Consider the following 57,671-nt stretch of genomic DNA (forward strand, 5'->3'; position numbering starts at 1 on the left):
CTGGTAAGGGCGTATGGTGGATGCCTTGGCAGACAGTACCGATGAAGGACGTGTGGGGCCGCGATAGGCCTCGGGGAGCCGCCGACAGGGCTTTGATCCGAGGATTTCCGAATGGGGGGACCCGCCGGCCGTATGGGCCGGCACCGCATTCGTGCGGGGGGTACGCAGGGAAGTGAAACATCTCAGTACCTGCAGGAAAGGATATTCCGTGAGTAGTGGCGAGCGAAAGCGGATCAGGCCAAACCGGCCGCGTGTGATAGCCTCCAGGCGTTGCGCGGCGGGTGTTGTGGGGCCTGGTGCCCGGATGCTGGAGCGTCCGGCGGAAGTCATAAAGCGGCGTGCTAGGCGAACGGGATTGAATTCCCGGCCGTAGAGGGTGATGGCCCCGTAGCCGGTCGCGCGCTGCCTTCCGATCCAGGTTCCCAAGTAGCACGGGACTCGTGGAATCCCGTGTGAATCCGCCCCGACCGTGGGGTAAGCCTAGATATGACTGTCTGACCGATAGCGAACGAGTACCGTGAGGGAAAGGTGAAAAGCACCCCGGGAGGGGAATGAAATAGTTTCTGAAACCGTGCGCCTACGAACCGTCGGAGCCTCCTTAGTGGGTGGGGTGACGGCGTGCCTATCGAAAAATGAGTCTGCGAGTCAGTGGCAAGTGGCGAGGCTAACCCGTCGTGGGGAGCCGTAGCGAAGGCGAGTCTCAAAAGGCGTTTGAGTCGCTTGTCCTGGACCCGAAGCGGGATGATCTAGCCCTGAGCAGGTTGAAGCGCGGGTAAGACCGCGTGGAGGACCGGACCCACCTAGGTTGAAAACTGGGGGGATGACTTGGGGCTAGGGGTGAAAGGCCAATCAAATTCCGTGATAGCTGGTTCTCTCCGAAATGCATTTAGGTGCAGCGTCGCGTGGTTCCACCGGGGGGTAGAGCTACTGGATGCCTGAGGGCGCGTATCGCGTACCGACGGCAACCAAACTCCGAATACCCGTGTGGTAGAGCGCGGCAGTGAGTCGGCGGGGGATAAGCTCCGTCGTCGAAAGGGAAACAGCCCAGATCGTCGTCTAAGGTCCCGAAGCGCGTGCTAAGTGGGAAAGGATGTGGAGTCGCATAGACAGCCAGGAGGTTGGCTCAGAAGCAGCCATCCTTGAAAGAGTGCGTAACAGCTCACTGGTCTAGTGGTTCCGCGCCGACAATGTAGCGGGGCTCAAGCACGCCACCGAAGACGCGGCAGTGCCTTTTGGCACTGGGTAGGAGAGCGTCCCGTACGGGGTGAAGCGGCAGCGTAAGCTCGCCGTGGACCGTGCGGGAGCGAGAATGCAGACATGAGTAGCGAGAGACGGGTGAGGATCCCGTCCGCTGGATGACCAAGGGTTCCGGGGCCACGTTCATCGTCCCCGGGTGAGTCGGGTCCTAAGGCGAGGCCGACAGGCGTAGTCGAATGGACGAACGGGTCGATATTCCCGTACCGGCGCAGGACCGTCAAGACCGAAAGTCGGGTACTAACCTCCCGCTCCGCGGATGCCTCCCCCTTCGGGGTGGCTGATGCGGTGTGGTTGGGACAGACCTTCCGGTAGGCCAGCGCAGGAGTGACGCAATGGAAGAGCCGGCCGCGGCGGTGGTAGTCCGTGGCCAAGCGTGCAGCCGGTGTGTCGTAGGCAAATCCGCGACACAATACGGCGAGGCGCGATGGTGGGGCCCGTTGGGGCCGAATCCGGTGGTTTCCGTTGCCGAGAAAAGCTTCGGCGCGAGGTGCTGCGGCGCCCGTACCGCAAACCGACACAGGTGGTCAGGTAGAGAATACCAAAGCGATCGAGCGAATCCTGGTCAAGGAACTCGGCAAATCACTCCCGTGCCTTCGGTATAAGGGAGACCCCTTGGGGTGAACCGCCTTGCGCGGGGAGCCTCGGGGGGGTGGCACAGACCAGGGGGTAGCGACTGTTTACCAAAAACACAGGTGCATGCGAAGGCGCAAGCCGCTGTATATGCACTGACGCCTGCCCGGTGCCGGAAGGTTAAGAGGATCCGTCATCCCGACTCGTTCGGGGGCAGCGGTGAATTCAAGCCCCGGTAAACGGCGGTGGTAACTATAACCATCCTAAGGTAGCGAAATTCCTTGTCGGGTAAGTTCCGACCTGCACGAATGGCGTAACGACTTCCCCACTGTCTCGACCAGGAGCTCGGCGAAATTGCAGTACGAGTAAAGATGCTCGTTAAGCGCAGAAGGACGAAAAGACCCCGGGACCTTTACTATACCTTGGTATTGTCATTAGGTGGAAACTGTGTAGCATAGGCGGGAGGCTTCGAAGCGGTGGCGCCAGCCATCGTGGAGCCGCAAGGTGAAATACCGCTCTGTCTCCATTTGATGTCTAACCTCGACACGTCATCCGTGTCAGGGACAGTGCCTGGCGGGTAGTTTAACTGGGGCGGTTGCCTCCCAAAGGATAACGGAGGCGCTCAAAGGTCCGCTCAGCCCGGTTGGCAATCGGGTGTTGAGTGCAATCGCACAAGCGGGCTTGACTGTGAGACTGACGGGTCGAGCAGGGACGAAAGTCGGAGATAGTATGAGTGCAATTTACACAAGCGGGCTGATCCGGTGCCGGCGCACGGGCGCGGCATCGCTCAACGGATAAAAGGTACCCCGGGGATAACAGGCTGATCATTCCCAAGAGTCCATATCGACGGGATGGTTTGGCACCTCGATGTCGGCTCGTCGCATCCTGGGGCTGTAGCAGGTCCCAAGGGTTCGGCCGTTCGCCGATTAAAGCGGCACGCGAGCTGGGTTCAGAACGTCGTGAGACAGTTTGGTCTCTATCCTCTGCGCTCGTTGGAATATTGAGGAGACCTGCCCATAGTACGAGAGGACCTGGGTGGACGAACCTCTGGTATGCCGGTTGTCGCGCCAGCGGCACGGCCGGTTGGCTACGTTCGGAAGGGATAACCGCTGAAAGCATCTAAGCGGGAAGCCTGCTCCGAGATCAGTATTCCTTGAGGCTTCGAGCCTCTGTAGGCCCCAGGTCAGAACACCTGGTTGATAGGCCGGACGTGGAAGCCCCGCGAGGGGTGGAGAACACCTGGTTGATAGGCCGGACGTGGAAGCCGACCGACCGGTACTAACGGCCGAAAGGCAATCACACTCCAACCATCGCGGTTGGGCGTGGGGATTCCTCTGCGAATGACATTCGGGCGACACTAGCGCTGGAATGGCACAACTCGATATGCATCAGACACGCGTCCGCTTTCCGGTTCCCGAGCCGCCACATGCCGCGGTCCCCGGGACCGTGATAACATAAGATTTGCGGCGGCCATAGCCCAGGGGAGACGCCCGGTCCCATTCCGAACCCGGAAGCTAAGGCCTGGCACGGCGATGGTACTGCACCCGATAGGGTGTGGGAGAGTAGCCCGCCGCCGCATCACACTTCACAAAGGGGAAGGCCTCATGGCCCTCCCCTTTTCGTATGCCCGCGCACACCCGCACGGCCCCGCGGGCACGGGCGTGCAGGCCGCCGGGCACACGCGGCGGGCCGGCGCCGCGCGGGCACGCACGGGACGGGGGCACGGCAGGCCGGACACCCGCCGGCGGCCGTCCCCCGGCCCGGTCCCGCGCTTCGCCGCCGTCCCGCCGTTCCCCGGCCGGAGGCCCCCGGCCATGCGGGACCCGCAAGAAAACACGGTTTCCCTACCTTTGAAAACCCCACACCTGCAAAGCACGGGACTCGACGGCAAGATCCCTCGCACGACGGAGTCTTCCCGTGAAAGAATTCCTGCGCGAATTCCATCGTCTCGATGTTATTGCGGGTACGGCGGCGCGGCTGCGCAGAACCGACAAATTTTAGCCGAGCGGGCTTCGTTAGCTGTCCTTAGACATCGCCTATGAGGGCCCCGCCCCGCAACAAAAGAGCGGAATTTGACCTCTGCATTCCTTCTCGGTATTGAAAAGAAGATTTTGGAAATACCGTCCAGTCGTCATCTTGGCATTAGCCGGATATGACTTATTTTAGATAAACAGTGAAACTATGATTTGATTTATATTCGGTAAAGGAACAGCAATGTTCATTTTGATTAGCGAAGAAATTCTTGATGCCATATCTGAAGCCGTCTAGCAGGAATGTTGTCGCTTCTTCAGAGACTCTGGCATGGGGTACCAGCGCATCGAAGACATGGAACGCACCCGGAAAAACGCGAAACCTCGTCTCCACGCCCGCGGCGGCCAGACGATCCATATAGGTGACCGTTTCATCGTGGAACGGTTCGATATCGCCTACACAGCTCAACGTTGGGGGAAGCCCGCTTAAATCTTGAGCCCTGGCTGGAGCGGTATACGCCGGTACATTGCCGGTAACTCTTCGCTTCCCCAGATACATATTCCAGGACAGGCGGTTCGAAGCTGTGTTCCAGACAGGGGCATCGCTGTCGCACGAGCTCGGGGTCTCTCGGTCGTCAAGCATCGGGCAAATTGGTACTTGGAACGCGATATTGACGTCTTTCCGGTCCCGTGCCAAAAGACTCACCGCGGCTGTAAGATTGCCGCCTGCGCTGGCTCCTGCGACAATCAATTGGTCTGGGCGCGCACCCAGCTGCTTGGCGTGGTCTTTGAGCCACAGCAGTGTCCAATAGCAATCCTCAAGAGCTGCAGGATACGGCGCTTCTGTGGATTTACGGTAGTCTGGAGCTACAAGAACGGCATTGGTGGCGTCCACAATCTTTTCAAAATAAAAGGCTTCAAGTTCCGGGGATTCAAGGGCGAATCCGCCTCCATGTATCCAAAGGATGCCAGGAACCGAAGTCGAGGACGAATCTGCATTGGCGGCCTTGCCAGTAGTTTTTGTCTTTGGCCGGTAGATACAGATACGTAGATCGGTGCCGTCGGGTCTGCGAAGATGCCGCTGTTCATAATGCAAATGTGTATAGTTGACGCCGTTCAGCAGACGTGTTGCCATATTTGCCCAACGGATTGAAGTAGGGGTGAAATATGGCAGAACGCGCCGGATTATCTTCCCCGTGCTTCGCAGTTCGGGGTCTATCATCTCGTCGCTGATGTGTGCCATTCCTCGCCCCTTATTGGAGATATGCCAAGTGATATCCGCTCGTTCATCAAATAAATATAACTTGGCATATTGATTGTGACTTGTTTCTTTGAAGAAGATGATTTGTCCGTTGCAGACTTCAACAAAACCTGAAGATTATGCAGATACGTTGCAAACGCGTTCCTGCCTGTCGAAGTCGCTGAAACGTAATCACCGGCTTCCTGCCCTCGAAGGTTTTGTTGATGGAAACGTAACCGGCTTCCTTCAACTTGGGTCAGGTGAACCGAGAGATTGCCGTTGGCCATATTCAGAAGCTGCTTGAGTTTTGAGAACGACAAGGATTCGTCGTTGTCCAAAACTGGTCAGTGTTGGATACGATGCCAAAAAATATTGAAATTTCGGGGTTTGTAGCATAAAACAATTTAAAAAACAAGTCTTTTTTTCTTTGTGGTTTTCCTTTACTCTGTAGTCATTGCGGCACAACACTGTCGCAGAACAGAGTGAAGCGGAGCGGCAATGCGTGTGAAGGCGGGACTGACCAAGTTTGTGGCACTGTTGCCATTGCTGGCGGTGGCGGCGATGATCGCATCGCTATTGGTGCCACAGAATTCTGCAATTGCAGCGGATAACAAAGCCTCAAATTCTGTAAGCTCGGATGCTTCGCAACATTCAAATCTACGAGCTGAAACAGGTCAGCTAGTACAAATTAACCAGACAGCTCCAGAATACCCGTACTCCAATGGAACAGAAGCGACTGAGAATCAGGCAAAATCCAGCGGTTTTGCGTTCGCGACGGGTGCTTTTCTGCCTGATACAAGCCTTGAGAATCAGGGACATTCAGTGCGGCCTGTGGCGGATAGCGTTACGGCGGAAGATGACACCTGGAGCGGGGTGGCCAAAGAGCTTGGTAAGGGGCTTACACAGGTTGGCAGCACTTACGCTTCCGGGGACAAGGCTACGGCTGCCTCGCAGATGAGTGCGGTTTCGACCAGATATACCGCCTCCAACTTCGGCAGGGCTGTGCAGGAAACGCTTGGTGCTGATCGCCAGCAGGGCGAGATGAGCCAGTTCCAGTCCGTACAGCAACTGACGTATGGCGATGGGCATGGCGCCGATCTTGGCTCGCAGATTGCCGCGCTTTCCAACGAACTTAATACGGCTGCCGCACAACTTGACGCCAGCCCGAATCTCGCCAAGCCTAAGGCATATGCGGCTCGGATTGAGCAAACGGTCAAGGCGCAGCGCAAAGTCCTGCAGAAGAACAAGAAGACCAAGTTCTACGGTAAGGGGAGCCGCACCTGGCTTCAGGTGGCCGGGCAGATGGGCAAGGTCATCGATCAGGGCGTTGCCGCAGCCAAAGCCGGCGACGGTGAAAAAGGTTCCGATAAGGTGAACGTCGCCTACTACCAGTACTACGAAAAGCTCGGGTTCGAGAAAAACGTGATGAACGCGATTTCCGGCTCGCGCGTCTCCTATATGGAAAGCTGTTTCAAGGAACTGCGCAAAGCCATGATACGCGGGGATGCGCCGGCGAGTATCAAAAAACAGGCCAATGAGCTCAAGGCCAATCTCGTTGTCGACGCCAAAAAACTCGACGGCGGAGCCGAGGCCCAAGTCAACGGCGCCACGAAATTCGCCACCAGCTCCATCGGCCAGTCGTTCCTGATTCTGGTACGCGAAGGGCTTGAAGCACTGCTCGTGGTCGCGGCCATTATCGCCTACATGCTTAAAAGTGGCAACAAGAAACTGGTGCGTTGGATCTATCTCGGCGTCGTTGTCGGGCTCATCGGTTCGGGGCTGATGGCGGTGCTCTTCGCGGTGTTCTTCAACGGCAACGGGCCGCAGCAGGAGATCATGGAGGGCGTGGTCGCGCTGATCGCGATGCTCATGCTCATCTACACCAGCAACTGGATGCTTTCGAAATCCGATACCGAGGCGTGGAAGTCTTATATCGGCAGCAAAACGAAGAAGGCGATTTCGAATGTCGCGGCGGCTGATTCACTGACGTTCGCCGGGGTGGTATCACTGGCCATGCTGAGCTTCCTGGCGGTCTTCCGCGAGGGCGCCGAGACGGTGATGTTCTATCAGAGCGTCTATTCGATGACGAAGGATTCGCGCGGCATGTGGATTGGCGGCTTGGCGGCTGCGGTCGTGCTGATTATCGTCTTTGTGCTGATTCGCTTCACTTCCGTCCATATCCCGTTGCATCCGTTCTTCCTGATCACGTCGGTATTGTTGGCCGTCTTGGCCGTTACGTTCGCAGGTGGCGGCGTGCATTCGCTCATCGAAGGAGACGCCGTCAACGGAACGTATCTGGCAAGTATGCCGACCAACGAATGGCTTGGGCTCTACCCATATACAGAAACCATCGTCGCGCAGATTATTGCCGCCGTGGTGATTATCGGGTTGTTCGTCGTTTTCGGTATTCGCAAGCACCGCGAAAAGGTGGCGAAAAGTGCCGGATCTTCTGATTGCAAGGAGGCGTTGGCATAGATGAGAAAACGGAATATCGCTGCGGGCACGGCCCGTATCGTGTGGTTTGCGATTGCGGATATCCGGCACTATTGCAGGCAGACGATCAGCATGACAGCGGTTAGTGGCTTGATCATAATGCCGGCTCCAACGGTTCCGGGAGCAAGCGGTGAACAAAATCGTTCGGCACACATAGACGTTCGACAGATGACGGATATTCCCCTTACAGGGAAAGCTGCGATATGGCTTGGCGCGTATTGATTGAGCGGTTGCCGAATTCGTCTTATACAACTGCGGACAGAAACAAAACAGAGTAACAACCATTACACAACAAATAGGAGAAAACAATGAAGAAAAGCAAACTCACCGGCCTGCTGACCGCTGTGGTCGCCGGGGCGCTCGCGTTCTCGTTGGCCGCGTGCGGGTCGAACGGCTCGGGCTCCGCTTCCGGATCGGGCGACAAGGGCAAGGCCAGCTCGTCATCCTCGCAGAGCGCCCAGAAGAAGGCCAACAGCAACGGTGCGAAGTTCGAGGAGATTCCGATCGGACACGACCAGCAGATCTTCCCGCTCAACATCGCGACCGTCTACTTCCAGCCGGTCGACATGTACCCGCAGGGGATGGGCCTTTCTGCGGCCGAGTCGAACCTGCACCTCGAGGCCGACATCCACGCGTTGAAGGACAACAACCTGGGCTACGGCACCGGCGACTTCATCCCGAAGCTTACCGTCAAATACCAGATTCAGGACAAGAACGACCCGAACAACAAGCAGGACGGCACGTTCATGGAGATGAACGCCGACGACGGGCCGCACTACGGCGCGAACATCAAGCTCGACAAGGCCGGGCAGTACAAGCTCACCTACACCATCTACAGCCCCGAAACCAACGGCTGGACGCTGCACGTCGACCCGGATACCGGCGTCAAGGGACGTTTCTGGACCAAGCCGATCGTGGCGAGCTTCGACTGGAACTACGTCGTGCATCAATGGTGACTGCTTCTGCAGATAACTAACTGACGTGGTGGGGCGATATGTATTGTGTTCAACACGCTCCGGGCCGCTCAGGCCAAGTCTTTACGGTTTCACACAACACATATCGCCCCACCACTCAACGGATCTAATTCACTACGAGATGGATGTTCACCATGATGTAAAGCGACTGGAGCGGATAAAAATAGTTTTTGCTTGGTTGCGAATGTTTTTAACTGACGTAACGTTTAGCTCGCGAAGATTTAGCAGTTTACGTTTATTCCGTATTGCTATCTCATTTAATTGTTAATGCTAATGATTCGTTGGTTGAGTAGTTGTCTGGGAATATGCTTGCTGAGACGTAAAGCTTGGCCTAAGCAAAATCGCAGATTTTGCCTTCGCGCTCGATACATCGCGCTCACTGAGCTTACGAAAAAGTCCACTGGACTTTTCGCTTAACAGCTCAGCCAGTAAGGGTGTCGAAGCAAGTATATTCCCAGACAACTGCGTCAGTTGATTCCTTGGTAATGAGATAAAAGCTAGCTAATTGCGACTGGCAAGGATAAGGATTCGAGAAATGCTCGAGGAATTTGTGGGGGCGCTGCCGGGGATGGTGGCGCCGGCGCTGCTCGTGATGACGCTGAGCGTGCTGCTCGGTGTGGGCGAGGGACGCGATAGGCCCGTCAGCCGGCAGTGGCGACTTTATGGGCTGCTCGTCGGGATTGTGGCGGCGTTGATCTTTACGGTGTTGCGCGTGCTGGTCATTGTCGATCGGCGCTCCGGGGTCAATCTGCCGGTACTCATTGGCTGTGTGGTGTGCGACGTACTCATTCTGGCGATTATGGCCTGTTCGAAACGGCTTGTGCGCGACTGGCACAAGCATCCGGTTCGACTCCATGTGGCTAACGCGGTCTGCGCGATCGGCATCGCACTGACTACGTTCTTCGCCTCGCAGGACGTCTTCATGCAGCTGACCAGTTTTGTGGAGACCGGCGAATCTCCGTTCACTTCCAAGATGCTGCTGCGCGCGCTTGGCTTCGCCTTGGGTATTGCCGCAGCCGTTGTGGTGGCGGCCATTTTCCGCACCATGCGCACGACCGCCGTGCGCGGCAGTTTCCTAGCGGCTTCGATGCTGATGCTGCTGGTTTTGCTGATTCGCCACCTGACACAGCTCTGCTCGCTGCTGATGTCGATGATGATCGTCGAATTCGACGGAACGGCGTTCAGCGCGCTGATCGTTGCGGCGAACAATGATATGAAACTGGTCATCGCTTCGGTATTGGTATTTATTATTCCCGTCATTGCCTCCATCGTTGCCGGGTTCCGCACGCCGTTGGCCGGTGCCAATGATGCCGTGGTCCGCGAACACAAAGCGTTCCGGCGTCGTGCCAAAGCCGCAGGAGTATGGAGCCTGATCGCCATGATTGTGGTGACGGTCGCGCTGACGGCCGGTGTCGCCAAAGTCCACGAACAACCTTCGCTTTCGCCGCCGGAAGGGTATTCACAGCATAACGGCATCGCCACCATCGCCTTCAACAAGGTGGATGACGGCCATCTGCACCGCTTCCAGTACAAGGCCAAGGACGGCACGGTGATGCGCTTCATCATCATCAAGAAGAACGGCGGCTCCTACGGCGTCGGCCTTGACGCCTGCCTGACCTGCGGCGACGCGGGCTATTACGAAAAAGACGGCAAGATCATCTGCAAGCGCTGCGAAGTGGAGATGAACGTGGCGACCATCGGCTTCAAGGGCGGATGCAACCCGATTCCGTTCCCGTTCGAGGCATCGCACGGCAAGATCACCATACACACCTCCGACCTCGACGCGTTGTCGTCGCATTTCAAGGAATGAGGGAGACGATGACGCTCATGCACGATTATTCCAACATGGTTTTTGGGCTTGGACGGCGGTTGATGCCGCGAACCCATGTTCTGGAAGCCCTTCATCATGGGTTTGTGGCTCAGAAGCGGAATTATGCCGCGAACCCATGTCGGGACAGAACGGATTGGTTGCGTTGCCGTGCTTGGACCATAGATGAGCACAACAGTTTTGTGATGAAAAGAGGGTGACGGTAATGTTCCTGTTACGAATGGTGTTTCGCTCGTTTTCACGGCAGCTCAAGCGGCGGTTGCTGATTGCGGTGACCGTATGCCTGTCGGCCACGATCTGCGTGGCGATGCTCGGTGTCGTCTTCGATGTGGGCGACAAACTCAATGCCGAACTGTCGACGTACGGCTCGAATATCGTGGTGCGTCCCAAGGCCGACGCGGTGGTGTCGGACTTGTACAATACTGCCGACGCGGGCAATGGCGCCGAAACCGCCGACCCGACTTCGTTCCTCAAGGAATCGGACGTGCCCAGCATCAAGACGACGTTCTGGGCGTTCAATATCACCGATTTCGCGCCGGAACTCAACGTGAACGCCACGATCGATGGGCGTAATGTGCCGGTGACGGGGACGTGGTTCGCCAAGAAAGTGCCGCTTGCGACCGGCGAGAGCGTCGTCGCCGGAGTCAAGGGCATGCGTTCGTGGTGGAAGATCGACGGGGCCTGGGCCAAGGACGGAACGGGGGCTGCAGGAACCGGCAAGGTCGTTGCGGCGGCTGATGCCGGTAAGACTGGTAGTGGCCAAGTGTCCGGGCAATCCGAAAACGACATGAATACGAATACGGACATGGATGACAATAGCGGAAAGCAAACCGTTACTGCCGACTTCCCAAATACGCAAAACAAGGAAAACAAATCTCATTCCGAGAATGCCAACGGTGTCGTTCAGGGGATGATGGGCAAGGAACTGGCCGGTGATACCCATACCAAAGTCGGGCAGACCGTTACGGTTTCCAAGGTCGCGGCCGACGGACAGCATCGCAGCCAGCGTGTGCGGGTTGTCGGGATTTTCGATTCGGGCGACAATGATTCGAGCGGTCTGTACATTCCTTCGTGGTCGGCTCAGAGGCTCTCCGATTTGCCGGATTCCATCGACAAAATCGAGGTCAAGGCGCTCACCACTCCCGAGAACGCGTTGGCACGCAAGGCTGAGAAAGACCCGGCGGCACTGAGCCAGGAGGAGTGGGAGACCTGGTATTGCACGGCCTATCCGTCTTCAATCGCCTATCAGATCGAGGAGGTCATGCCGGGAGCCGTTGCCAAGCAGGTACGGCAGGTGGCGGCGTTGCAGGGCGACGTTTTGCACAAGACGCAGGCGGTGATGATTTTGATGACCGCCTTGAGTCTGATTGCGGCGGCCATCGCCGTGGCCAATCTCATGGCGTCTTCAATCGGTGAGCGCGGTTCGGAACTGGCGCTCTTGAAAGCCATCGGCGCGACGGATGGTGCGGTTTCAAGGCTGATGCTCACCGAAACGGCGGTCATCTCGCTGATTGGCGGACTGGTCGGTGCCGGGCTTGGATCGTTGCTCGCGCAGGTCATCGGGCATGTCGTTTTCGGCTCGGGGGTGGTGATGCGGCCGATGGTATTCGTGCTGGTATTCGTGCTGTTGACCGTGACCATTCTGATTGCCTCGTTCTCCTCGATCCGTTCGATTCTGCACCTGCGTCCGGCGGAGGTGCTGCATGGTCGCTGATCGCAATGGGTATGAGCGCACGCGCAAGTATCAATGCCAACGTCGGAATATGCGGGTGCGCTGTGCGCTATATGGCTTTATCGCAGGAAATGGCGGAAATGACGGGAATGAAAGGAGGACGGCATGAGTGATGTGAAACGTGACCAGCATGATTCAGGTGTCGGTAGCAGCGTTGACAGGCGCGTCGCCCCGCCTGCTGAAGGCAGAGCAAGCACCGCCGCAAACGCCGTCGGTGTCTCCGATGGGCGGCCGATGACGAATCGTCGTATGTTTTTCCGCATGCTCTTGAGCGCGGTGTTCCGGCGGCGCTCGCGGGCTTTGATGGCTGTGGTCGCGTCTCTGGTGGGTGCGGCGACGCTTTTCTGTCTCGCGGCGATTTGTGTGGCGGTGCCGCAGCAGATGAACGAGGAGATGCGTGCTTACGGTGCCAATCTCATTGTGACCCCGACCCAGCGGACCGTCGGCGGAAAGGCCGTTGAAAGCGCTAACGGTGACAATGTGGCGGATTCCGGCTTTGACCGGAAATCCGTCGAAGCGCTGGATACGGCGGTTAAAAGTGTTGGTTCTGAACGTTCGGCTTCGTACCGATACGAAAATACGCGTATCAACTCGTTGCCGTTTGTGGTGGCGGGCATCGATCCGCACGAGGTGAAGGCGCTGAACCATCACTGGAGTGTGGAAGGTAAATGGCCATCGAACGGCGGGGTGATGCTCGGACGCGACGCGGCGACGAAACTCGACGCCAAGATTGGTTCGGTTATCACTATCAAGTACAGTCCTGGCAAGAACGTGGCCGCCGCGGCTGGCGGAACTGATGGTTCCAATGGTTCCGGCAACGCTGGTTCGGGCAGTGGAAGCTCAGGTTCGAACAGCTCGACCAGTGGTAGCAGTGACACTGATGGTTCCAGCACCGGCTCAGCCGCACCGGCAAACGGCAATTCGTCGGGTCATGACACGCAAAACATGAAGGGCATGAATATGTCCGATTCGTCGCATGCCGATGATGTGCGGCAGGGCATGGCCGACGCGACGGTGAAGGACAAGCTGGGCAAGGCGCTGGACGGCATATCGGCGGAGGCCAAGACCCCCGATATGCCGGGTATGGATATGTCGGCTACGGGCGCACAAGGTATGAAGGGCGCACAAAGCATGCCGGGTATGAAGATGTCTGCCGCAAGCCCCGGTTCCGTCAACCTCGCGGTATGGGAATCGGTGGGTTCAAGCCTCAAGAATGCCGATAATTATTCCGGTTCGGTCGAGCCCGCTGAATGGAAGCCCACGGCTCCCAACGCGGGTGGGATGGAATTCCGGGTGGACGGCATCGTCGACACCGGCGGCAGCGAGGATGATATGGTCTATGCCAACAATCTTGACGTCAACAAGCTCACCGGCTTTGAGCGCGGTGCGGACGTCGTCGAATTCTCCGTTGACGCAAGCGATGCCGGGCTGAGCGACTTGACAAATGCGGTCAATAAGAAGGCCTCGCTCAACGCCAAGGCGCAGAAGGTCACGAAGATCACCTCGTCCAATGTCCGTATCATTACGATGCTGCAGACGCTGTTCTGGATTGTCACCGTGGTGGTGCTTGTGCTGACGCTCGTCGGGGTCGGCACCACGATTTCGTCCATCGTCTCCCAGCGGCGCAACGAAATCGGCTTACGCAAGGCGCTCGGTGCCTCATCTGGCGATATCGCAGTGGAGTTCACAGTCGAGGCGGCGCTTTACGGGCTGATCGGGGGGTTGCTTGGTACCGCCATCGGCTATGTGCTCGCCCGCGCGTTGAGTTCTGCCGTATTCGGGCAAAAGTTGTCGCTCAATTGGCCGCTGGCGCTCGCTTCTGTGTTGGTGGCGATGCTGGTCGCGGTGCTCGCTTCGTTGCCGCCTGTGCGCAACGCGGTACGGATTGACCCGGCTGTCGTGCTGCAGGAGGAGTGAGCATGAAAAATACCATGATACGGGAATACGGTTGGCCGTGAAAATCGACGGTAGTGCTGGTAAACGGACTTTAACGCGCGGCAAAGGTCCGTTTACCAGCACGAAAGTGACGATGACTGCCAATCGGCGTGTGAGCGAGGAACGTAATGACAAGAATGGGCGCGGTAGTGCTGGTAAACGGACTCTGACACGTTCTAAGAGTCCGTTTACCAGCAGCAATGTGAATGGCTACTGATAAACGGATGAATCCGATGAATGTGTTAATCAGCGTAGGCAACAACGTAGATGCTGGTAAACGGACTTGTAAACGACGGTAGAGTCCGTTTACCAGCAGCGACGCAACAATTATTTGGTAATGAATGAAAGGAGTGGCTATGCTGCTCGAACTTGATCATATTTCGAAGATCTACGGCGACCTTCACGCGGTGGATGACCTCAGTCTCACCGTCCCGGCAGGGCAGTGGCTTGCGGTAGTCGGTTCGTCCGGTTCCGGCAAGACCACGTTGATGAACATCATCGGCTGCATGGATTCGCCCACCAAGGGTTCGGTGACGCTGGAAGGCCGCGAACTCAACGATCTGAACGCCACCCAGCTGGCCGATGTGCGCAAGAACGTCATCGGCTTGGTCTTCCAGAAGTTCTATCTCGTACCGCACCTCACCGCCGTCGAGAACGTGATGGTGGCGCAGTACTACCATTCGGTGGTCGACGAGAAGGAAGCACTTGAAGCCCTTGACCACGTCGGGCTGAAGGACCGCGCAAAGCACCTGCCGAGCGAGCTTTCCGGCGGCGAGCAGCAGCGTGTGTGCATCGCCCGTGCGCTGATCAATCACCCGAAGCTTATTCTGGCCGACGAGCCGACAGGCAACCTGGACGAGAAAAACGAGAAGATCGTGCTCGACCTCTTCCGTGAGCTGCACGAACAAGGCACGACGATTATCGTCGTGACACATGATGCGCTGGTCGCCTCGTGTGCGCAGCGCGAGATCATGCTGAACCACGGCGTTCTGGTCGGTGAGCAATGGAACGACGACAAGGCGCGCGAGGCATACGAGGCAGCGGGTGGCAAGCCGGCTTCAACTGGTGCACAAGTCGAGGGCGCACAGCAAGGTGACGCGCCGATTTCGTTCGTCAACCCGACCAAGGCCGCCAAGGTGCAAGACTGACGGTTTGGTCTCTAGACTCAGATCAGCTTGGTGCGTTCCATTTGCTTGGAGAACCAGGTGTTGAATTTTGAAGGCTTCGGCATGAGCAGACCGATGACGAGCATCACGGCGGCGTAGATCAGGACGATACCCAGCTGAATCCAGAAATCGTTCTGATAGATGCCGGCGATGGCGGCGCGGGCGGCTTGGATCGAATGGGTGGCCGGCAGGAACGGGTTGATGACCGCCACGAATTTCGGTAGCACCTGCAGCGGGTAGGTGCCGGAGGAACCGGAAATCTGCATGACAAGCACAATCACCGACATCGCTTTGCCGATGGTGCCGAAGCAAGCCACCAATGTGTAAATGACAAACGCATAGACTAACCCAGAAACCCAGCCGGAAAGCATGAACAGCATCGGGTGAACCGCGTGGACGCGCAGGAAGAGCAATGTGCCGGCGCAGGAGAAGGTGCTTTGCAGTAGGGAAATGAAAGCGAAGATGCCGAAGCGTCCGAGGAAGAGCTGGTAGGGCTTCGGTTCGGTGAACAGGCGTCCGGCGTCATCGATGGGGATGGATTCGTCATCCGGTGAGGCAAGACCTGCAGCAGTCTGGGGTGCGGTATCGGCGTTGACGCTGGCTGCGTCTATACGCTGTGTGGTTTCGTTATCGGTATCGATTGGACGATTGAGAACGAGCGTATTGACCTCGTCTGAGGTTCCCGGATCCGCCGACGGTGCGTCTCCAGATGCGCTGTCACTGTCATTGCTGGCACCGGCAAGCGTGGCAACGTCTGCGGCATGGTTTTGTGCCATGCTGGCAGCGTCCGCAGAGGAAAGAACGGCAGGCGACGTTTCGGCCCTGTTGTCGGAGCCGCGCCGCTTCTGGCGCTGTCGCTGGCGTTTACGCAACCAGCCCCAACCGGAACCGATCTCGCCCAGCCTGCGCCGAGACCCACGTGAAACGTCGGTTTTGATGGTCAGTGCGATTAGGAGCGAGCCGACCCATAGCGGAATGAACGTATAGAACGGGGTCAGCGACGTGCCGAAATTCTCGACCGGGAACACCGCGTTGCGTTTCAGCGCGACGGGTGCGGCGAGAGTGGCCGCGAGCTTGTCGGGATCGCCGGAAAGCAGTTTCTTGACTTTGGCCATGTCGCCGCTGTTGAGCGCTTCGGTCAATTGCTGGCTGAACGTGGCCAGTTTGCCGCTGGCGTGTGAAAGCGTTGCTGAGGTGTTGCTGAGTGTCGTTCGTGCCTGTTGGAGTTTGTCGCTGGCCTGATTGGCGGTGCCGTTGAGCGCCGTCACCGCGTTGTTGAGGTCGGCGGCCCCGGTGCCAAGAGTACCAGAAACGGATGAAAGCGACGAAGTGATGCTGGCAATCTGCGGTTTCAAGGTCGCTGAGAAGTTGGCGTTGAGCCCGTCGATGGCGGTTTTTGATTGATTAGTGAGGCTGACGATTTGCTCGCGTTGCCGCGCTGCGTCTCCGGTTTTCGTCTCCAAATCGCTGGCTGAAGTATTCAGAGCGGTTTGCAGGGCCTTTTGGTGCGCGATAATGTCGTCAAGACTGGCAAGCGCTTCGTCCGGGACGGTCGGCAAGCCGGCCAACGTATCCCGGATTTTCTGGTATTGTGCCGCTTGCTCGCCGATGAGACCCGCCTGTTTACGCAGTGTCGCCGAAACGTCGGCGGAGGATTTGCCGGCGCTGTCGAAGGCGTTGCCGATGCTCGTGCCGATAGCCGCGTTGCCTGAGCTACTGGCCTTCAACGCTTGCGACAGCGCGGAAGCCGCGGTGGTGAGCGCACTCGAAACGTCGTTGATGCTGCCGCCGGCCTTGTGGAGCTGTCGCAACGATTCGCCGGTACCGTTCGAGGCGTTGCCAAGCAGGGCCGAGGAGCTCGAAAGCAGGGTCTGCGAGACGTCGATAAGACCCGCGTAGGCGTCTACACTCGTAGCGGAGTCATTGAGCTGGCTGGCCAGATCGTTGATATTGCCGTTGAATGTGGTCAGACGATTACGGGCGTCGGAGGAATCGAGCTGCTTTGACAATCCGTTCGCCACGCTCAGTGCGGTGCCGGTGATGGTACGCGCGAACATCTCGTTGACCTCTTTGGAGATCTGGTCTGCGCCTTGCCCGGTGACCTTCGGCGCGACGGCGTTCTTCTTCTCGTTGGTGTAGTACTCAAGGGTGGCGTGCTTGGCGTTTGAGGAGAAGAAGGTCATCATGTTGCGGCTGAAATCCTTGGGGATGATGACCGCCGCGTAGTAGGTGCCCGCTTTGGTCCCCTCGATGGCCTTGTCGCGAGTGGTGAAGGTCCAATCGAGCTGGCTGTTGGCGCGCAACTGGCCGATGACCTGGTCGCCGAGTTTCATTTTCACGGGCATCAGATCGCTGGAATAGCCGGCATCCACGCTTGCGACCGCGAATTTGAGGTTTTTCGTGTTGCCGAACGGATCCCAGCTCGCGGTGACATTGAACCATGTAAAGAGCGCGGGGATGACGACCAGCCCCATCAGGATGATGATCGAGATGATGTTGCTGGTGATGCGTCGAACATCACCGCGGAAGAGTCTCCAGATTGTTCTCATCACCGGTCACCTCCTTTCTGTCCGTTACGTTCTTGGCTGTCGTTTCGGGGGTTTGCGGCATTGTCCAATTCATTTTTCAAGGTCTCGATGTCCCCGGTATCAAAAGCCAGAGTATCCGGCTGACTTGTTTCAGCTTCGCTATTTTCAGCCGTGGCCGGTGAAACCGCAGGTTGTTGCCGAGGTGTGGCCTCTACCGGAATGGAGGAATCCGAGGAAAGCGAAGCGGGTTGCGTTGTCGTTGCCGTAATGTCGAATCGGCTGTCTGGGGAAGACCCGTCATGCTTTCTCGCTGCTGCCTTCTTGCGCGGCCGTTGACGGACGTAGAGCAACGAACGTACCGCATCGTCTTCAAGATTGCCCAGGCGGACCTGACGGGCGAGGCTGTCGCGGATCGACTCGACGGCAGCCAGGAAAATGATGGTGACCAAAAACCAGATGACCCATGCGGCCAGCGCAACCACCTTGGTGCCTGTGGTCAGGGAGAAGGTGATGGCCATGGCCGCCGGGATGGCAATGCCGCATGCCAACGCTCCGCGCATCAGCTTGGGGTAGAGCAAGGCGAATCTGCGGGCTCTTTCCTCGATGCCGGCACGATATTCCTCTTTGTTGGCCAACATGCTCAGAGCCTGTGAAATCCGGTATTCGTGGGTCTTGTGCAACGCGGGTTCATTGGTGATGATGTCGCTGGCCTTGAGCTGACGGTCGACCAGGCTGTGCAGATTGCCCATATGCGGCTTGACCGCGAGGCCCAGGATAAAGAACAGGACGGCGAAAATCATCAGATGACCCATATTGATGAACCAGTCGGCATGGTAAAAGCCCGCGATGGTCTCGCGCAACGCGTTGATGGAATAGGTGAACGGGAAGTAGGGGTACATGTCGCGGAAGAACTTCGGCATCATCTCGATGGGGTACATGCCCGACGAACCTGGAATCTGAACGATGACCAAGGCCACGCACAGCGCCTTGCCGACGTGCATGAACGAGGTCGAGAGCGCGTAGGTGATGCTGACGTAGACCATCGAGGCGAGCATCGAGGTGATGAGGAAGATCGGCACATTGTGGCATTGCACGCCGATGACGAGCTCGCCTAGCACGGTGACGATGGCCTGTGTCGTCGCGATCAGCGCGAGAAGAATCCAACGTCCCCAATAACGCTGCCCGGGCGTCGGCTCGTCTTCCAGCCCCTCGTCGTCCACTTCCAGCTTCATCAGCACCACCAGCATGAATGCCCCGACCCACAGCGTCAGGTTCGTGAATAGCGGTGCCATACCGGAGCCGTAGGTGGTGACCGGATAGACGACTTTTGTATCGAGAACGGTGGGTGAGAGCATGAAGTCCGCGATTTTTGCAGCGTCAAGCTTGCCGTCGCCACCCACGGATTTTGCCAGAATGCCGGAGCCGGAAAGCGTGGAGGAGCTGGAAAGCGCCGTGATGTCGGTGGTGAGCGTGGACAGATGCTGTTGCAGGTTCGCCAATCCTTTGTCGGTGCCGGCCAGCGCTTTGGCCGCAGTGGCTGCGGCCTGGTCGACCTGGTTCAAGACGAGCGAGGATTGCGTGATGAGCGAGCCTTGCGAAGCGAGGTTGGCCGAGGATGTGGCGGCTACCGTCGAAAGGCCGTTCAAGCCGTTGTTCAGCTGGGGCAATGCTCCGGTCGTGATGGTTTTCCTGGCATTCGCGGCGTTGCCCAAAGCCGATTGCGTGGCAGTGTCGATGCCGTTGGCCGCGGAAACGGTATTGGTCGTTGTCGCGCCGAGATTTTCGCTGGAATTGAGGTCGTTCAAGATGTTGATGGCATCGCCGAGGCGCTTGTTCTGCGCTTGGAGACCGGCGATGGCACTGGAGCTGCCGGGTATGCCGGCTTCCTCTAAAAGGCCGATGAGGCTATTGGTGTCGTTGTTGATCTGCTGGGCCGTCGAAAGCGCTGAGCCTACGTCTCCGTTCGCTTTTGTGAGGCCCGCCGCGACCGAATTGATGGCGATGTTCGCGTTCGAGCTGGCTTGTGAAAGCAGATTCGAGCTGTTGTTCAGGGTGCTGTCGGCGTTATTGCGCCAATCGTTGAGCGTGTTCTGTGTATTGTCGATTGCATCGGCGGCGCCCTTGAGCTGTCTGGAGGTCTGTGCGCCGGCTTTTTGCGTTTTGTCGAGTATTGTGCGCGCTGTCCTGGTCTTGCCGGGAACATCGTTGAGCGTGGCGGTGAGGTCGGTGATATCGCTGCGTATCTGGGCGACGGATTGCTGGGCTTTGTCCAGATCGGCGAGGGTATCGGCGGTGGCTGTGTCGGCTTTGGCGTTGATGTCGGCATCGGTTTTGTTGACGATGCCGGAAACCACCTTGCTTACCGTGGAAACGAACGTCTCGTTGACCTGGCTGTCGACTGTCGAAGCGCCGGTGTCCGTCATGCGGCTGGCCAGGGCGTTGGCCTTTTCGTTGACGTAATATTCCAGTGTCGGGCGTGCGCCGCGTCCCTCGATGACGCCGGCGACACGGTCACTGAAATTATCTGGGATGATGATGGAGGCATAGCTTTCCCCGGATTGAACGCGTTGCATGGCATCACGCTGGCCGGCGAATTTCCAGCCAAGCTGGTGGTTGCCTTTGAGCTGGCGCACGATCTGCGCGCCCATATTCATCTTGCCGATGGCTTTGGAATCGGTGCCGCGGTCGTTGTTGACCACGATCACTTCGATGCCGTTCGTGTTGCCGTAAGGATTCCAAAAACCTGCGATATTGAACCACGCATACAGCGGCGGGATGAACACGAGCCCGAACAGGACTACCCATGCGGCTGGTACACGCAACAGACGCACGATGTCGCGCCGTACGATGGCCAGCACATTGCTCATAGCGTACTCCTTGATTGTTGGTTTGCCGGAAGGTGCCAAACGTTCGGCTTGATTTGTCGGTTTCCGTTTATATTCACTGCTGTCCCTGAGATATCACCATATTTGGGGGTGTGAATCTTCCGTTCAAAGCGAATATATCCGGTCGATTGAAGCCAGGCATTGCTTGGAGCGTCGGTATTACGCTGCAAGAACAATATTCTGGATACCTATGAGTGAGGACGGCTAGGCGCGCTTGCCGATGGCGGAGGACGCCCGTTACGCCTGATTTGGTTGTGGCTGCTGCGCGGAGTAGCCTTATAGGAATAACGAGAAGATCTTGGACGGGGTAAAAGGGAGTCGACTATGGGGGCTGCTCCCGATAATGGGCATACGGGGAAACCGAAGATTTCGCAAACGTTGCACAGCTCGGTGCGCACACCGGCAAACGCCGTCGGCAAGGTCGCAACCGCCGCTGCAGATGCTGCCGTGCATTCGGTCACTGGTGCTGCGGCGGGCGTCGGTGACACCTACCGGAATCTTGCGAGCCATGCGTCGCAACGATTGATGCTTATCGGCCGTATTTGCGGCGTGCTGGTTCTGCTGGTCGGACTCGTCAGCGTGCCGTACGTCGGTTATGCGATTTTCTATGGCGCCCATGCATTCTTTACCGGCCGGCTTCACGCCGATCCGCTTGATCTCACGTTCCTGCTCACCTGTACGCGGACTGTCGTCTCGCTTGTCGACGCCGTCGTTCTGATTGTGTTCGGTGTCATGTTGCTGAGAGGCCTGCGCAAGCACGCGGCGCAATGGGCTTACGTGCTGATGGGCGTGACGGTGGCCCAGGGCATGCTCTCGCTGGCGTTGCAAGGGCTCGGTATTGGCGTGGGGCTTTCCGTGGTCCAGATTGCGATTTTGGTGGCGCTCGCGATCGCCCTTGACCCCGCGTTGATCGGCGAGCGTGCCGTTCAGCGCAAATTGAAGCGAATGGACGAGCGCGACGAGTATATCGAGGCCAAAGGCGCCGGTATGCTCGGTCGCGATCCAAGCGGCAAAGGGTATGTCAAACTCAATGTTTTCAACGTGTTCTGGCTTTTTGTCGTCGGTTGCGTCGGCGGGCTTATCGCCGAGGAAATCTACCATCTGATTTTCTTCAACGTTTGGCAGGACCGCGCAGGGTTGATTTGGGGGCCGTTCTCGCCGATATACGGGTTCGGCGCCGTGGTGCTGACCATGTGTCTGAATCGGCTTTGGCATGCCAACGCCGTCCTGATTTTCTTTTTCAGCGCGATTATCGGTGGCTTGTTTGAAGCGTTTGTCAGCTGGTTCTTGCAGGTCGCGTTCGGCATCGTCGCTTGGGATTATTCGAACGCCTGGCTGCCGCTTTTCGGCGGGCGGACCAGCGGCAAATACATGGTCTTTTGGGGGCTGGCAGGCCTGCTTTGGTTGCGGGAGTTGTTGCCGAGGATTCTGAAGTTCATCAATCTCATCCCGTGGAAGTGGCGTTACACCTTGACGGCGATTGCGCTGGTATTCATGCTTATCGATATCGTCGTCACCCTGATGGCGCTGGATTGCTGGTATGGCCGTATCGCCGGGCTGCCGCAAACCTCGCCGGTTGCCCAATTCTTTGGCGAGCATTTTGGCAATTCGGTGATGCAGCAGCGTTTCCAGACCATGAGCATCAACCCGAAGTGGTCCGGCCGCGGGTGAGCCGTTGACGCCACTTGAGCGGCGTAAATGTGGTGCTATTTCTCAGTTCCGGCATTTTCAAGTCGCTGATGTGGCTCAGACGGCGCAAATATGGCGCAAATTTTTAATCCCACATATTGAGGCCGCCTATGAACGGTCAGTGGCGCAAATATGGCGGAACTTTGGCGCGGGCGTCGGCTCAGAAGTCCCAGTCGTCGTCACTGGTTTCCTCGGCCTTGTTGGCCGCAGTGGCGCCGGTCGAGGTCGGGGAAGACGCGGCTGCGGTGGTTGTGGAATTTGCAGGCGCAAAGCCGGTGCTGGTGCCGTTGAAGAGGCTGGACGATTTCAGCGTTGTGTTCACCGATTCCATATCGTTCAATTCGTCGGTGACGGCCGGGTTCGGCTGGCTGATCTCAGCGGGGAATAATGCCGGATATCCCAGATAGGAGAGGGCTTTGTTGGCGTTATAGCTCAGGAATTTTTCGATGTCGTCCTCGAGGCCGAGGTCACCGTAGGGCAGCTCGTAGCTGTAGTCCTCCTCGGCGAAATACAGGTTGTTGGCCAGGTCGTAGACATACTGGCGCATGGATTCGCGGGTAATGTCGTCAAAGATCTCCAGTTTTTGCTGATAAACGGCGCCAAGATAGGAACCGGACGCTACGATGTCGCGGTTGATCAGGCGGATGATGTCGGCAGATTTCGTCATCGACCCGCGGCTGGAAAGCCACATCGGCAGATAGAAACCGGATTCCGCCAGCAGAGCCTCTGCCAGCACCGCCGCCGCGAGCCGTTTGAGTGCACCGAGGTCGGGAAGATTGGGCGTGACGGAATCGGGGTCCGAAGCGTTTGGGGCGGCAATTTCGGTTGGTGAAGACATGTTCGGCGAATTGGCAGAGGTATCCGTGTTTTCGCTTGCTTGGCCGGTTGCACCGGAGACGGCGGAATTTACGGTATCGAACGCGGTTGCATATATGTCATTGAGCAACCGTAGTTTTTCCTGCATCGATTCGCTTTGCTGTGCCCACGCAAATGGGGATTGCGTATCGTTGTCGTTGTCGGCGTTGCTGTTTCCGTTGTCGCTGAGCGCGGCGAGAAGTGTCGAATAGGCTTTTGTGTGGATCGATTCGGTGAAGGCGACAGCGGTCAAGACCGCCTGGCTCGTACCAAGACGGCTTCGCCCGGCGTCTGCGCTCAAAGCGCTGGTCGCGTTGCTCGCCTGCAATGATTCGACGGCGGAAAGTCCGGCAAGAATATGATTTAGCGCAAGCCGTTCCGTATCGCTCAATCCGCGAATTTCGTCGGCGTCGTCAGCCAGCGAAATCTGTTCCGGCGTCCACAGGTTTGCGGTCATCGCGTTGAAGGCATCGCGGTCCGCGTCAGCATTGGCGCCGGTGAGATTCCAATTCCAAGAGGCAAAAGGCATGGATGTTCCTTACATAGGTTGACAAACGGGTTCTACCTTCTAGATTACCGAGGGCCATTCCCGTATTCGCTGAGCGAGAGATACGGGAGATGAGACTCAATAGAACAGCGCAGAATTATTTCGAAAATCCTTCTGGAAATTCGTCAAGCACTCCTGAAATTTCTTCGGGAATGGATGAAAGTTCCTTTTGGAATCGTTTTGGAAATTCCTCAACATCCTTCTGCGAACTGGCGAAACTGTTTCCACAATCCCCTAGAACCGATACCAGCGCTTCGCGTTGCTGACGAACAGCGCATTCTGTTCGGGTTCGGAAAGTGTTTCGACGCAACGCACGAAGCCGTGAATGATGTCGCCGTAGGTGCCGTGCAGCTTGTCGACGGGGAAATTCGAGCCGAACATGACCCGATCGGTGTCGAACGCGTCGAGAATGGTATAGACGATAGGCTTGATGCTCTCCAAGGTCCAGCGATGGTCGAGCGAAGCCAGCGCCGAGATCTTGATGACGCAATTGCTGCGCTCGGCCAGATCAGCCAGTCCCTTGCTCCACAGTTGCCATCCGCCGAGATCGCGATCGGCCCACATTCCGGCGTGGTCGATGATAAAGAGCGTCTCCGGGTTGGCGCCGATGACCTCGCAGGCGCGCGCAAATTGCGTTGGATAAAGCTGCATATCGAAGCTCATCGCGTACTTTTTGAGCAGTGCGAGCCCCTTGAGCCATTGCGGATCGTCCATGTAGGATTTGTCGACGTAGTTATAGAGCGGGTGCGGATGGATGTTGAGGTTCTGCCGCACGCCGCGCACGTCAGCGAACGAGGCCTCGCGCTCCAACAGGCTTTCGATATCGGGGTCACTCAGGTCGCCGCCGCCGACAATCCTGATCGGCCAAGCGGAACGTGCGGCCATGGCCTCCACCGCCTCGATTTCGGCGATGGGGTCATCGGCGTTTGCCTGGATATGGACCGCGCCTTTCAGATCTACCGGCGTGCCCTGCGCCTCCTGCGCCAGTTGTGTATCGGTGAAGTTGCCCATAGCGAACAGCGGATCCCACGGCCCTTCGAATGTTGCGGGTTTCGAAGAATTGAACCACGAATAAAGCGAGGTTTTCATCAGATGCACGTGCGTGTCGATGAAAGACCGTGGTTTGGTGGCCTGCGCTCGCGTCTCCGGGATGATCGTCGCCAAGCGGCCCGTCACGATCTCGCTGAAAACCGTAGGTTTGCCCGACGACTCGTTTGCCGGTTTCGTGCCTTGTGCCTGATTGTTTCCATTGATGGTGGTCATTCGATGTCACCTTTGACTTCAGAATTGTTGCTTAATAATAAGAGCTGTCGCAGTCATGCCTTCCGAGTGCGACAGGGGGCGGTGAATCCCTTACATTGGACGGCTTGGTTCATCGGCGAAGCGAGCGTTCGTTGGCATGCCGCTGTGCTCGGCAATCTGCGCTGCTGTACCGCTGCTGTCCAAGCGCTATCGGCCTGTTTGGTCGGGTTTATCGCGAACGCCAAAGCAGGCCGCCGGCGAAATGGTTCAGAGTACGGAGCGGGTGTCGTTCTCGTAGGAATTGCGGCCCTGTCCGGTCGCCGCTGTGGTGCCGCCGTCGACGGGCACGACCAAGCCGGTCAGGTACGCGGCGTCGTCAGAAGCGAGGAACAGCGCGACTCCCGCGCAATCCTCGGGCCGTCCGGTGCGTCCCAGCGCCACCCGCTGCGTGTAGGGTGCCACGCGTTCGGGGTCGCTCCACACCTCTTTGTTGATGTCGGTTTCGATGAAACCGGGGGCGAATGCGTTGATGCGTACGCCCTTGGCTCCGTAATCGAGGGCCACGCAGCGCACGAATCCGTTCATGGCGTGCTTGGTGGAATTATAGGCCGTCTGCCCCCAGTCACCGTACAGGCCGGAAACGGAGGTATCGACCACGATGTTGCCGTGCGAAGCGATGAGATGGGGCAGGGCCTCCTTGGTCAAGTAGAAGAGTCCGTCGAGGTTGACGGAGAAGAGCTTGTGCCACACCTCGTCGGAGACGTGCTCGACCTCGCCGCCCTCGAAGATGCCCGCGTTGGAGACGACCACGTCGAGATGGCCGAATTCGTCGACGACGGATTGCACGAGTTCCTTGACCTGCGCATGGTCGGAAACGTCGGTGATGTGGATATGGCCGTTTTTGTAGTCTTTCACCGTGTCTTCCAGCGGTTCTTGACGCCGTCCCACGGCGACCACGGTGGCGCCATTGTCGAGGAAACCTTGCGTGACGGCCCGTCCGATGCCGGTGCCTCCGCCCGTGACGATGACGACTTTGCCGTTGAAATCGTAAGAATTACTGGTCATGAACACTCCTTCGTTGCTTGACGCATGTGGATTGCCATAGGCTTTGGGCGCAAAGCCCGTTCGAAGTATATGAAAAACCTATATATCCTATTTCACCATATTTGGAACGGTATTTCACATATAGGGACGAATTCACCGGCGCGATAATCTGGATACTGACAGTGCTTTTTTTAATGGAGAGGAATCGCTATGACATTGGCGCCATCATTGAAGATGCCCACGATTACCGCGATCCGTGCCTATTCCATGGGCGGGGCCGCAGCCAAGGTTCACGGACAAGGCGGCGGAGACTATCACGACCAAGGACCCGGCCACTGGATCGACGACCACATCGCCACGCCGATGAGCAAATACCCCGAATACGAGCAGTCCCGGCAGAGCTTTGGCCTCAACGTATTGGGCACGCTGGTGGTCGAGGTCGAGGCGAGCGACGGCACCACGGGCTTTGCGATTTCGACGGCCGGAGCCATCGGCTGCTTCATCGTCGAACACCATCTTTCGCGGTTCGTCGAAGGCAAGCGCGTCGACCAGATCAAGCTGATCCACGACCAGATGCTCAACGCCACGCTCTTCTATTCCGGTGGCGGCGGCGTGGTGATCAACACCGTCTCCTGCGTCGATCTGGCGTTGTGGGATCTTTACGGCAAGGTCTTGAAGATGCCGGTCTACAAGCTGCTCGGCGGTGCGGTGCGCGACGAAATCCATTTCTATGCCACCGGCGCACGCCCTGATTTGGCGCAGAAAATGGGCTTCATCGGCGGCAAGATGCCGACCCATTGGAGCTCGGCGTTCGGGGACGTCGGTATTGCCAAAGACATCGCCACGCTCGCCGATATGCGTGAAAAGGTCGGCGACGATTTCTGGCTGATGTATGACTGCTGGATGAGCATGGACGTCAATTATGCCACCAAGTTCGCCCATGCGGCCGCGCCGTACAAGCTCAAGTGGATGGAAGAGTGCTTCCCCGCCAGCCAGATCGACTCCTACCGCGAGTTGAAGCGCGTCATGCCGGCCGGCATGCTCATGACCACCGGCGAGCACACCGGAACGCTCGAAGGCTTCAAGGAGCTTTCTGATGCGGGCGTCGACATCCTGCAGCCCGACGTCGGCTGGTGCGGCGGCGTGACTTCGCTGTGCGAGATCGCGGCGGTTGCCAAGGCCCACGGCCAGCTGGTCGTGCCTCACGGTTCATCCGTCTACTCGCATCATGCGGTCATCACCTTCACCAACACCCCATTCAGCGAGATGCTGATGACCGCGCCGAAGGCCGACCATATCCGTCCGCAATTCGACCCGATCCTCATCGGTGAGCCGGTGCCGCACGATGGTGTCATCACCGCCGAGGAGCTGGATAAGCCCGGTTTCGGCGTCGAGCTCAACCGCGATTGCCCGCTCGAGCGTCCGTTCAAGCATTAAGCAAGTTGCAAAACTCGCAGATATCGAACACGATTGCGCGGAATTCCGCCATTTGACATGTTGCATCTGCGAGTTTTGTCACTCATGTTCCGTCTTTGATCAAGGAGATTTACATGGTTCAGCTACAACACAATACGTTCAAAGAGGCCATCCACGCCCCGGGAGCCAAGCAGCTCAAGGGACTGTGGGTCGCGATGGGTTCCGCGACATCGGCGGAGATCGCTGCGGGCATCGGCTATGACTGGATGCTCATCGACGGCGAACACGGTCCGAACGACCTGACCGCGATCGAAGCGCAGCTTCGCGCCTGCCAAGGTTACGATACGCCATGCATCGTGCGTCCGGCGGCGGCCGACCCGGTGCGTATCAAGCAGGTGCTCGATATCGGCGCCCAGTCGCTGTTGATTCCAATGGTCAACAACCGCGAGCAGGCCGAGCTGATGGTCAAGGCCGTCAACTATGCGCCGAAAGGCATGCGTGGTGTCGGCGGTTCCATCGCGCGTTCCGGCCGTTGGGGCATGATTCCCAACTATATGCGCGACGCGGCTAGTGAAATCTGCCTGATCGTGCAGGTCGAATCGCGCGAGGCGCTCGGCAATATCGAAGAGATCGCAAGCGTCGAAGGCATCGATGGCGTCTTCATCGGGCCTGCCGATCTTTCGGCCTCGCTCGGCCATCCCGATGATGCCGCCGCCATCAGCGACGAGGTGCACCGCGCGTTCGACGTCATCAAAGCGCATGGCAAGGCCATCGGCTCGCTCGCCTTCGACGCGCCCACCGCCAAGCAGTACTTCGCCTGGGGTGCCGATTTCGTGGCGGTTGCCGGCGATACCGACGTCTATGTGCATGGTCTTGATGCAGCGCTCGCGCAATATCGGTGACTGCCCATTTGGCATGGTGTAAGTTCCTGCGCGTAACTCAAGGATAGGCGGGTATCGTGGGATCTATGAACGAAGGAACCACCAATGTGCGTGGTGCCCAGACCCTTGTCAACGGCATAGTGGTGCTCAAAGCCGTGGCCGCAGGAGCTCATACGCTGAGGGCGCTGACCGAGGCGACCGGGCTGAGTCGAAGCACCACGCATCGCTTGATTCAGGCGCTGCGTGGCGAACGCATGCTGCGCGACAACGTCGACGGCAGCCTGGCGCTCGGCCCGGCGCTCATCGAACTCGGCTTCCAGGCGAGGGAAGACACGTCGATCAGCGCCGCGGCCCGTCCCTACCTTCTCGATCTTTCCGATGCCACCTGCGACACCATCCATCTTGCCGTCGAGGACGATGGCGAGACATTGTATCTTGACAAGATCAACGGCATGCGTTCGGTCGAGATTCGTTCCTGGCCGGGCTGTCGGATGCCACTGACCTACACCGGCATCGGCAAGGCGCTTCTGCTTGACCAGAGAGACCGTTGGGAGAAGCAGTATATCGACGATCGCAAGCGCATGGAACGCCAGCCAGAGCACAATTATTCGGGTACCAAGGCATTCGCCAACGCGATGGCACGCTACGCTAAACATGGGGTGGCCTACGACCTCGAGGAGAACGAACCGGGCGTGCGCTGTGTGGCCGCGCCGGTACGCGACGAATCAGGCAAAATCGTCTGTGCGATTTCCGTTTCGAGTTTCAAGACCTTCATGCCTTTCGACCGTATGCGCAAGCTGGGGCCGGTCGTGCGCACGACCGCTGAGGCCATCTCGCAGGAGCTGGGGTGGCGGGTCGGCTGAGGCCGGTCTCGCAACCTCATCGTCACGGCCGCTCAGCTGGTTGGTCTATCCCAGCGTGCCATTTAGCCGGTACCCAATGTCAAAGTGGTCACTACCGGTGCAAAGTGGTCATTTGGGCGGCTAATTTTGACCACTTTGCACCGGTAGTGACCACTTTGCCATCCTTGCTGCCAACATTGGTGCGCGACGTCAGAAAACAATGAACCCGCTGGGCCCATGGTGGGTCGCAGCGGGTTCGTCATATTAACGCCGGGTGCATTTTAGAGCATGCAGCTCACGCAGCCCTCGACCTCGGTGCCCTCAAGCGCCTGCTGGCGGATGCGGATGTAGTAGAGGGTCTTGATGCCCTTGCGCCAGGCGTAGATCTGCGCCTTGTTGAGCTCGCGGGTGGTCACGCCGGCGGGGAAGAACAGGGTCAGCGAAAGGCCCTGGTCGACGTGCTGGGTGGCCTCGGCGTAGGTGTCCACGATCTTCTTCCAACCGATTTCGTAGGCGTCCTCAAAGTACTCGAGGTTGTCGTTGGTCATGTACGGCGCCGGGTAGTAGACGCGGCCGACCTTGCCTTCCTTGCGGATCTCGATCTTCGAAGCGATTGGGTGGATCGAGGAGGTGGAGTGGTTGATGTAGGAGATCGAACCCGTCGGCGGCACGGCCTGCAGGTACTCGTTGTAGATGCCGTCCTTCAGGATCTCGTCGCGCAGCGTCTGCCAATCGGCGACGGTGGGGATGGCGATGCCGAAGCGCTCGAAGAGGTCCTTGACGATCTGGGTCTTGGGCTCCAGCGAGCGGCGGCCGTCGGTGTACTTGTCGAAGTAGTTGCCCGCTCCGGCCGGCTTGGCGTAATCGGACGTCTCGAAGGTCGCAAAGGCGTGGCCGCGCTCGACGGCCAGCTTGTGCGAGGCCTTGTAGGCGTGGTAGGCCACGGTCATGAAGTACATGTCGGTGAAGTCCAGCGCTTCTTCCGAGCCATAGAACATGTGCTCGCGTGCGAGGAAGCCGTGCAGGTTCATCTGGCCCAGGCCGATGGAGTGGCCCTCTTCGTTGCCGCGCTTGATGGACGGCACGGAGTCGATGTGGGTCTGCTCGGAGACAGAAGTCAGCGCGCGGATCGCGGTCTCGACCGGGTCGGCCAGGCCGCCGTCCATCGCCTTAGCGATGTTGAGCGAACCCAGGTTGCAGGAGATGTCCTTGCCGACGTGGTCGTAGCTCAGGTCGTCGTTGTAGGTCGACGGTTCCTGCACCTGCAGGATTTCGGAGCAGAGGTTCGACATCGTGACGCGGCCATCGATCGGGTTGGCGCGGTTGACGGTGTCCTCGAAGAGGATGTAGGGGTAGCCGGACTCGAACTGCACCTCGCCTAGGGTCATGAAGAACTCACGGGCGTCGATGTAGGTCTTGTGGATGCGGTCGTCGTTGAGCATCTCGTCGTACTTTTCAGTAACCGAAATGTCGGCGAACGGCTTGCCGTAGACGCGCTCGACGTCGTAGGGGGAGAAGAGGGCCATCTTCTCCTTGCGCTTGGCCAGCTCGAAGGTGATGTCGGGGATCACGACGCCCAGGGAGAGCGACTTGATACGGGTCTTCTCGTCGGCGTTCTCGCGCTTGGTGTCGAGGAAGCGCAGGATGTCGGGATGGTGGGCGTTCAAGTACACCGCACCGGCGCCTTGGCGTGCGCCCAGCTGGTTGGCGTAGGAGAAGGAGTCCTCCAGAAGTTTCATGACCGGCACGACGCCGCTGGACTGATGCTCGATGTGCTTGATCGGAGCGCCCTGCTCACGCAGGTTCGTCAGTAGCAGAGCCACGCCGCCGCCGCGCTTGGAAAGCTGCAGGGCGGAGTTGATGCCGCGGGAGATGGACTCCATGTTGTCCTCGATGCGCACGAGGAAGCAGGAGACTGGCTCGCCGCGCTGGGCCTTGCCCAGGTTGAGGAAGGTCGGGGTGGCGGGCTGGAAGCGGCCGGAGAGGATCTCATCGACGTACTTCACGGCGAGCTTTTCGTCTCCGGCGGCCAGCTCGAGCGACACGGCGGCGCAGCGCTGCGGGAAGTCCTCGAGGTACTGCTTGCCGTCGAAGGTCTTCAGCGCGTAGGAGCGGTAGAACTTGAAAGCGCCCAGGAAGGTCTCGAACTCGAAGCCGAAGTCCTCGACGTGCTTATAGAAGGAGTCGAGGAACTCAGGGGTGTACTGGTCGAAGACGGCCTTCTCGTAGTAGAGGTTGTCTTCGAGGTACTTGATGCGTTCGGCAGTGGAGCCGAATTTCATGGTGTTCTGCGCGACGTGGCCGTTGACGTAGGCGCGCTCGGCCTCCTTGTCCTTGTCGAACTGGATCTTGCCGTCCTCATCGTAGAGATTGAGCATGGCATTGAGCGAATGGTAGTCGTGCTCCGGGTCGAAACCGGTGTCTTCGACGGTGTTGTCCATGCTCAGCGCGGAATCGTTGAGTCCCATATGTGGGTGTCCTTTCGGTTGGTTGTCGGCGGCTGGGCCGCGTCTGATAATGATGAATGGAAAATCTGACGGTTACAAAAGTGGAAGATGCAAATTATCAATGGCGGAATTTCGCCATTGATAATTTCGTATCGCCGACTTTTATAACTCTAGTTCTTCTGATTCAGGAAGAAATTCCTCACGCCTTCGCGCACTTGGCGCTGGTCGTCCGGGGTGCCCAAGAGTTCGAAATTATACATGAACGGTACATGGCACTTCTTGGAGATCACATCGCCGGCCGCGCAGTAGGCGGTGGCGAAGTTCCTGTTGCCGGAGCTGATGACGCCGCGGATGAAGCTGCGGTTCTTGTGGCCGTTCAGGAATTTGCGGATTTGGGGGAGCAGCGCCTTGGCGATGTTGCCGCCGCCGTAGGTCGGCACGATGAGCACGTAGGGTTCACGGACCTGAAGCGGTGTCTCTTTCGGGCGCAGTGGGATGCGGTAGACGTTGATGCCAACGTCCGGGAAATCGCAGCTTTCGATGAAACGTGCGGTGTTGTTGGACACCGACGAGAAATAGACCACTGCGCCGATGTGCTCGCCCTCGGCCTTGGCTTCAGGGACGCTCGGCGTCACGCACTCGTCGTCATACGGCTGTGTAGCCGTGGTGGCGTCATCGGTATTCGCGTCCGCCATCGTCGCCTTCTCTCTCGATATTGATGTCGTTGGTTGGGCTGGTCTGATTCATCATCAGGTCAGGCGAGAACGGTCTGCTGGGTGCCGGCGTCGGAGGATGCCTTGATGGTGCCGGCCGCGAGCTGTTTGATGAGATCCGGACGGTAGCCGCTCCATGAGGCGTCGGGCGTGATGACGACCGGGGCCTGGCGGAAGCCGGCCTGGGTGAGCTGCTCGAGGGTGGAGGGATTTTCAGCCAGGTTCACGGTCTCGAACGCGATGTTGGCTCGGGTGAGCTGACGCTTGGTCGCTTCGCACTGCGGGCAGCGTGGTTTGCTGAAAACGGTAACGGTCATCGTAACCTCCAGATCGATGTCTTGTAAGCTTTCAAATGTTCAGACTACATGGATGTGGTTCCAAACTGAACCCCAACTTCTAGTAGCGTGTCGTTAGAAGAACCACTAGATATAGTGCTTTGACAATAAACGCAAGGGTTGTGCGATAGTGATCTTACGGGTGTCGAATTTGCGGTGTGCGATATGTCACAAAATTGGGTATTTTGTCCCCAATGTCGCCTTTGAAATGTGGATAAAAGTGGACAATTCGGTGGATTAACAACGCGCTAGGATTTGACCCTGTTGTTTCGTCTGGGGGTTTGGTCGATTTACTCTTGTTCCGTTTCAATCCATTCCGGTGCGATGGAATCGGCGATGGTCATGAATTCCGTCGCGCCCACGATGGCATGGTCGAGTTTGCAGATCATCATGATGGCGGCTTCCTGAGCTTTCGCGGGTAATAGCGCGACGCAGGCAAACCAATCCTGGGTTGGAGTGGCGAATGTGTATTGAAGCATGCCGATTTCTAAATTTGCGTCACCGTCAGGAATCGGACGTGTTGCGATTTCGGCGTTACGGACCATGGGAAGGCTGCGCATGGCGGTGCGGTAATACTCGTCCAATCGTTTGTCGAGACCGTTCCCGGGCCATGGTCTGTCGAATATGATGCCCGAGATATAGGCGGTGTCGCGGAATCTGAATAGCGCGCCGTGCGCCATCCACGAGACGATCGGATCAGGTTCCTTGTTGCCGTCGTCGCTGTCGTTGGTTTGATTGGCTCGTGGAATGCCGCTGGTGTTCCAACGCACATAATTGTCCGGGATCTCAATGGTCGCAGCGCCATCGAAGATGGTCTCTTTTCTCATGGTTCTCCTAAATTGTGGTTTTGGGTGCGGGCGACAGCAGGTTGCGTTAGTCGCCGAAAGTGTTCATGTCGGGGTTGATGTTTTGCGAGGCTTTGAAGTGCCCGACTTGTTGGCTGGTGTGGCTGTTGCGTATGGTGATGTCCATGTCCCATGGGCCGGTGTGGCCTGTCATGTAAAATTTGGAACCATAACCGATAGGCACAAGTAGGAAGATACCGGAGCTGGATTTGGGGCTGAGGTGCCTGTCGGTCCATACGGTCATGGCGGTGCCGTCTTGGTTGATTTCGTATCGGTAGTCGGGGCTTTCCCTCTGGAAGCCTCGTTCCCCCTGCTCGATCCACTTATCGTAGACTTTGATTCTGTTCTGTCGTTGTTTTTCTGTGGCGATGACGATGACGTCGCCGTTTTTGGTGGCGTAAGCGTCGGTGAACTCTCCAGAGTCTTTGAATTCCTTGGCTGCTTTGCGTGATCCGTTGAGGTCTTTCTCAAATCCGTAGGTGTATAGGAATTGTGCTGGGTAGGTAATTTTCTCGGTCTTGGGTTGTGGCTTCGGAGCGGGTGTTGTGTCGGTTTTGGGTGTGGTGCCGCATGCGGTGGCGAGAAACATAGTGAGAATGGCCAGCAGGAGCGTGGTGGCTGCCCGCAGGCGGCTCTTTTGTTGTGGGTGACGTGGTGCCATGGAGTTTGCTCCTTTTAGAGTGCGGGGATGGGGAGTGGAAGGAGCGGCGGAATGACTGGTGCGGGTGTTCGGCCGGGAACTGGTTCACGCACAGGCTGTCGTTTCCAATCGGGCAGGTGCAGGACTGGGACTTTTACAGGGGCTTGCACCGGCTGCGGTTTGCGGAAGTGGTGCCAATGTGAATTTTTGGTCGCTTTGAGTCCTAAATCAGTGGAGATGGTGCCGCCTTCTACACGTTGGGAGACACCAGCTGACATTGCTATCGACGGTTTTGCAAAATTAACTGTTGTTGAGTATCTCTGTGTTTTTGTTGCCGTGTTTTCGCGTCCAAGTGTGAGTGATATTGCCGTGCAAATCTACGTCTGCTGGGTTTGGGTTCCGCTCTCCGTATCCCTGCTGCTTCAACTGCGGATTGTCTGGCTGCTTGTTGGTTGTTGAATTCGTTGAATTGGCTCGTTACGTGGGTTTTGAGCGCGCGTAAGCCCGACAGGCGTCGACGCATTCGTTCGCAGTCGGCGTTGAGTTGGGCCGTTTTACGGTCAAGCCTTGCGATTGTTGCACGAATGGTATCGGAGTAAGGCATTCAACTCCCTTGTTAATAACACCGGGTTTTTGTTATCATTATATGATAGCTGTGATAAAAAAAATATGTTGTCTAGTATCGCCATTGAGCGGTTCGTAATGTTTATTCCGTTTGCGTTGAGACGGCCATGAAACGGCTGCTGGCCGAGGGCATCAAAGGTTCCTTCGCGTAAGTGGGTCGCTGTCGGTGAGGACTATTGGCGACTTCCGACCTGTGCCTCCTGCGTCATTTGTCATCGCGCAGCTGTTCGACGATGGCGCGTGTGGATTGGATGATATCGCGGATGGTGGCGGTTTGGGTCTTTTCGCCTTGGTGCTCTTTGCCGTTGAGCAGTCGCATGCCGCTGGTGACCAACCCCTCGGTGAGGGCGATGCCAACCTGTGGCCTGGTGGATCGCAGCTGCTTCCACGCGGCGGTCATGGGCGCGTTGACGCGTTGGTGGAGGCTGGGCTGGTTGGGCTCAAGGGAGGGCGTGCCGGAAGTCTGGATTGAATGGCCGCAGAAGATGTCGGTCGCTGAAGTCGCTTTTTCGTCTGCTTTGTTTTCCGTGTTGTTGCCCGAGGTGTCGGGATTGTCGTCGCTGTCGGCGCTCTTGGATTTCGTGCTCGGCCCCGGCTTTGTTTCCGGGTTTTCGTTGTTTTCGGCCTTGCGCCCGTCGTCGTCACGTCCCTGCCAAAGATCTTTGTCGTCGCGATAGGTCTCGGCGTCGCTCAACGGTATCTGCGTCATCCAATCGTGCCCCTGCAGTATCGACTGCTCGAGATTGATCTTCACCCACTGCACGATGATTTCCGCGGGATCGGTGACGCCGCCCAGGCCCTTTTCCAGCGCCGCGACCCACTGCGGCATATGCCTTGCCATGAGCTGACGGCGCAGGTCTTTCATGTCTTTGACGTATCGATAGATCGAGTTGCGGGCGATGCCGGCCCCGCGGCTGACGTTGGCTGGTGTGAGGGCTTCGCCGCCCTGCTCGCGCATGATTGTTTCCGCCGAATCGAGCAGCGCGTTCATGGTGTGACGGCGATGTTCCTCAAGATTGGCCTCATTGATGCGTGGCATATCGTCCTCTCGTTTTCTGTAGCGTTGCTGCTGGCGGCATCGTTATATCCCATATTATCGAGGCACCTTGTCCGCGCTGCGTTACCCCTTGGTTTCTGGGCTTCCGGCTAAAACGAGGCTGCGAATTTGCGTGACGTATGGTTAAGGCGTATAGTCGCTCAAGGTTTGCGACATAGAGTCGCAAAAACGCGCATTCGTTGACGGTTTGTCTTATAAAGATTCGATGCATATCGCCGTCATTAGGAAAGACTGCTTATGACTCAACGACAAGAAAGCCGAACTGCTCAGGTCGACAAAGAGAAGGCCGCAGCCGTCAAGCCGCCGTGGAACGCCCTGTGGGTGCTGGCGCTCGCGCTGGCGATGATCGTGCTCGACGGCTCCATCGTCAACGTTTCCATCCCGGTGATGATCCGCGAAATCGGCCTGAACCTGACCGACGCGCAGTGGGTCACCTCGCTGTACAACGTCATCTTGGCTGCCCTGCTGCTACCGTTCGGCAAGCTCGGCGACCTCAAAGGCCGCAAGCTGACCCTGCAGGTCGGCGTGGTCATCTTCGTCGCCGGTTCGGTTCTGGCCGCCTCGTCCAACGGGGCAACGCTCCTGCTGAGCGCCCGTGCGGTGCAGGCCGTTGGTGGGGCATTGGTGATGCCCTCGACGCTTTCCATCGTTTCGGCCTCGTTCCGTGGCAAGAACCGCGCCATTGCTTTCGGTGTGTGGGGTTCGGTGATGAGTGCGGCTGCGGCCATCGGTCCGTTCCTCGGTGGTCTCTTTACCCAGACCATCGGTTGGCGCTGGATTTTCCTGGTCAATGTGCCGCTGGGCGTCATCGTCTTCATTTCCGCCATCTTCTTCGTGCCACAGACCGGCGGTAAGGCCGGGGCCTCCGCGATGGGCGCCGCCGCGCAGAAACTGGCTGCGTCCGATTCCTCCAAGTCTGCCGCCAAACCCGACGGCTTCGACCCGCTGGGCGTCGTGCTTTCCGCGCTAGGTTCCGCGTTCCTGCTTTTCGGCCTCATCGAAGGTCAGACCTATGGCTGGTGGCATCCTAAGGGCGACTTCGGCATCGGCGGCTTCGAATGGCGTCATGAATGGCCGGTTTCGGTTATTCCGATCTGCATCGTGCTCGGCATCGTCTTCTTTGCGCTGTTCGTGTACGCCGAGACGAGCCGTGCTCGCCGTGCGCTGCCGGTGATGCTCGACCTCACGCTCTTTAAGATTCCGACCTTCGCGATGGGCAACATCGCCGCGGGCGCGATTCAGGCCGGCGAATTCGTGATCATGTTCGTGTTGCCGCTCTACCTTATTAATGTGCGTGGCCTCGATATGATTCCCACCGGCGCGTTGCTGGCCGTCATGGGTCTCGGCGCCATCGTCTCCGGTGGTCTCGCGCGTCCGGTCACCGCAAAAATCGGCGCACCACACACCGTGCAACTCGGCCTGATCGTCGAAATCCTGAGCGTGATCATTTTGATGGCGATGATGCGGCCCGATCTGCCGGTCGCATGGATGCTGGTGCCGTTCGTGCTCTACGGCCTTGGTCTCGGTTTCGCCGCCGCCCAGCTCACCAGTCTTGTGCTTTCCGAAGTGCCCGTTGCCCAGTCTGGAGAAGGGTCCGCGACGCAATCGACCATCCGCCAGCTCGGCACCGGCATCGGTGCGGCGCTCGCCGGCTTGGTGCTTTCCGTGATGGTCACGAATATTGCGCCGTCCGCGCTTTCCGGCGTACGCGGGTTGCCTTCACAGTTGGTTTCCGGCCTCACCAAGTCGCTCGACGCTTCGGCCGGTTCGGCCATCGTCGGCATTCGTGCACAGGGCAACCATGGCAAGCTTGGCGCCCTTGGCCCGCAGGTGGTCGACGCGATGACCTCCGCCTTCACCCGCGCCGGCCAATGGACGCTGGTCGCCGCCATCGTCCTGCTTGCCATCGGCCTCCTCGCCTCCGTCTGGGTCGCCCGTGCCGCCAAGCGCGACAAGGTGGAATAGCGGGCCATGGCCGCTATGGTCTTGGTGCCATGAGGTTTGCTTCATACTGAAATCACGCCCTGCCGGCAATCGTTGGCAGGGCTTTTCGTGTTTTGACGATACCTGCTCATTAGTCCAGGCAAGCAGGGGTCGGCTTCTTATTTGGTCATTTTAGTTTTGAATGTATATCGGGTTGACGGTATTCAAAGAACTTTCAGATTCATTCGAGATTTTTATCAGGAATATTGAACATCGTTTCCAGCTATATCTCATACGGCATAGTACTGTGGAATCTGTCACTGGATAATGACTCACTGAGGAGGCTTGTGCAGATGTTGGGAACGAGGTTGTTTGATTGCTTGCGTCATCGTCCGTCTGAGGAAAACGAATCCATCCGTCGTAAGAGCCGGAAAACGGCCATGCGTCGCAACAGCGCGTCTCGCCGCCTGTTGGCCGCGCTGTCGTGCGTCGGCCTGCTCGCCTCGTTGACCGCGTGCTCCGCGCCGTGGAAGCATGATGCGCAGGGGCCGTCTGGTTCGGACAACGGCTCGAGCGAGACGAAGAAGGGCGCCAAGCTGGCGTCGAGCATGGACGCCTTGTTCGATCAATATCTCGCCAAGAAGAAGCTCAGCAGCTACGAACGTGAGGTGATCACGCGGTCCAAGAAGAACGGCAAGATCAGCGCGGAGGATTATGAGGCCGCGCATGCCAAAGAAATGTCGTGTATGGCCGACAAAGGCTGGAAGATGATCGAAAAGAAACTGCCGAGCGGCATTTACGTGAACAACGGCAGCGATCCGTCGCCGAACAGCCAGGCCGAGGCGGATAAGATGCTCAAGGCCAGCAAGGATTGCTCGGGGGATTCCGCGGATATCGAAGTATTGTATGACACTCAGCAGGCCAATCCTGATTTGCTCTCTGATACATACGCGGCCGCCGTCACCTGCCTGCAAAGAAGCAAGGTCGTCGACAAGAGCTACACCGCCAGAAAGCTCAAGGATGCGTTGGAAGGTGGCGGCAACCTGAGGGAGAAGCTTCCCTTCGACGCCTCCACGGATGCCGCGCAGAGCTGCCTGGCCGGCAATGGCATGGCCATAGATATATGAGTGATGCGGGATCGAATATCGAGGAACATTGATGAAGGAACAATCTACAAAGCGCGCATCCTTGTCTAAGTTAGCGATTCCGTTGACCATTACCGCACTGATGGCGCTGGCCGTCGGCGTGATCGTCGCTTCGCTGCTCGTCCCCACCCCGACCCCGCAGGGCCTCGACGTCGCCGTTGCGCCGGATGCGGTGCAGGCCACGCGGCAGACGTATGAGGACAAGCGCACGGTGACCGGGGTCTCGTTCGAGACCAGCGCTGTGCGCTCGATCACCGCGAAAACCTCCGGCACGGTCAGCGAATCGTTGTGTAAGCCCGGTCAGGCGGTGCATTCCGGCGACAAGCTAATATCGGTTGACGGCCGTCCGATTATCGCCTTGCATACTGATACACCGCTCTATAGGCCGATTTCAGCAGGTGCAACTGGCACGGATGTCGCCGCGTTGCAGCGCGAGCTTTCGTCACTCGGCTACTCGGCGGATGGCAATGGTGCTTATGGCAAATCGACAGCCAGGGGCGTCTCCCAACTGCTCAAACATGCCGGAATCTCCAACTCCGACGGGTCGATCGGGCCCGAGAATGTGGTGTGGATCCCCGAATCCACGGTCGTGCCCACGCAATGTTCCGCGGATCTGAACACCGCGCTTTCGCCCGACTCCGAGGTGATGAAGGTCGGCGGCCAGCTGACCGCCGTCACGTTCTCGCCCCCGACCGACCTGAGGGCTGGACGGCGCACGTTCTCGTTGTTCGACGTCACCATCGGGCTCGACAAGGTGGATGGGCGGATTACCGACGCGACCTTCCTCTCCAAGGTTTCCGCCAGCCAAGGCTACCAAGCCAGTCTGAGCGACACGGACAAGAAACCGAGCGGTTTGCTGGCTCTTGAGAAGCCCATCGAGGCCATGAAAGTGCCGCCGTCGGCCATCGTCGGGCAGGATGGCGGGTCCGCCTGCGTCTCGCCCGATGGCAGGAAGGCCGTGCCGGTCAATGTCATCGGCTCCGCGCTGGGTGCCACGCTTGTCCAGCCTTCCGATGGCAAGACGCCAATCGGCAAGGTCGTGCTCGGTCATCGTCTCGACGGCGTCAAATGCACTGCCGGCAAAGCGGATCAAGGTAGCAAGTCCAGCAGCGGCAACGGCGTCGATAAGCAGGGCGACATGAGCGATTTGAAGGATGATTCCGCTTCGGCCGACGTGCAGGAAGGGAAAATCGATACACAAGGCACGCAAAAGGACGCGCAATGATGGCCGGTGATTCCGTGATGTTGGGCGGTACCGGGGACGTCGGTGACGTTGTCGACATGACAAGTGACGTTGATGGACTTGCGAATTCGCCCTCGGATACAAGTTTGGGGAATGTTGCTGAGAACGCTGCTGTGCCTGTTGCCGTTGTGAATGAAACCGATATGTCGACTGCCAATGATGCCGACGATACTGATACCGTCGATAATGGCGAGCCTGCGGTGATTGGGCAGCATCTGGGGCATCGTTTCGGCGACGGGCCTTGGCTGTTTCGCAACCTTGATTTTGTACTGAGGCCCGGCGAGGCGGTCGGGTTGTGCGGGCCTTCCGGTTCGGGAAAATCCACGCTGCTCTCGATCGTCGCGGGATTCGCCAAACCGGCCGAAGGGAGCGTCGAACGTCGCAATGTCAGCAGTGTGCGTTGGGTGTTCCAGAACCCGCACGGCATGCCCCGCCGAAGTGCACTTGACCACGTTGTTCAGCCGCTGCTCGGGCGGGGATACGAACGTGAGCAGGCCGTCGATATAGCGATGGGCATCATGGCTACGTTCCATCTGGCCAATTTGGCCGACCGCCAATTCCGCGAACTCTCCGGCGGCGAGGCCCAGCGGCTCATGCTCGCCCGTGCCGTCGCCAGCAAGCCAGGGCTGCTGCTGGTCGACGAGCCCACAGCCCAACTCGACCAGCGCACCGCCAGTGACGTCGACGCGACGCTGACCGGCTTGGCCACGGGTGACACCATCGTCGTCATCGCCACCCATGACCCCAACACCCGCGCGGCCTGCAGCAGGGTCATCGACCTCGCGTGGCACGGAGACATCGAAGAACATAGCGAAGATGCGAATCGTGGAAGCCATGATGAGCATGAAAGTTGTGAGAAACCTGCGCAGTACGAGAACCCTGATGACGATAACAATCGTGCAAACCGCGAACTGTCTGTAAGCGGCGAGGGTTATGAGGGCAACGCAGATGATAAGGAGCCGGCATGAAACGTTCCAGCATATTCTCGGAGGCTTGGCGCGACATCGTCTCCGGCACTTCGCGCACGCTGAGCTGCCTGGCGATTCTGGCCGTGCTCGCCGTCGTGGTGACCATGTTTGACCTCAATGCCGTAGTCGGCTTGCAGCGTCAGGCCCGGCAATGGGTCTCGACCGGCTCGTCGATCCATATCCTCGCGCAGGAACAGGAAATCAATCCCGTTTCCTGTAGCGCGCTGACCAAGGCGACCGGTAAAAGCGGGCATGGGGAACGTGCCCATCCCATCCAGTCCGCCGGTGCGTTGCGTGAAGCCGGGAACGTCACCCTCGATGCCATGCCAAGCGCGCCGTTGGATCAATGGGAGGCCACGCCGTCGATGGCGGACGTGCTTGGCGTGAGATTCATCCACAACGCTTCGGACCAGTCGGGGGTGTGGATATCCGACCAACTGGCCAACACGCTCAAGGTGCGTCAGGGCGACAGCCTGTCCAGCGATCAAGGCGTGATGCGTATCGCGGGAATATTCCAGTGGCCCGAAGACGGCCGCGACCAGCGTATCGGCTACGCCGTCGTCAGCCCCGCGTCCACCAGCTGGGACGAGCCGTGGGACGAATGCTGGGCGAGTGTCAACCCCAGCAATCCCAGCGCCAAAGACCTGATTAACACCGCGTGGTTCGCCTATCCCGGCGGTATCCCCACCACGCAGATTCGCCAGGCCAACGTCTCGCTTGGCACTTCCACCGATTTCAGCGCACAATACAGTGCCCGTGCAAGCCGTTTCGTGCTGGCTGTGACCCCGCTGCTGGCGTTCGTCATCGCGCTGCTGGCCATCCGCATGCGCAAGGTCGAGATTGCCGACGACCTGCACATGGGTCTGCCGCGCCGCGGTCTTCATGCCATCTTCGCCCTCGAGACCCTCGCGTGGAGCGTACCGGCGGTGCTGCTCTGCGTCGCCACGTCCCTGCTCGCCGCAACTGCCGTATCCGGTCGGTCCAATGCCATTGTCTTCACGCTCGTTCAGCTCCCGCCGCTGTTCGCGGCCTTGTTGACCGCGCAGCTGGGCACCGCCGTCGGCCTGACCAGCATCAATAGCACTCAGCTCTTCGTCTTCTTCAAGAACCGGCGGTAAAGCGGTGGCGCTGGCAGATAAGAGGGTTCAAGTGCGATGGGCAGTGAAATATCTGTTCCGCTGAATGCGTTTGCACCTTTCTCTGTTTAGCCTGTCTCATTTTGTTATAGGTAACAGAAAAAGTTATGCAGATTGATCAATAGAACTTATGTAAATTGATCAGTAGGATTGATGGAAATTGTAAAATTCGAGGATCAGATGGTATATATTGCGATGTCTTAGTGGTATTCGCTAGATTCAAACGAATTTTGATTTCCGAGTCTTTAAAAATAACATTACTGCTGTTTGTTTTTGGAGAAATCCTATACTTTTAAATGAATTGACCCCGGAGTTTCATGATGTTTCGCATGAGTGACTTTCACGGGGCCTTGCACTTGCTAGTATAGATTGTATGACGGATGAAACGCAAATTATGCTCACGGATTTGCGTCGCTGGTTCTCTGCCGAGCGAATGCGGCGCTACGAGGATGCTGCGCTGGATCCTGTTGCCTTGTATGTGTGGAATACGCGTCTGTCTAAGGCTTATCTTGAAGATATCGCCCACGTTGAAGTCTTGCTGCGCAACTTCATTTCTCGGAGGCTAACGAAGGCTTGTGGCCAACCGAATTGGTATGATGCTGTGGATTATTTTGGTTTCGATTACGAATTTCAGAAAGCAGTGGCTCGAGTCAAACGACGTATTGGTTATGACAGGCATGAAGTCACGGCGAATAGAATCATCGCTGGTTTGTCCCTGGATTCGTGGCGTTTCCTGCTGGTTCGAAAGCTAGAGCCTACGGTTTGGAAAGAATTGCGGGATCCGACAAATGGCGGAATGCCGTATTATCGTTCCCGGCGACGCAAGGAATTTGAGATTCATGTTATGCGTCTACTTGTCATGCGTAATCGGTGTAGTCATCAAGAGCCTCTTGTCGGTGCCGATGTCAAGGCTGAAAACGCCTATCTTGACGAGCAATGTGCAAATATCCTGTGGATTGCGAACGTGATTGATCCGAAGGCGGCTCGTTGGATTCAGCAGAAGTCTCGTGTCGCCGAGTTGCGCCGTGACCGTCCAAGCTGTGTATGACTCTTGTTCGTGAAATGAGTTTAGAATTCTTGCTTCGTGTGGAAGGCGTTTAAAGATTTCAAATTGTTGGAATTCCGCCGTATCAAAGACTTTTGGCAGGGCTTTTGCGTTCTGGCTTGCGGTGTCTGCGTGCGTTGGGTTACGTTGAATCTGATGACGAGGTTCATGTGCCGCTTCCGAAGTCGATTTCGGAAGCGAGGCAGGACCCGTTGTCTCGTTATGGCGAATACGCTGGCAGCGCAGAGATTTGTGCCGCAGGCTGATTCTTGTGGCCTTGCTGCGTGGCATCGAATAATCGTTGCTCGGCTGGCGTGGTGATGGGTGGCGGGTGAGTGTCGATAGACCGTAAAGGCCGTTATTCCGCCGATATCATGAAAAACTTCTCTATTGTCGCAACAATCAGACAGATGTGAATAAAACCTCTGATTAATAAGGTATGACAAACATCACAGCGAATCGGCTTGCGCTGACGCGGCATCAACCGATAACCTGCAAATGAAAAGAAATTTAGGCCGTCGTAAGTCTGTGGCCGGTATTGCGTCAATGGCGATTCATTCGCTCGCGCGATGCCGGCCTTTTGCATTCCCTGTCAGGTAAACGCGGCCGGAATACGTATTTCCGTTAGGGTTCCATCAATGATGCCATGTGGCATATTGCCAATTGTTATTGGCGCTAAGTAACCGATTCTGACGCGCTCGTTGCAGCAAGACGCGCAACCGATGCCGACACGTATTCTGGCGCAAAATCCTTGAATGAAATCAGACGGCCCACCCATCGATTTTGCAAAGGATTGCCATGTCATCTGTTGTCTACGCCATGCATCGTGCCGCCGAGCCTGACGACGCCGGCGAGCAAACGCAGCCGGGCCGCCCGTCGAAGCGCGACGTGCTGTTTGTCTTCATCGGCCTGATGGTCACCATGCTCATGTCGTCGCTGAGCCAGACCGTGCTGTCCACTGCCATGCCGACCATCGTCGGCGACCTCGGCGGCGTCGACCGCATGACCTGGGTTATTACCGGCTACGGGCTGGCGCTGACCGTCATGATGCCGGTCTACGGCCGCATCAGCGATCTTTTCGGCCGTAAACCGCTGCTTCTGATCGCCATTGCGCTGTTCATGTGCGGTTCCGCCGTGGGCGGTCTGGCCGGCAGCATGAACCTGTTGGTCACCGCCCGCGTCATCCAGGGTCTTGGCGGCGGCGGCCTCATGATTCTCTCCCAGTCGGCCATCGCCGACGTGGTGCCCGCCCGCGAACGTGGCAAGTACATGGGCGTGATGGGCGCGGTCTTCGCGGTCTCTTCGGTGGCCGGCCCGCTGATCGGCGGGTGGCTTACCAGCGGCCCGGGCTGGCGTTGGGCGTTCTGGCTCAACCTTCCGCTGGGCGTTCTGGCGCTCGCGGCGGTGTCCGTCTTCCTGCATCTGCCCAAGCCGAGCCGGGAGAACCGCTCTCATATCGATTACTTCGGCATGGCCCTGATCGCCGCGATCACCGTCATCGTCGTGCTGGTCTGCACCAACGCCAGCAAACCGCACACCTGGAACTGGGCCGAGGTCGTCGTGGCGCTCGCCGTGCTGATCGCTGCTTTCATCGCCGTCGAGCTCAAGGTCAAGGAACCGGTTATGCCGATGAACCTCTTCCGCAACTCCAACTTCGACGTCGCCACGCTTGGTGCCCTCTTAATCGGCGTGGCCATGTTCGGCGTCCTGAGCTACCTGCCGACCTATATCCAGATGACCACCGGCGTCACCGCCACTCAGGCCGGCCTGTTGATGTCGCCGATGATGGCCTCCGTGCTCGTCACCTCGATCGCGTCCGGCGCTCTCGTCTCCAAAACGGGCAAGTACAAGATCTTCCCGATCGTCGGCACTGCCGTCATGGCGGTGGGTCTGGTGCTGCTCTCCACGCTGAAGGCGGATTCGCCGGTCTGGTTGCTCTGCGTCTACACGGTGGTCTTCGGATTGGGCCTCGGGCTTGGTCAGCAGATTCTCATGCTCATCGTCCAGGACGCCTTCCCGGCCTCCATCGTCGGCACCGCGACCGCCTCGTTCAACTACTTCAAGCAGGTCGGTGCCACCATCGGCACGGCTATCGTCGGCGGCATCTTCACCTCGCGCCTGACCGGTTTCGTGCATGACAATCTCGCCGGCGTGATGTCGCACATGGCTGCTGCCGGTGCGGGTTCGGTCAAGGGCATGGCCGCGATGAAGGGTGCCGCCGCGAACCTGAGCGCCAGCAACCTCACCCCGAGTGGTGTCAACGCGCTGCCCGACATGCTGCGCATCCCGATCGTCGACGCCTACAACAGCGCCCTGCTGCCCATCTTCCTGTGGATGGTGCCGTTCATGATCGCCGCCGTGCTCGTCTTCTTCTTCGTGCGTCAAAAGGAGCTTTCCACCGCCATCGAGCGATGATAGTGCGCACGCTCAAAAGAGGGTATTTAAAAAGGAATGGCCGTTTCCGGCGGTTCTGTTTTTAAATACCCTCTTTTGATACGCGGTTTCTTCTTATCGAGGCCTTGCGGTTGGACGGTTTCCTCGTGGGCGGGGAGACTCGGAGCGGTTTGAATGGTCTTCTGCTCCAAACGAGTGAAGGCAAATAACGGCAATGGTGACTGTAATCACAATCTGATACTTATTATCGTAAATAAGCGCAAACTGCGCCCCGGTGAACACTTTCGACGAAGCTGTTGAAGGCATCGACCCAAAGCGAGGTGGCTTATGAGAGTACGGCAGATATCAAGTGGACGCGGGCTGAAGAAGTCCCGATCCAGAAAAGGGAAGTTGGTGGCGGTGTTCTCGGCGGTCGCCACACTGCTTTCGATGGTGTTGGTGAGTCCGTCGATGGCCCTCGCCTCGCAAACCGGCGATGGCGAAGAAGTCTCCACAAAAGCATCCTCGCTGCAAGGCGTCAACGCGCGCGGGACCGATGCCACTTTCGTTTCGGCCGGTCCGTCTACCGACGGCACGACCTACTATGTCGACAACGTCAACGGCAGCGACGCCAGTGACGGCAAGACCCCGCAAACCGCATGGAAAAGTCTGACCAAAGTCTCGACGCAGACCTACGCGCCGGGCGATCACATCCTTCTGGAATCCGGCAGCACTTGGGACGGCCAGACGCTGATGCCCAAAGGCAACGGAGCCGACGGCAAGCCCATCGTCATCGACCTCTATACGCGTGGCCAGGACGGGTCGGCCACGTACACTGCGTCGAAGCGGCCGGTAATCAACGGCAACGGGACCGAGAACGTTCTGGGTACTTTCAAACGCTACATCTCCGGTGCCGTGCAGCTGACCAACCAGGAGTACTGGTCCGTCCGCGATCTCGAAGTGACCAACACGCCTGAACTGTCCAACGCGAACGGTTTCAAGAAGCCCGGCGACAAGCAGCGTGCAGGCATTCTGCTGTTGGGCTACGGCCTGAACCGCAATCTCAACGGCGTGAGTGTGGAAAACAACTACGTGCATGACGTGCAGTCCGAATATTATCTCAAGGCACAGCACGACGGGCTGCCGATGAAGCTCAAGCACAGCGGCGGCATCATAGCGCTTGGTTACTGGATCGATCCCGATGGCAACGCCGTAGGCAACGTGGCCAACACCGGTTTCAGTCACCTGACCATGCAAGGCAACATCGTTCAGCGGGTCGGCACGGAGGGCGTGCGCACCAAAGCTGAAAGTGACACTGGTTCCTACCCGAAGCTGTTCACCGATGTGACCATAAAAAACAACTATCTTGAAGACATCGCCGGCGATGCGATTGTGATGTCCGAGGTCGGCAACAAGGGGCTGATCGAGGGCAACGTGGTGGTGCACGCGTGCGCGGCGGACTACGGGACCCAGAATTACGCCGCTTTGTGGGTGATGGCCAGCCATGATGTGACGGTGCAATATAACGAGGTCTACGGCAACAGATACGGCTACAACGACGCCGAGGCGTTCGATATCGACATGCAGTCGAGCAACGTGACCTACCAATACAACTACAGCCACGGCAACGGTGGCGGCTTCATGCTGCTGATGAGCGACCAGGCCAATTCGACGGTGCGCTACAACATCTCGGCCAATGACGGCGGCGGCAACGCGGGCACAAACGCTGACGGCCCCGGCGCGGGCGGCAGCTCTTACACCTACAAGGAGCAGAGCCTCTTCCATTACTGGATTCAGGATGACGGACCGGCCATGCCCAATATCTACAACAACACGTTCTACGTCGGCGACGGGGTGACCACATCCCTGTTCGGCGAGGGCAACAGCAGCGACAATAGCGGCGTCATCGCGCATTTCAACAACAACATCATCGCCAAGGCCGGGGCGGGCAAGGTGAAATTCCTTTCAAACTATCCGTCGAACGGCAGCGATCCCACAGAACGCAAGCTGCACGCCGACGCCGCCTCGTACCTGAACCACAACCTCTTCTCGACCGCCGACATCGCCAGCGCGGCCAGCGGCACCACCAAGGCCGGTTTGCAATCCACGGGCAACGTTTTCGCCGACCCGAAGCTTGCCATCGAAAGCAAGGCCAATGGCGTCGGCGAGTTGGACGGCCAGATCAACACGGTCCTTGACAACCCGGCAACCAGTCTGCCGTGGGGCAATCCGAAGGAGCGTCTGCGCCAGCGCGCTTCGCTCTTCAAGATCGCGGCCGACAGCCCCGCCGTGGCCCAGGGCCAGAAGCAGGACGGCATGCCCAGCGAGGACCTGTTCGGCGGCAGCACAGCCGATCGCGGCATCGATATCGGCGCCCACCAGGTCTCCGACCATGAGATCCGCACGGATTACACCCCCGAGGCCGTCAGCGTTTCGACGCCCGCCGGTGTCTACCCGAAACTGCCGGGAGCCATTGATGTCACCATCAAAGAGACGGTTGACAGCAACGTCACCCAACGCACGGAACATCACACGGTCAAGTGGGATTACGTCAAGCAGAGCGATTACCAGAGCGCCGGAACGATCACCGTCTCCGGGCTGATCGATGGCATCGCCTCGGTCAAGGCAAGCGCGACGGTGACGGTCACCGGCACGCTGGGGTCTGGCGCAAATGTGCAAAGTACGTTTGCCGACACGGCGGATGCCACCGTGCAACGTAGCAGTGCCGACACCGCCATGGCGACACAGGCCGGAAGCGGCACGGCGGCCAGCAGCCCCAAGTCGCCGTTCGGCATGAATTATTCCAACAACCTGGTCCTGCGATTGAAGAATTCCTCCTTGGCGAGCTACAACCGGAGATTCTATGTGAAGTTCGATCCCTCCGCTTACGCAGGCAGGCCCGACGAGATCAAGGACGCGAAGCTGAGGGTATATGTCAATCAGTTCAACATCAACAACAGCGCCGGCTCAACGGCCGATGAGCAGCTGCGCAACACCGCGTTCCGCGTGGACGCCTATGCCACCGATGCGAATTGGGACGCGAACACCGTCACATGGAACAACGGGCCGAGCAATGCCGAAGTCACTCAAGCCAACCATCAGCCGTTGGGTTCCGGCGAGAACATCCCGACCTACACCACGCTCAAGCCGGCGGGCAGCAGGGTGGTGACCAACGGCGAGATCATAGACAACCAGTACGCGTTGGACATTGACGTGACGCAGTATCTGCGCAGTCTCGGCACGATGAAGCCGGTCAGTTTCCTGGTGGACGTGCCTATGAGCGATACCGCGAACTTCAATCGCGACAACTCCGGATTCGACGCCTTCTCTGCCGCCGGGGCGCAACGGGCGTTCGTCGATTATACGGCCGGGACGTTCAAGCTGCCGGATTCGATGAAGGGCTTCACGATGAGTGCTACGGCCCTTGCGCCAAAACTGCTTATCTCCGACTCCTATATATCATCGGTCACGCCGGTCGAGGCCACCATCAAGCCCGGTCAGGTGCCGACGTTGCCCAGCCAGGTGCACGTCACGTACTCTGACGGCAGAAATATGGACGTGCCGGTGAGCTGGCCGACGTTCAATGCCGACAGCTTCACCGAGGACGGCGACTTCACGGTCAGCGCGGATGTGCCGCAGATCGGCAGGCCGGTGGGTGCGACGATTCACGTCAGGTCCGACGCCATCACCTCGCTCGACCCGTTGCCGACGCTCGACAAGCCGGTGGGGCTGGGCCGTACGCAGCTGGGTATGCCCGACACGATCGTCGCGCATCTTGCCAGCGGCGCTCAGGTTACGCTCGACATCCCCGGTTGGGATGATGACCCCGGCAATTACACCGAACAGAGCGCTCCCGGAACCTATCATTTCCCGGGTTCGCTGACATTGCCGCTCGGCGTCTCGAACCCTCAGGGGCTCAAGCCTCGGCAGGAGGTGCGCACGCACCCGATTCCCGAGACCATCGGGCTGGCGTTGCCGGTCGGTTCCAGCGGGCCGATTGTGGCCGGCAAGCAAGCTTCGGTGCGCATCGCGTTGAAAGTGACCGGGAAGGCGCCTTACACCACGGCCGATGACTGGGGCAAGGCGGTGAGCTGGTCTCTGACGCGCGTTGGCGCAGGAAAGGTTTCGTCGCAAGGCGAGACGCCAGGCGCGCCCGCGATTGACCAGTCTGGGACGCTTAGCGTTCCGGCCGATGCCGAAACGGCGGAATATGAGATAACGGCTACAAGCCAGCGGGTTTCGGGGCTGTCGGGCTCGTTGCGTGTCAGCGTGCAATCGCTGCACGATTACCAGCAGACGCATCCCAGTGGCGGGCAGACGCCTGTGCCGCCTTCCGGAGGTTCTGGACCGTCTCAGGGGTCTAATGGCGGTTCCGGTTCCAGCCTTCCGCCTCAAGGCCCCGGATCGGGAGCAAAACTGCCCGGTTCGCCATCGGCTCTGCCCAAACGTCCGTCGGCAATTGGTTCCGGAGCTGGCGCGATAGGCGCGAGTCTGACTGCCACCGGATCGGATGTCAGTGCTGTGGCGGTGGTGGCGGCGTTGGCCGGTGCCTTGTCGTTCGCACTTGGGGTCGCGGTTGTGTTGCGGCGCAAGTTGCTCAGGTAAGCGAGGTCTGCTTGGCTAAAACAGCAGGCTGAATACTGGCAAAGGCATTGATGCTGGCAGTGCGTTATCGGCAGCAAGCTTTTTGCCGGCTCGTGTCAGAGGATTGCTGACGAGGGACCCGATTCCCGGCGATATGTCGGTTCGGGTCCTTCGTTTTTTCTTCGTCGTTGCTTGCGGTTGGCCGTTTTGTGTTCTCGTTTTATACGTCTTCTTTTTAGAGGCAATAACGCATAGCCATACTGCTTGGTCAATGAATCGGCGATGCCCGCAGCATGATTGCGACGTTTTGAATGTGGGCGGATTCCCCATTGAGAACCATGCAGATTATAAAATACGAATTATGCAAATTGCTGATTTACGCTTATGCAAGTTGCCGATTGGGAATCGTGTCTCAATTATTGCGTGTTCTAAAATCGTTGGAATTCCGCCATGTCAAAGACTTTTGACAGGGCTTTTTCGTGTTCTGGCTTGGAGTGTCCGGCCGAGACGCGTTACGTTGAAATCGTCGGAATGATTGCCGGCGGATTAGCTGAACTCACTTAATGTTCATGAGTGATTCTGTGGTTGCTCACGTCTGTTGCGTTTGGATTCTGTAAGCTGAAGATAGATGGTTTGCAGAATTCCGCGCAGATTGTGCAGTCGCTTGATAAACAGATAATCCGGTGCGGTTCGGTAATGGTCTTCTGCTCCAAATGGGAAAGGCGAGGCAATGGCGGTCGAGATGAAGCTGGGCGGTCAGATCCGCGAGCATCGCGAGGCGATGGGCCTGTCGCAGGACGAGCTGGCCGGCAGGATCTTCGTCTCGCGTCAGACGGTCTCGAACTGGGAGACCGGCCGCACCTATCCCGATGTGCAGAATCTCCTGCTCCTTGGCAATCTTTTCGGTATCACACTGGACGAACTGGTTAAAGGAGACGTCGAAATGATGGATGAGAAGATCGAACGCAACAAACGTAGCATCGTCATCTGCTCGATGGTCGAGGCTTTGCTGGGGGCGTTGATGGTGGTTGTGGTTTTGGTAAGCGCGCTTGTGGGGACGAAACGAGCCGGCGGCGTCGATTCGTGGTCGTTCTTCACGCTGTGTGCGTTCGTTCCTCTGTGTGTGGCGTGTTTGGTGGTGAATGTTTGGTGTTACAAGCTTCGAAAGGACGTTGACGTCGTTACGTATCGGGAGTTGCGTGCTTATCTGCGAGGTGAGGATGTTGACCGTTCCGACCGAAAATGGCAACCGGTGAGTGTAGGCCGCTATGTTGCGTACCTGCTGATTGGTCTTGCCGTTGTTTTGCCTATCGGGTTGGTCGGAGGTTACTGGCTGACATGGTTGTTGGTTCATGCGGGACTGATTCCGGCATAAGGTCTTTCGAGCGTTTGTGTGGTGAATCATGGTTGAAGTATGTGGTTTGGCTGTGAATTTTCAGATTCCTACCATTGCCTGCATTGTTGATTAATTTGTTAAATGCTGGGAATATCAACGTTTATAGCCAATCAATCTGAGATTTCAAAAACTTGAGTGAAAAAGACTCAAGTTTTTCTGTATTTTGGGAATATAATTTGCGATTAAAAGTTGAGTGTAGTAGGCTCAGGTTTTGGAACATGTAACAGGTGCGAACCTGGATGCGGGCCGCGAGCGACGAAACGAACGTCGCGTTGCGGGGCCGGACCCGAGCGAACAGATGTGAAACGTACGAATATAAGGAGAAACGAATATGGGACGTGCAGTAGGTATTGATCTTGGTACCACAAACTCTTGCATCGCAACGCTCGAAGGCGGCGAGCCCACGGTCATCGTGAACGCCGAGGGCGCCCGCACCACCCCGTCGGTGGTCGCGTTCAGCAAGTCCGGCGAGATCCTCGTCGGCGAGGTCGCCAAGCGTCAGGCCGTGACCAACGTTGACCGCACCATCAGCTCGGTCAAGCGCCACATGGGCACCGACTGGTCGGTGGACATCGACGGCAAGAAGTGGACCCCGCAGGAGATTTCCGCGCAGGTGCTGATGAAGCTCAAGCGCGATGCCGAGGCTTATTTGGGCGAGCCGGTGACCGATGCGGTCATCACCTGCCCTGCATACTTCAACGACGCACAGCGTCAGGCCACCAAGGACGCGGGCAAGATTGCGGGCCTGAACGTGCTGCGTATCATCAACGAGCCGACGGCTGCGGCTTTGGCTTACGGCCTTGAAAAGGGCAAGGAAGACGAGCGCATCCTGGTCTTCGACCTCGGCGGCGGCACCTTCGATGTGTCCCTGCTGGAGATCGGCAAGGACGACGACGGCTTCGCCACCATTCAGGTGCAGGCCACGAACGGCGACAACAAGCTCGGCGGCGACGATTGGGATCAGAAGATCATCGATTGGCTCGTCGGCGAAGTCAAGAACAAGTACGGCGTCGACCTGTCCAAGGACAAGATCGCGCTGCAGCGCCTGAAGGAAGCCGCTGAGCAGGCCAAGAAGGAGCTCTCCAGCTCCACCGAGACCTCGATTTCGATGCAGTACCTGGCCATGACCCCTGACGGCACGCCTGTCCACCTGGACGAGACGCTGACCCGCGCACACTTCGAGGAAATGACTTCCGACTTGCTCGGCCGTTGCCGCACGCCGTTCAACAACGTGCTGCACGATGCGAACATCTCGGTTTCCGACATCGACCACGTGGTCCTCGTCGGCGGCTCTACCCGCATGCCTGCCGTCAAGGAACTCGTCAAGGAGCTCACCGGTGGCAAGGCCGCAAGCCAGTCCGTCAACCCGGATGAGGTCGTGGCGGTCGGCGCTGCGGTGCAGTCCGGCGTCATCAAGGGCGACCGCAAGGACGTCCTGCTGATCGACGTCACCCCGCTTTCGCTGGGTATCGAGACCAAGGGCGGCATCATGACCAAGCTCATCGACCGCAACACCGCCATCCCGACCAAGCGCAGCGAGGTCTTCTCGACCGCTGAGGACAACCAGCCCTCCGTGCTGATTCAGGTCTATCAGGGTGAGCGCGAGTTCGCCCGTGACAACAAGCCGCTGGGCACCTTCGAGCTGACCGGCATCGCTCCGGCTCCTCGTGGCGTCCCGCAGATCGAGGTCACCTTCGACATCGACGCCAACGGCATCGTGCATGTCTCCGCCAAGGACAAGGGCACCGGCAAGGAACAGTCCATGACCATCACCGGCGGATCCGCTCTGCCGAAGGACGAGATCGACCGCATGGTCAAGGAAGCCGAAGCCCACGAGGCCGATGACAAGAAGCGTAAGGAAGACGCCGAGACCCGCAACACCGCCGAGTCCTTCGCCTACTCGATGGAGAAGATGGTCAACGACAACAAGGCCAAGCTCTCCGATGATGTGGTCAAGGAAGTCACTGACGATGTCAACGCGCTCAAGGAAGCTCTGAAGGGCGACGATATCGACAAGATCAAGTCCGCTCAGCAGAAGCTGACCACTTCCTCGCAGAAGATCGGTCAGGCGCTCTATGCGCAGCAGGGTGCCGAGGGTGCCGCTGGCGCCGCGGGTGCCGGTGCTGCTGCAGGCGCGGCCGGCGCGGCTGACTCTGCTTCGTCCTCGTCTGATGACGACGACGTGGTGGACGCCGAGGTCGTTGACGACGATGACGACAAGAAGGACAACAAGTAATCGTGTCCGGGTTCGATAAGGACGATTATCTGAAGGATCTGCCGGATCCCGATGACGCATGGCTCAACTCCATGGCTGGGTTCGATGCGTCGGCTGCGGGATTCGGCGGTCCGGCAGATGGTGCTGGTCCGGGCGAACCTGAACAGAACAATGCCGGCACAACCGGCGAAAAGGCGGGTGAAACAATGAGCTCCGAACAGTCGAATAATAAGGCCGACGACGAAGCGAAGCAGAGCCCACAGGGTGCTGCCGCCTCAGCTGCCAACAACGACAATACGAACGTGAATAGCGATTCCACGCAAGCGGCTGCGAATCAGGCCGACAATGGTCAGCCTGCTGCTGCAGATGGTACTTCCGGTAGTGCTCACACTAACGGAGACAACGCAGCGGAAGATGCAGACAAGGCCGATAATGCAGCCGATGCTGCCAATGGCAAAAGTGGCAAGGACAGCGAGAACACGCTGACCCCGCTCGGGCAGGCGAAGAAGGAAGCCGCGGATTATCTCGATGCGCTCCAACGTGAGCGTGCCGAATTCGTCAATTTCCGCAACCGCTCCAAGAAAGAGCAGGAGATCTTCCGCCAGCACGGCATCATCGACGTGCTGACCGCGTTGCTCCCCGCTCTCGACGATATCGACCGCATCCGTGAGCACAGCGAGATGGACGATTCGTTTACCGCCGTGGCCAACAAGATCGACAAGACGTTCGAGAAGTTCGGCGTGGAGAAGTTCGGCAAGAAGGGCGAAACCTTCGACCCGACCAAGCACGAGGCGATTCTTCACAAACCGGACGCCAACGCGACCGAAGAGATTGTGGACACCGTCGTAGAGGCGGGCTATCGCATCGGCGACCGCGTGATCCGAGCCGCCCGTGTGGTGGTGGCTTCCCCGAAGGCCTAGCGGCTATCTGCAATGACGTGATACGTAGAGTGCGATTCCCCGCGTGGCCGGAGGGTCGCACTTGTCGTTTGCAAGGTCGTTGCAGGTGATGTAAGCGGCTAAGAGCCCGAAAAGGAGGGCAGTGATATGGCTGAGAATGAATGGCTAGATAAAGATTTTTATAAGATGCTCGGCGTCTCCAAAGACGCGACGAGCGAGGAGATCACCAAGGCGTACCGCAAGCTGGCGCGCAAGTACCACCCTGATCTCAACAAGACCAAGGAGGCCGAGGAGAAGTTCAAGGACATCTCCGAGGCCTACGACGTGCTCAACAACGCCGATCAGCGGCGCAAGTACGACGCGATTCGCCAATTCGCGGGCGGCGGTGCACGATTCGCCGGCGGGAGCGGACAAGGCGGATTCGGTGGCGGCGCCTCCGACTTCTCCGATATCTTCTCGATGTTCGGTGGCGGTGCCGGCGGACCCGGTGGGGTGCGTTTCTCGACCTCCGGTGGCGGTCCGACCAACCTCAACGATATCTTCTCGATGTTCGGTAACGCTGCCGGTCAGGGTGCCGGCGGGTATGCCGGTGCGGGCTCGCCTTACGGCGGCGGATCGAGCACCTACCGCGAACCGCAGCGTCCGGTGCGTGGCGAGGACCGTAACTCGAAGATCACGCTGACCTTCCGTCAGGCCGTGAAAGGCGCGACCGTCTCCCTGAAGGCGGGCGGGCGCAAGTTCAAGACCCACATTCCGGCAGGTGTGAAGGACGGGCAGAAGATTCGGCTTCCCGGCAAGGGCAAGCTCGGTTCCAATGGCGGGTCGGCAGGCGATATGTACCTGCAGATCAGCGTGAAGAACGATACGAAGTTCAGCCTCGATGGCAACGACATCGTGATGCCGCTGCCGGTCACCATCGGCGAGGCCGTGGCAGGTGCCCGCGTCAAGGCGCTAGACTTCGACGGCAATGAAGTGACGTTCCGTGTGCCGGCCGGTACGTCGAGCGGCGCCGAGGTGCGTGTCGGCGGCAAGGGTGTTCCTGGCCGTGATGGCGACTTGGTCGGACGCGTGGAGATTCGCGTGCCGGCGAGGCCCAGCATGGTGCAGAAGCACGATGCCAAGGAGTTCGACAAGAATTCCGGCGAGTTCGTCGACGAGGTGGCCAAAGAACGCGAGTGATTCGCGTGGCTTGATTGGTCCATTCGTAATTCCGAAATAGGTACGGATGGGCCAATTAAGCGTTTCTGGGTTGGCTAGACAGTATGTATGGTATTGATGGGTATTGCGGTCAATGCCATACGTGATGAATGAAGTGGTAGACAAGGACGAGCGGAGGTGAATGCGATGGCTCGGATTTCCCGTGAGGTGCAGGCTCTGTATGGATTGTGCGCCGTTGCGTTGGTCGAGCAGCGCGCCGATCTGGACGGCGCCGATGACGTCGGTTTCGATATCGACCTACCTGTTTTCAGCGTGGGCCGTGCCGCGCAGCTGGCTGATATCCATCCGCAGACCCTGCGTCAGTATGACCGCCAGGGGCTCATCGTCCCGCAACGCACGGAAGGCGGCGCCCGCCGTTATTCCCTGCGCGATGTGCACAAGCTCGCTGTGGCCCAGCAGATGAGCCAGGAAGACGGCATCAACCTTGCCGGCATCTCGCGGATCCTCGAATTGCAGGAAGAGAACCGCCAGCTGCGGCGCGAGGTGAAGCGTCTCGAGCGTCCACGCGGTTCCAGCATTTTCGCGGCCGATTCCGACGGCGATATCACCGAGATTCAGCGTTCGCGTCAGGCCCGTCGCTGGCGGCATGAGGTGCAGACCCGTACCCGTGAGCTTCCGGGACGGCCATACTATGCCAGCGATGCCGCCGGCTCGTATGCATCGAGTGCGCAAACGGAGGGTGGTGACGCTGCTGGAGCCGATACTTCGCAGGGGCAGTCTGCCCACAAGCCTCGCCATGCCGCAAAATCCGCCGACGGTTCGTATGCCGATCCGTTCGTCGATCCACGTTCGTTGGTCGTCTGGGGCCATTATTTCGACTGACCTTGTTCTACGCCGATTTATCTGTTAAAACCGGTGGTCATGGCATGATGGAATATAGATTTTGTGTCAAGTGAAAACGGATAAGACGAGATGGAGTCACCTTTGGCCTTACAACATGAAAATGATGGAACGGGTTCTGATTGGATGCTGAAGGCCGTGCTCTGGGATATGGACGGTACGTTGATTGATTCCGAGCCCTATTGGCATCAGGTTGAGATGGATATCGCCGGCGAGCATGGCGGCTATTGGAGCGAGGAGATCGGCTGGACGTGCTCGGGCAAGCCCGTCCCGCAAGTCGCGCAGCTCATGATTGATAAGGGTACAAAGTTGTCGGTTCCCGAAGTCGGGCGATTAATGATCGAAGGCGTGGCGCGCAAGGAAGCGGAACATATGCCTTGGATTCCAGGTGTCGAAGACGTGTTGCGCTCGCTGATAGCTGCTGGGATTCCGTCGGTTCTGGTTACGGCTTCGCCGAGGCGCATGGCAGAGAATCTGGTACGTCAGGCTCCTGAGGGCGCGTTCGTCGGCTATGTATGTGGCGAGGACGATCTGCCCAAAAAGCCGAATCCCGCGCCGTATCTCGCGGCTGCGAAAGTGCTTGGCATTGAGGTTCCTGAAGAGATTCTTGCAGCGAACGGGATGAAGAATCGGTCGAGCGATATCGCTGACAGCGCTGGTAGCGTTACCGACACTGCGCGTAATGGTAATAGCCATGGTGTGGTGTCGTGTGTGTCGGATTCCAACGATCTTGGCAATGGAGACACGCAAGATGCCGTTGTCTCTGAGTGCTCGACGGAAGACGCGGACGATACGCGATTGGTCGCTTTCCGCCAGGAAATGGCGAGATGCATCGCTATCGAGGATTCGATGACCGGCATCAAGTCGGCGGTCGCTTCCGGTGCGACGACCATCGCCCAGACCGGTTTCATCAAGACGGACACCTCCGCCG

At 58.2% G+C, this 57,671-nt stretch carries 37 protein-coding genes, 2 rRNA genes and 2 pseudogenes (2 of these 41 only partly in view); 28 read left to right on the top strand and 13 right to left on the bottom strand.

Translation table 11 applies throughout. The features are described 5' to 3' along the window. Positions 1 to 3,095: ribosomal RNA gene (locus tag OZX64_RS00550) — 23S ribosomal RNA — on the top strand; it begins 5 nt to the left of the window's first position. A gap of 194 nt (positions 3,096 to 3,289) precedes the next feature. Beyond that, positions 3,290 to 3,406: ribosomal RNA gene (gene rrf / locus OZX64_RS00555) — 5S ribosomal RNA — on the top strand. 578 nt (positions 3,407 to 3,984) lie between these two features. On the opposite strand, the gene OZX64_RS00560 is transcribed toward rrf, so the two are convergent. Both OZX64_RS00560 and OZX64_RS00565 read right to left on the bottom strand, forming a co-directional pair. Further along, positions 3,985 to 5,040: an alpha/beta hydrolase gene (locus OZX64_RS00560; protein WP_277173022.1), complete on the bottom strand. Its 1,056-nt coding sequence runs from the start codon at positions 5,038 to 5,040 to the stop codon at positions 3,985 to 3,987. Then, a complete protein-coding gene (locus tag OZX64_RS00565; RefSeq protein ID WP_277173024.1) occupies positions 5,016 to 5,375 on the bottom strand; it encodes a transcriptional regulator in 360 nt (119 codons plus the stop codon). Before OZX64_RS00565 ends, OZX64_RS00560 begins: the two co-directional genes overlap by 25 nt. A 493-nt stretch (positions 5,376 to 5,868) precedes the next feature. Between OZX64_RS00565 and OZX64_RS00570 the strand changes: the two genes are divergently transcribed. The 7 genes and pseudogenes from OZX64_RS00570 (at position 5,869) to OZX64_RS00595 (ending at position 15,147) form a co-directional block, all read left to right on the top strand. Beyond that, entirely contained in the window at positions 5,869 to 7,512 is a 1,644-nt protein-coding gene (locus OZX64_RS00570) for an FTR1 family protein (protein ID WP_277173026.1), read from the top strand. 326 nt (positions 7,513 to 7,838) lie between these two features. After that, a complete protein-coding gene (locus OZX64_RS00575; protein WP_277173029.1) occupies positions 7,839 to 8,486 on the top strand; it encodes an iron transporter in 648 nt (215 codons plus the stop codon). Positions 8,487 to 9,039: 553 nt separating this feature from the next. Beyond that, entirely contained in the window at positions 9,040 to 10,314 is a 1,275-nt protein-coding gene (locus OZX64_RS00580; RefSeq protein WP_277173030.1) for a Fe-S-containing protein, read from the top strand. 223 nt (positions 10,315 to 10,537) lie between these two features. Further along, positions 10,538 to 11,032: pseudogene (locus tag OZX64_RS08860) on the top strand (ABC transporter permease); the annotation flags it as partial. Between the two features lie 204 nt (positions 11,033 to 11,236). Further along, positions 11,237 to 12,046: pseudogene (locus OZX64_RS08865) on the top strand (FtsX-like permease family protein); the annotation flags it as partial. 252 nt (positions 12,047 to 12,298) lie between these two features. Next, positions 12,299 to 13,981 (top strand): FtsX-like permease family protein, encoded by a 1,683-nt coding sequence (locus OZX64_RS00590; protein ID WP_277174912.1) that lies wholly within the window; start codon positions 12,299 to 12,301, stop codon positions 13,979 to 13,981. A 374-nt stretch (positions 13,982 to 14,355) separates the two neighbouring features. Continuing rightward, complete coding sequence (locus OZX64_RS00595; protein WP_277173034.1) at positions 14,356 to 15,147, top strand: ABC transporter ATP-binding protein; 792 nt, start codon at positions 14,356 to 14,358, stop codon at positions 15,145 to 15,147. 17 nt (positions 15,148 to 15,164) lie between these two features. On the opposite strand, the gene OZX64_RS00600 is transcribed toward OZX64_RS00595, so the two are convergent. Further along, a complete protein-coding gene (locus OZX64_RS00600; RefSeq protein WP_277174913.1) occupies positions 15,165 to 17,714 on the bottom strand; it encodes a YhgE/Pip domain-containing protein in 2,550 nt (849 codons plus the stop codon). Next, positions 17,714 to 20,560, bottom strand: coding sequence for a YhgE/Pip domain-containing protein (locus OZX64_RS00605; protein ID WP_277173036.1), 2,847 nt, complete (start codon positions 20,558 to 20,560; stop codon positions 17,714 to 17,716). Before OZX64_RS00605 ends, OZX64_RS00600 begins: the two co-directional genes overlap by 1 nt. Before the next feature lie 342 nt (positions 20,561 to 20,902). Here OZX64_RS00605 and OZX64_RS00610 point away from each other — a divergent pair, with 342 nt between their 5' ends. Continuing rightward, positions 20,903 to 22,249 (top strand): putative ABC transporter permease, encoded by a 1,347-nt coding sequence (locus tag OZX64_RS00610; RefSeq protein WP_277173038.1) that lies wholly within the window; start codon positions 20,903 to 20,905, stop codon positions 22,247 to 22,249. A gap of 178 nt (positions 22,250 to 22,427) precedes the next feature. Here the strand turns inward: OZX64_RS00610 and OZX64_RS00615 are convergent, their stop codons facing one another. The 3 genes from OZX64_RS00615 to OZX64_RS00625 all read right to left on the bottom strand — a co-directional run bounded on the left by OZX64_RS00615 (position 22,428) and on the right by OZX64_RS00625 (position 25,976). Further along, the gene (locus tag OZX64_RS00615; RefSeq protein WP_277173040.1) at positions 22,428 to 23,651 is read right to left on the bottom strand and encodes a ribonucleotide-diphosphate reductase subunit beta; all 1,224 of its coding nucleotides are present in this window, start codon (positions 23,649 to 23,651) and stop codon (positions 22,428 to 22,430) included. 252 nt (positions 23,652 to 23,903) lie between these two features. Then, positions 23,904 to 24,932, bottom strand: coding sequence for an amidohydrolase family protein (locus OZX64_RS00620; protein ID WP_277173042.1), 1,029 nt, complete (start codon positions 24,930 to 24,932; stop codon positions 23,904 to 23,906). A gap of 246 nt (positions 24,933 to 25,178) precedes the next feature. Continuing rightward, complete coding sequence (locus OZX64_RS00625; RefSeq protein ID WP_277173044.1) at positions 25,179 to 25,976, bottom strand: SDR family oxidoreductase; 798 nt, start codon at positions 25,974 to 25,976, stop codon at positions 25,179 to 25,181. Positions 25,977 to 26,165: 189 nt separating this feature from the next. Between OZX64_RS00625 and rhmD the strand changes: the two genes are divergently transcribed. From rhmD to OZX64_RS00640, 3 genes are all read left to right on the top strand, one after another. After that, positions 26,166 to 27,392, top strand: a complete 1,227-nt coding sequence (gene rhmD, locus OZX64_RS00630) for an L-rhamnonate dehydratase (RefSeq protein WP_277173046.1) — start codon at positions 26,166 to 26,168, stop codon at positions 27,390 to 27,392. A 113-nt stretch (positions 27,393 to 27,505) separates the two neighbouring features. Further along, the gene (locus OZX64_RS00635; protein ID WP_277173048.1) at positions 27,506 to 28,273 is read left to right on the top strand and encodes an aldolase/citrate lyase family protein; all 768 of its coding nucleotides are present in this window, start codon (positions 27,506 to 27,508) and stop codon (positions 28,271 to 28,273) included. Between the two features lie 65 nt (positions 28,274 to 28,338). Continuing rightward, positions 28,339 to 29,115 (top strand): IclR family transcriptional regulator, encoded by a 777-nt coding sequence (locus tag OZX64_RS00640; RefSeq protein ID WP_277173050.1) that lies wholly within the window; start codon positions 28,339 to 28,341, stop codon positions 29,113 to 29,115. Positions 29,116 to 29,375: 260 nt separating this feature from the next. On the opposite strand, the gene nrdE is transcribed toward OZX64_RS00640, so the two are convergent. The 5 genes from nrdE to OZX64_RS00665 all read right to left on the bottom strand — a co-directional run bounded on the left by nrdE (position 29,376) and on the right by OZX64_RS00665 (position 34,095). After that, positions 29,376 to 31,535: a class 1b ribonucleoside-diphosphate reductase subunit alpha gene (gene nrdE / locus OZX64_RS00645; protein WP_277174914.1), complete on the bottom strand. Its 2,160-nt coding sequence runs from the start codon at positions 31,533 to 31,535 to the stop codon at positions 29,376 to 29,378. A gap of 176 nt (positions 31,536 to 31,711) precedes the next feature. Beyond that, a complete protein-coding gene (gene nrdI / locus OZX64_RS00650) occupies positions 31,712 to 32,236 on the bottom strand; it encodes a class Ib ribonucleoside-diphosphate reductase assembly flavoprotein NrdI (RefSeq protein ID WP_277173052.1) in 525 nt (174 codons plus the stop codon). A gap of 59 nt (positions 32,237 to 32,295) precedes the next feature. Beyond that, entirely contained in the window at positions 32,296 to 32,571 is a 276-nt protein-coding gene (nrdH, locus tag OZX64_RS00655; RefSeq protein ID WP_277156683.1) for a glutaredoxin-like protein NrdH, read from the bottom strand. Between the two features lie 308 nt (positions 32,572 to 32,879). Next, a complete protein-coding gene (locus OZX64_RS00660) occupies positions 32,880 to 33,416 on the bottom strand; it encodes a hypothetical protein (RefSeq protein WP_277145868.1) in 537 nt (178 codons plus the stop codon). A 46-nt stretch (positions 33,417 to 33,462) separates the two neighbouring features. Further along, the gene (locus OZX64_RS00665) at positions 33,463 to 34,095 is read right to left on the bottom strand and encodes a hypothetical protein (protein ID WP_277173054.1); all 633 of its coding nucleotides are present in this window, start codon (positions 34,093 to 34,095) and stop codon (positions 33,463 to 33,465) included. Between the two features lie 51 nt (positions 34,096 to 34,146). Here OZX64_RS00665 and OZX64_RS00670 point away from each other — a divergent pair, with 51 nt between their 5' ends. Continuing rightward, entirely contained in the window at positions 34,147 to 34,533 is a 387-nt protein-coding gene (locus OZX64_RS00670) for a hypothetical protein (RefSeq protein ID WP_277173056.1), read from the top strand. Between the two features lie 370 nt (positions 34,534 to 34,903). On the opposite strand, the gene OZX64_RS00675 is transcribed toward OZX64_RS00670, so the two are convergent. Continuing rightward, positions 34,904 to 35,737 carry a TetR/AcrR family transcriptional regulator gene (locus OZX64_RS00675; protein WP_277173058.1) on the bottom strand — a complete coding sequence of 278 codons (834 nt, stop codon included), beginning with the start codon at positions 35,735 to 35,737 and terminating at the stop codon, positions 34,904 to 34,906. Between the two features lie 255 nt (positions 35,738 to 35,992). On the opposite strand from OZX64_RS00675, the gene OZX64_RS00680 reads away from it, so the two are divergent. The 14 genes from OZX64_RS00680 to OZX64_RS00745 all read left to right on the top strand — a co-directional run. Beyond that, on the top strand, positions 35,993 to 37,720 hold the full coding sequence (locus OZX64_RS00680) for an MFS transporter (RefSeq protein ID WP_277173060.1): 1,728 nt from the start codon (positions 35,993 to 35,995) through the stop codon (positions 37,718 to 37,720). Positions 37,721 to 38,031: 311 nt separating this feature from the next. Continuing rightward, positions 38,032 to 38,805 (top strand): hypothetical protein, encoded by a 774-nt coding sequence (locus OZX64_RS00685; protein ID WP_277173062.1) that lies wholly within the window; start codon positions 38,032 to 38,034, stop codon positions 38,803 to 38,805. A 61-nt stretch (positions 38,806 to 38,866) separates the two neighbouring features. Continuing rightward, complete coding sequence (locus OZX64_RS00690) at positions 38,867 to 40,048, top strand: peptidoglycan-binding protein (RefSeq protein ID WP_277173064.1); 1,182 nt, start codon at positions 38,867 to 38,869, stop codon at positions 40,046 to 40,048. Positions 40,049 to 40,209: 161 nt separating this feature from the next. After that, positions 40,210 to 41,034 (top strand): ABC transporter ATP-binding protein, encoded by an 825-nt coding sequence (locus OZX64_RS00695; protein WP_277173066.1) that lies wholly within the window; start codon positions 40,210 to 40,212, stop codon positions 41,032 to 41,034. Then, a complete protein-coding gene (locus OZX64_RS00700; RefSeq protein ID WP_277173068.1) occupies positions 41,031 to 42,152 on the top strand; it encodes a hypothetical protein in 1,122 nt (373 codons plus the stop codon). Before OZX64_RS00695 ends, OZX64_RS00700 begins: the two co-directional genes overlap by 4 nt. Positions 42,153 to 42,543: 391 nt before the next feature. Then, positions 42,544 to 43,218 (top strand): hypothetical protein, encoded by a 675-nt coding sequence (locus tag OZX64_RS00705; RefSeq protein WP_277173070.1) that lies wholly within the window; start codon positions 42,544 to 42,546, stop codon positions 43,216 to 43,218. Positions 43,219 to 44,013: 795 nt separating this feature from the next. Next, on the top strand, positions 44,014 to 45,630 hold the full coding sequence (locus OZX64_RS00710; RefSeq protein ID WP_277173072.1) for an MDR family MFS transporter: 1,617 nt from the start codon (positions 44,014 to 44,016) through the stop codon (positions 45,628 to 45,630). A 306-nt stretch (positions 45,631 to 45,936) separates the two neighbouring features. Further along, positions 45,937 to 50,193 carry an Ig-like domain-containing protein gene (locus OZX64_RS00715; RefSeq protein WP_277173074.1) on the top strand — a complete coding sequence of 1,419 codons (4,257 nt, stop codon included), beginning with the start codon at positions 45,937 to 45,939 and terminating at the stop codon, positions 50,191 to 50,193. A gap of 709 nt (positions 50,194 to 50,902) precedes the next feature. Next, the gene (locus OZX64_RS00720) at positions 50,903 to 51,547 is read left to right on the top strand and encodes a helix-turn-helix transcriptional regulator (RefSeq protein WP_277173076.1); all 645 of its coding nucleotides are present in this window, start codon (positions 50,903 to 50,905) and stop codon (positions 51,545 to 51,547) included. A 352-nt stretch (positions 51,548 to 51,899) separates the two neighbouring features. Further along, positions 51,900 to 53,804, top strand: coding sequence for a molecular chaperone DnaK (gene dnaK, locus OZX64_RS00725; protein WP_277173077.1), 1,905 nt, complete (start codon positions 51,900 to 51,902; stop codon positions 53,802 to 53,804). Between the two features lie 185 nt (positions 53,805 to 53,989). Continuing rightward, entirely contained in the window at positions 53,990 to 54,703 is a 714-nt protein-coding gene (grpE, locus tag OZX64_RS00730; RefSeq protein WP_277157362.1) for a nucleotide exchange factor GrpE, read from the top strand. 126 nt (positions 54,704 to 54,829) lie between these two features. Then, entirely contained in the window at positions 54,830 to 55,861 is a 1,032-nt protein-coding gene (locus OZX64_RS00735) for a DnaJ C-terminal domain-containing protein (RefSeq protein ID WP_277173080.1), read from the top strand. A gap of 165 nt (positions 55,862 to 56,026) precedes the next feature. Further along, a complete protein-coding gene (locus OZX64_RS00740) occupies positions 56,027 to 56,722 on the top strand; it encodes a helix-turn-helix transcriptional regulator (protein ID WP_277156699.1) in 696 nt (231 codons plus the stop codon). A 102-nt stretch (positions 56,723 to 56,824) separates the two neighbouring features. Next, positions 56,825 to 57,671: the 5' portion of an HAD family phosphatase gene (locus OZX64_RS00745; protein WP_277173082.1), read on the top strand. 92 nt of this gene lie beyond the right edge of the window; only the first 847 of its 939 coding nucleotides appear in the window; its start codon is at positions 56,825 to 56,827; its stop codon lies off the right edge, out of view.

Origin of the sequence: Bifidobacterium sp. ESL0704, assembly GCF_029392075.1 — a bacterium.
GTDB lineage: Bacteria > Actinomycetota > Actinomycetes > Actinomycetales > Bifidobacteriaceae > Bifidobacterium.

Coding starts and splice junctions, on each gene's coding strand:
- OZX64_RS00685 (WP_277173062.1), top strand. CDS start 38,032: ATGTTGGGAACGAGGTTGTTTGATTGCTTGCGTCATCGTCCGTCTGAG.
- OZX64_RS00635 (WP_277173048.1), top strand. CDS start 27,506: ATGGTTCAGCTACAACACAATACGTTCAAAGAGGCCATCCACGCCCCG.
- OZX64_RS00605 (WP_277173036.1), bottom strand. CDS start 20,560: ATGAGCAATGTGCTGGCCATCGTACGGCGCGACATCGTGCGTCTGTTG.
- OZX64_RS00695 (WP_277173066.1), top strand. CDS start 40,210: ATGTCGACTGCCAATGATGCCGACGATACTGATACCGTCGATAATGGC.
- OZX64_RS00575 (WP_277173029.1), top strand. CDS start 7,839: ATGAAGAAAAGCAAACTCACCGGCCTGCTGACCGCTGTGGTCGCCGGG.
- dnaK (WP_277173077.1), top strand. CDS start 51,900: ATGGGACGTGCAGTAGGTATTGATCTTGGTACCACAAACTCTTGCATC.
- OZX64_RS00620 (WP_277173042.1), bottom strand. CDS start 24,932: ATGACCACCATCAATGGAAACAATCAGGCACAAGGCACGAAACCGGCA.
- nrdE (WP_277174914.1), bottom strand. CDS start 31,535: ATGGACAACACCGTCGAAGACACCGGTTTCGACCCGGAGCACGACTAC.
- OZX64_RS00665 (WP_277173054.1), bottom strand. CDS start 34,095: ATGGCACCACGTCACCCACAACAAAAGAGCCGCCTGCGGGCAGCCACC.
- grpE (WP_277157362.1), top strand. CDS start 53,990: ATGAGCTCCGAACAGTCGAATAATAAGGCCGACGACGAAGCGAAGCAG.
- OZX64_RS00560 (WP_277173022.1), bottom strand. CDS start 5,040: ATGGCACACATCAGCGACGAGATGATAGACCCCGAACTGCGAAGCACG.
- OZX64_RS00680 (WP_277173060.1), top strand. CDS start 35,993: ATGACTCAACGACAAGAAAGCCGAACTGCTCAGGTCGACAAAGAGAAG.
- OZX64_RS00595 (WP_277173034.1), top strand. CDS start 14,356: ATGCTGCTCGAACTTGATCATATTTCGAAGATCTACGGCGACCTTCAC.
- OZX64_RS00625 (WP_277173044.1), bottom strand. CDS start 25,976: ATGACCAGTAATTCTTACGATTTCAACGGCAAAGTCGTCATCGTCACG.
- OZX64_RS00715 (WP_277173074.1), top strand. CDS start 45,937: ATGAGAGTACGGCAGATATCAAGTGGACGCGGGCTGAAGAAGTCCCGA.
- nrdH (WP_277156683.1), bottom strand. CDS start 32,571: ATGACCGTTACCGTTTTCAGCAAACCACGCTGCCCGCAGTGCGAAGCG.
- OZX64_RS00660 (WP_277145868.1), bottom strand. CDS start 33,416: ATGAGAAAAGAGACCATCTTCGATGGCGCTGCGACCATTGAGATCCCG.
- OZX64_RS00670 (WP_277173056.1), top strand. CDS start 34,147: ATGACTGGTGCGGGTGTTCGGCCGGGAACTGGTTCACGCACAGGCTGT.
- OZX64_RS00700 (WP_277173068.1), top strand. CDS start 41,031: ATGAAACGTTCCAGCATATTCTCGGAGGCTTGGCGCGACATCGTCTCC.
- OZX64_RS00710 (WP_277173072.1), top strand. CDS start 44,014: ATGTCATCTGTTGTCTACGCCATGCATCGTGCCGCCGAGCCTGACGAC.
- nrdI (WP_277173052.1), bottom strand. CDS start 32,236: ATGGCGGACGCGAATACCGATGACGCCACCACGGCTACACAGCCGTAT.
- OZX64_RS00610 (WP_277173038.1), top strand. CDS start 20,903: ATGGGGGCTGCTCCCGATAATGGGCATACGGGGAAACCGAAGATTTCG.
- OZX64_RS00705 (WP_277173070.1), top strand. CDS start 42,544: ATGACGGATGAAACGCAAATTATGCTCACGGATTTGCGTCGCTGGTTC.
- OZX64_RS00590 (WP_277174912.1), top strand. CDS start 12,299: ATGACGAATCGTCGTATGTTTTTCCGCATGCTCTTGAGCGCGGTGTTC.
- OZX64_RS00720 (WP_277173076.1), top strand. CDS start 50,903: ATGGCGGTCGAGATGAAGCTGGGCGGTCAGATCCGCGAGCATCGCGAG.
- OZX64_RS00600 (WP_277174913.1), bottom strand. CDS start 17,714: ATGAGAACAATCTGGAGACTCTTCCGCGGTGATGTTCGACGCATCACC.
- OZX64_RS00735 (WP_277173080.1), top strand. CDS start 54,830: ATGGCTGAGAATGAATGGCTAGATAAAGATTTTTATAAGATGCTCGGC.
- OZX64_RS00580 (WP_277173030.1), top strand. CDS start 9,040: ATGCTCGAGGAATTTGTGGGGGCGCTGCCGGGGATGGTGGCGCCGGCG.
- rhmD (WP_277173046.1), top strand. CDS start 26,166: ATGACATTGGCGCCATCATTGAAGATGCCCACGATTACCGCGATCCGT.
- OZX64_RS00640 (WP_277173050.1), top strand. CDS start 28,339: ATGAACGAAGGAACCACCAATGTGCGTGGTGCCCAGACCCTTGTCAAC.
- OZX64_RS00740 (WP_277156699.1), top strand. CDS start 56,027: ATGGCTCGGATTTCCCGTGAGGTGCAGGCTCTGTATGGATTGTGCGCC.
- OZX64_RS00675 (WP_277173058.1), bottom strand. CDS start 35,737: ATGCCACGCATCAATGAGGCCAATCTTGAGGAACATCGCCGTCACACC.
- OZX64_RS00615 (WP_277173040.1), bottom strand. CDS start 23,651: ATGCCTTTTGCCTCTTGGAATTGGAATCTCACCGGCGCCAATGCTGAC.